The 56801-nt window shown below is 57.5% G+C and carries 53 protein-coding genes and 7 tRNA genes (1 of these 60 cut by a window edge); 22 read left to right on the top strand and 38 right to left on the bottom strand.

Annotated features, from left to right (window positions below):
- Positions 1-191: 191 nt before the first annotated feature.
- Positions 192-674, top strand: a complete 483-nt coding sequence (locus ACR809_RS17980; protein WP_002894699.1) for a zinc ribbon-containing protein — start codon at positions 192-194, stop codon at positions 672-674.
- Between the two features lie 45 nt (positions 675-719).
- Here the strand turns inward: ACR809_RS17980 and ACR809_RS17975 are convergent, their stop codons facing one another.
- The 11 genes from ACR809_RS17975 to miaB form a co-directional block, all read right to left on the bottom strand.
- The gene (locus tag ACR809_RS17975; RefSeq protein WP_032423924.1) at positions 720-2513 is read right to left on the bottom strand and encodes a filamentous hemagglutinin N-terminal domain-containing protein; all 1794 of its coding nucleotides are present in this window, start codon (positions 2511-2513) and stop codon (positions 720-722) included.
- A gap of 65 nt (positions 2514-2578) precedes the next feature.
- Complete coding sequence (locus ACR809_RS17970) at positions 2579-4249, bottom strand: ShlB/FhaC/HecB family hemolysin secretion/activation protein (RefSeq protein WP_004176875.1); 1671 nt, start codon at positions 4247-4249, stop codon at positions 2579-2581.
- Between the two features lie 381 nt (positions 4250-4630).
- A complete protein-coding gene (locus ACR809_RS17965) occupies positions 4631-5356 on the bottom strand; it encodes an amino acid ABC transporter ATP-binding protein (RefSeq protein ID WP_002894706.1) in 726 nt (241 codons plus the stop codon).
- Entirely contained in the window at positions 5356-6030 is a 675-nt protein-coding gene (gene gltK / locus ACR809_RS17960; protein ID WP_122051471.1) for a glutamate/aspartate ABC transporter permease GltK, read from the bottom strand. The genes ACR809_RS17965 and gltK overlap by 1 nt, the downstream gene beginning before the upstream one ends.
- Complete coding sequence (locus ACR809_RS17955; RefSeq protein ID WP_002894709.1) at positions 6030-6770, bottom strand: amino acid ABC transporter permease; 741 nt, start codon at positions 6768-6770, stop codon at positions 6030-6032. Before ACR809_RS17955 ends, gltK begins: the two co-directional genes overlap by 1 nt.
- Before the next feature lie 164 nt (positions 6771-6934).
- Positions 6935-7846 (bottom strand): amino acid ABC transporter substrate-binding protein, encoded by a 912-nt coding sequence (locus ACR809_RS17950; protein ID WP_002894712.1) that lies wholly within the window; start codon positions 7844-7846, stop codon positions 6935-6937.
- 354 nt (positions 7847-8200) lie between these two features.
- Entirely contained in the window at positions 8201-9739 is a 1539-nt protein-coding gene (gene lnt, locus ACR809_RS17945) for an apolipoprotein N-acyltransferase (RefSeq protein ID WP_004179036.1), read from the bottom strand.
- A 125-nt stretch (positions 9740-9864) separates the two neighbouring features.
- A complete protein-coding gene (corC, locus tag ACR809_RS17940; RefSeq protein ID WP_004197606.1) occupies positions 9865-10743 on the bottom strand; it encodes a CNNM family magnesium/cobalt transport protein CorC in 879 nt (292 codons plus the stop codon).
- A gap of 147 nt (positions 10744-10890) precedes the next feature.
- Positions 10891-11364 (bottom strand): rRNA maturation RNase YbeY, encoded by a 474-nt coding sequence (gene ybeY, locus ACR809_RS17935; protein WP_002894722.1) that lies wholly within the window; start codon positions 11362-11364, stop codon positions 10891-10893.
- Positions 11361-12407, bottom strand: coding sequence for a PhoH family protein (locus ACR809_RS17930; RefSeq protein WP_085876499.1), 1047 nt, complete (start codon positions 12405-12407; stop codon positions 11361-11363). The genes ybeY and ACR809_RS17930 overlap by 4 nt, the downstream gene beginning before the upstream one ends.
- A gap of 153 nt (positions 12408-12560) precedes the next feature.
- The gene (gene miaB / locus ACR809_RS17925) at positions 12561-13985 is read right to left on the bottom strand and encodes a tRNA (N6-isopentenyl adenosine(37)-C2)-methylthiotransferase MiaB (RefSeq protein ID WP_002894730.1); all 1425 of its coding nucleotides are present in this window, start codon (positions 13983-13985) and stop codon (positions 12561-12563) included.
- A gap of 179 nt (positions 13986-14164) precedes the next feature.
- Here miaB and ubiF point away from each other — a divergent pair, with 179 nt between their 5' ends.
- Complete coding sequence (gene ubiF / locus ACR809_RS17920) at positions 14165-15340, top strand: 3-demethoxyubiquinol 3-hydroxylase (protein WP_122051469.1); 1176 nt, start codon at positions 14165-14167, stop codon at positions 15338-15340.
- A gap of 119 nt (positions 15341-15459) precedes the next feature.
- Here the strand turns inward: ubiF and ACR809_RS17915 are convergent.
- From ACR809_RS17915 to nagB, 12 genes are all read right to left on the bottom strand, one after another.
- A tRNA-Gln gene (locus ACR809_RS17915) sits at positions 15460-15534 on the bottom strand.
- Positions 15535-15609: 75 nt separating this feature from the next.
- Positions 15610-15684 (bottom strand) — tRNA-Gln (locus ACR809_RS17910).
- 47 nt (positions 15685-15731) lie between these two features.
- Positions 15732-15808: transfer RNA gene (locus ACR809_RS17905), tRNA-Met, on the bottom strand.
- Between the two features lie 23 nt (positions 15809-15831).
- Positions 15832-15906: transfer RNA gene (locus ACR809_RS17900), tRNA-Gln, on the bottom strand.
- Positions 15907-15942: 36 nt separating this feature from the next.
- Positions 15943-16017: transfer RNA gene (locus ACR809_RS17895), tRNA-Gln, on the bottom strand.
- A 23-nt stretch (positions 16018-16040) separates the two neighbouring features.
- Positions 16041-16125: transfer RNA gene (locus ACR809_RS17890), tRNA-Leu, on the bottom strand.
- A gap of 8 nt (positions 16126-16133) precedes the next feature.
- A tRNA-Met gene (locus ACR809_RS17885) sits at positions 16134-16210 on the bottom strand.
- 237 nt (positions 16211-16447) lie between these two features.
- Positions 16448-18112 carry an asparagine synthase B gene (asnB, locus tag ACR809_RS17880; RefSeq protein ID WP_122051467.1) on the bottom strand — a complete coding sequence of 555 codons (1665 nt, stop codon included), beginning with the start codon at positions 18110-18112 and terminating at the stop codon, positions 16448-16450.
- Positions 18113-18390: 278 nt separating this feature from the next.
- Positions 18391-19143: an HAD-IIA family hydrolase gene (locus tag ACR809_RS17875; protein WP_002894738.1), complete on the bottom strand. Its 753-nt coding sequence runs from the start codon at positions 19141-19143 to the stop codon at positions 18391-18393.
- A gap of 116 nt (positions 19144-19259) precedes the next feature.
- Complete coding sequence (nagC, locus tag ACR809_RS17870) at positions 19260-20480, bottom strand: DNA-binding transcriptional regulator NagC (protein WP_002894742.1); 1221 nt, start codon at positions 20478-20480, stop codon at positions 19260-19262.
- A gap of 8 nt (positions 20481-20488) precedes the next feature.
- Positions 20489-21637 carry an N-acetylglucosamine-6-phosphate deacetylase gene (gene nagA, locus ACR809_RS17865; RefSeq protein ID WP_002894747.1) on the bottom strand — a complete coding sequence of 383 codons (1149 nt, stop codon included), beginning with the start codon at positions 21635-21637 and terminating at the stop codon, positions 20489-20491.
- A gap of 113 nt (positions 21638-21750) precedes the next feature.
- On the bottom strand, positions 21751-22551 hold the full coding sequence (nagB, locus tag ACR809_RS17860; RefSeq protein WP_002894749.1) for a glucosamine-6-phosphate deaminase: 801 nt from the start codon (positions 22549-22551) through the stop codon (positions 21751-21753).
- Positions 22552-22865: 314 nt separating this feature from the next.
- Here nagB and nagE point away from each other — a divergent pair, with 314 nt between their 5' ends.
- Both nagE and glnS read left to right on the top strand, forming a co-directional pair.
- Positions 22866-24821 carry a PTS N-acetyl glucosamine transporter subunit IIABC gene (nagE, locus tag ACR809_RS17855; protein ID WP_004147599.1) on the top strand — a complete coding sequence of 652 codons (1956 nt, stop codon included), beginning with the start codon at positions 22866-22868 and terminating at the stop codon, positions 24819-24821.
- A gap of 178 nt (positions 24822-24999) precedes the next feature.
- Positions 25000-26667 carry a glutamine--tRNA ligase gene (gene glnS / locus ACR809_RS17850; RefSeq protein ID WP_023283434.1) on the top strand — a complete coding sequence of 556 codons (1668 nt, stop codon included), beginning with the start codon at positions 25000-25002 and terminating at the stop codon, positions 26665-26667.
- A gap of 53 nt (positions 26668-26720) precedes the next feature.
- Here glnS and ACR809_RS17845 read toward each other — a convergent pair whose 3' ends face one another.
- The gene (locus ACR809_RS17845; RefSeq protein WP_410404544.1) at positions 26721-26873 is read right to left on the bottom strand and encodes a hypothetical protein; all 153 of its coding nucleotides are present in this window, start codon (positions 26871-26873) and stop codon (positions 26721-26723) included.
- Between the two features lie 229 nt (positions 26874-27102).
- Between ACR809_RS17845 and chiP the strand changes: the two genes are divergently transcribed.
- On the top strand, positions 27103-28506 hold the full coding sequence (gene chiP, locus ACR809_RS17840) for a chitoporin ChiP (protein ID WP_004152230.1): 1404 nt from the start codon (positions 27103-27105) through the stop codon (positions 28504-28506).
- Positions 28507-28553: 47 nt separating this feature from the next.
- A complete protein-coding gene (chiQ, locus tag ACR809_RS17835; protein WP_002894759.1) occupies positions 28554-28886 on the top strand; it encodes a ChiQ/YbfN family lipoprotein in 333 nt (110 codons plus the stop codon).
- Positions 28887-28937: 51 nt separating this feature from the next.
- On the opposite strand, the gene ACR809_RS17830 is transcribed toward chiQ, so the two are convergent.
- From ACR809_RS17830 to ybfF, 5 genes are all read right to left on the bottom strand, one after another.
- Complete coding sequence (locus tag ACR809_RS17830; protein ID WP_205841484.1) at positions 28938-29381, bottom strand: citrate transporter CitA domain protein; 444 nt, start codon at positions 29379-29381, stop codon at positions 28938-28940.
- Positions 29382-29502: 121 nt separating this feature from the next.
- Entirely contained in the window at positions 29503-29955 is a 453-nt protein-coding gene (gene fur / locus ACR809_RS17825) for a ferric iron uptake transcriptional regulator (protein WP_002894761.1), read from the bottom strand.
- 291 nt (positions 29956-30246) lie between these two features.
- Complete coding sequence (gene fldA / locus ACR809_RS17820) at positions 30247-30777, bottom strand: flavodoxin FldA (RefSeq protein WP_002894765.1); 531 nt, start codon at positions 30775-30777, stop codon at positions 30247-30249.
- A 151-nt stretch (positions 30778-30928) separates the two neighbouring features.
- Positions 30929-31222, bottom strand: a complete 294-nt coding sequence (gene ybfE, locus ACR809_RS17815; protein WP_002894767.1) for a LexA regulated protein — start codon at positions 31220-31222, stop codon at positions 30929-30931.
- Between the two features lie 133 nt (positions 31223-31355).
- Entirely contained in the window at positions 31356-32129 is a 774-nt protein-coding gene (gene ybfF / locus ACR809_RS17810; protein WP_004152229.1) for an esterase, read from the bottom strand.
- 183 nt (positions 32130-32312) lie between these two features.
- On the opposite strand from ybfF, the gene seqA reads away from it, so the two are divergent.
- From seqA to ACR809_RS17795, 3 genes are read left to right on the top strand one after another with little or no spacing between them, the layout of a single operon-like run.
- Positions 32313-32861 carry a replication initiation negative regulator SeqA gene (gene seqA, locus ACR809_RS17805; RefSeq protein ID WP_002894771.1) on the top strand — a complete coding sequence of 183 codons (549 nt, stop codon included), beginning with the start codon at positions 32313-32315 and terminating at the stop codon, positions 32859-32861.
- A 32-nt stretch (positions 32862-32893) separates the two neighbouring features.
- On the top strand, positions 32894-34534 hold the full coding sequence (gene pgm, locus ACR809_RS17800; RefSeq protein WP_002894773.1) for a phosphoglucomutase (alpha-D-glucose-1,6-bisphosphate-dependent): 1641 nt from the start codon (positions 32894-32896) through the stop codon (positions 34532-34534).
- A 54-nt stretch (positions 34535-34588) separates the two neighbouring features.
- Positions 34589-35026, top strand: a complete 438-nt coding sequence (locus ACR809_RS17795; protein ID WP_004223677.1) for a hypothetical protein — start codon at positions 34589-34591, stop codon at positions 35024-35026.
- Here ACR809_RS17795 and kdpE read toward each other — a convergent pair.
- From kdpE to kdpF, 6 genes are read right to left on the bottom strand one after another with little or no spacing between them, the layout of a single operon-like run.
- A complete protein-coding gene (gene kdpE / locus ACR809_RS17790) occupies positions 35008-35685 on the bottom strand; it encodes a two-component system response regulator KdpE (RefSeq protein ID WP_122051465.1) in 678 nt (225 codons plus the stop codon). The genes ACR809_RS17795 and kdpE overlap by 19 nt on opposite strands.
- Positions 35682-38369, bottom strand: a complete 2688-nt coding sequence (gene kdpD / locus ACR809_RS17785) for a two-component system sensor histidine kinase KdpD (protein WP_122051464.1) — start codon at positions 38367-38369, stop codon at positions 35682-35684. Before kdpD ends, kdpE begins: the two co-directional genes overlap by 4 nt.
- Entirely contained in the window at positions 38370-38945 is a 576-nt protein-coding gene (kdpC, locus tag ACR809_RS17780; protein WP_004142248.1) for a potassium-transporting ATPase subunit KdpC, read from the bottom strand.
- 10 nt (positions 38946-38955) lie between these two features.
- Complete coding sequence (kdpB, locus tag ACR809_RS17775; RefSeq protein ID WP_122051463.1) at positions 38956-41004, bottom strand: potassium-transporting ATPase subunit KdpB; 2049 nt, start codon at positions 41002-41004, stop codon at positions 38956-38958.
- 20 nt (positions 41005-41024) lie between these two features.
- Positions 41025-42704, bottom strand: a complete 1680-nt coding sequence (gene kdpA / locus ACR809_RS17770) for a potassium-transporting ATPase subunit KdpA (RefSeq protein ID WP_122051462.1) — start codon at positions 42702-42704, stop codon at positions 41025-41027.
- A complete protein-coding gene (gene kdpF, locus ACR809_RS17765) occupies positions 42704-42793 on the bottom strand; it encodes a K(+)-transporting ATPase subunit F (RefSeq protein WP_020323459.1) in 90 nt (29 codons plus the stop codon). The genes kdpA and kdpF overlap by 1 nt, the downstream gene beginning before the upstream one ends.
- 306 nt (positions 42794-43099) lie before the next feature.
- On the opposite strand from kdpF, the gene ACR809_RS17760 reads away from it, so the two are divergent.
- Positions 43100-43309, top strand: a complete 210-nt coding sequence (locus ACR809_RS17760) for a DUF2517 family protein (RefSeq protein ID WP_004142243.1) — start codon at positions 43100-43102, stop codon at positions 43307-43309.
- Between the two features lie 183 nt (positions 43310-43492).
- Positions 43493-44935 (top strand): deoxyribodipyrimidine photo-lyase, encoded by a 1443-nt coding sequence (phrB, locus tag ACR809_RS17755; RefSeq protein ID WP_122051461.1) that lies wholly within the window; start codon positions 43493-43495, stop codon positions 44933-44935.
- Here the strand turns inward: phrB and dtpD are convergent.
- Positions 44907-46385 carry a dipeptide permease DtpD gene (dtpD, locus tag ACR809_RS17750; protein WP_122051460.1) on the bottom strand — a complete coding sequence of 493 codons (1479 nt, stop codon included), beginning with the start codon at positions 46383-46385 and terminating at the stop codon, positions 44907-44909. The genes phrB and dtpD overlap by 29 nt on opposite strands.
- 267 nt (positions 46386-46652) lie before the next feature.
- Between dtpD and ACR809_RS17745 the strand changes: the two genes are divergently transcribed.
- The 8 genes from ACR809_RS17745 to nei all read left to right on the top strand — a co-directional run bounded on the left by ACR809_RS17745 (position 46653) and on the right by nei (position 52986).
- Positions 46653-47396, top strand: coding sequence for a type 2 GTP cyclohydrolase I (locus ACR809_RS17745; protein ID WP_004176858.1), 744 nt, complete (start codon positions 46653-46655; stop codon positions 47394-47396).
- A gap of 14 nt (positions 47397-47410) precedes the next feature.
- Positions 47411-48067, top strand: coding sequence for a 5-oxoprolinase subunit PxpB (gene pxpB, locus ACR809_RS17740; RefSeq protein ID WP_004176857.1), 657 nt, complete (start codon positions 47411-47413; stop codon positions 48065-48067).
- Complete coding sequence (pxpC, locus tag ACR809_RS17735) at positions 48061-48993, top strand: 5-oxoprolinase subunit PxpC (RefSeq protein ID WP_004147614.1); 933 nt, start codon at positions 48061-48063, stop codon at positions 48991-48993. The genes pxpB and pxpC overlap by 7 nt, the downstream gene beginning before the upstream one ends.
- The gene (pxpA, locus tag ACR809_RS17730; RefSeq protein WP_004176856.1) at positions 48983-49726 is read left to right on the top strand and encodes a 5-oxoprolinase subunit PxpA; all 744 of its coding nucleotides are present in this window, start codon (positions 48983-48985) and stop codon (positions 49724-49726) included. The genes pxpC and pxpA overlap by 11 nt, the downstream gene beginning before the upstream one ends.
- 81 nt (positions 49727-49807) lie before the next feature.
- Positions 49808-50533 (top strand): DUF969 domain-containing protein, encoded by a 726-nt coding sequence (locus ACR809_RS17725; protein ID WP_002894928.1) that lies wholly within the window; start codon positions 49808-49810, stop codon positions 50531-50533.
- Entirely contained in the window at positions 50530-51525 is a 996-nt protein-coding gene (locus ACR809_RS17720) for a DUF979 domain-containing protein (RefSeq protein ID WP_004179065.1), read from the top strand. The genes ACR809_RS17725 and ACR809_RS17720 overlap by 4 nt, the downstream gene beginning before the upstream one ends.
- A 9-nt stretch (positions 51526-51534) precedes the next feature.
- Positions 51535-52179, top strand: coding sequence for a pyroglutamyl-peptidase I (gene pcp / locus ACR809_RS17715; protein WP_060613054.1), 645 nt, complete (start codon positions 51535-51537; stop codon positions 52177-52179).
- Between the two features lie 15 nt (positions 52180-52194).
- Positions 52195-52986 carry an endonuclease VIII gene (nei, locus tag ACR809_RS17710; protein WP_004223693.1) on the top strand — a complete coding sequence of 264 codons (792 nt, stop codon included), beginning with the start codon at positions 52195-52197 and terminating at the stop codon, positions 52984-52986.
- A gap of 90 nt (positions 52987-53076) precedes the next feature.
- On the opposite strand, the gene gltA is transcribed toward nei, so the two are convergent.
- On the bottom strand, positions 53077-54360 hold the full coding sequence (gene gltA / locus ACR809_RS17705; RefSeq protein WP_002894943.1) for a citrate synthase: 1284 nt from the start codon (positions 54358-54360) through the stop codon (positions 53077-53079).
- Positions 54361-54574: 214 nt separating this feature from the next.
- Positions 54575-54676 (bottom strand): hypothetical protein, encoded by a 102-nt coding sequence (locus ACR809_RS17700; RefSeq protein ID WP_418133188.1) that lies wholly within the window; start codon positions 54674-54676, stop codon positions 54575-54577.
- 324 nt (positions 54677-55000) lie between these two features.
- Between ACR809_RS17700 and sdhC the strand changes: the two genes are divergently transcribed.
- The 3 genes in view from sdhC to sdhA are tightly spaced (each overlapping or abutting the next) and all read left to right on the top strand, a layout consistent with a single transcriptional unit that may run on beyond the window.
- Positions 55001-55405 (top strand): succinate dehydrogenase cytochrome b556 subunit, encoded by a 405-nt coding sequence (gene sdhC / locus ACR809_RS17695; RefSeq protein WP_004142216.1) that lies wholly within the window; start codon positions 55001-55003, stop codon positions 55403-55405.
- The gene (sdhD, locus tag ACR809_RS17690) at positions 55399-55746 is read left to right on the top strand and encodes a succinate dehydrogenase membrane anchor subunit (RefSeq protein ID WP_002894949.1); all 348 of its coding nucleotides are present in this window, start codon (positions 55399-55401) and stop codon (positions 55744-55746) included. Before sdhC ends, sdhD begins: the two co-directional genes overlap by 7 nt.
- A protein-coding gene (gene sdhA / locus ACR809_RS17685; RefSeq protein WP_004179067.1) for a succinate dehydrogenase flavoprotein subunit crosses the window boundary here: on the top strand, positions 55746-56801 show its 5' portion. 711 nt of this gene lie beyond the right edge of the window; only the first 1056 of its 1767 coding nucleotides appear in the window; it begins with the start codon at positions 55746-55748; its stop codon lies off the right edge, out of view. Before sdhD ends, sdhA begins: the two co-directional genes overlap by 1 nt.

Raw genomic sequence — 56801 nt, 5'->3', positions numbered from 1 at the left:
AGTGTAGCCAATGGATGTGTTATTTCAGATCGGCATAGCATAGCCCAAACGCCCACGTCAAAACAGCTTTTCGCACATCAACATCGGCAAAAGCTGCGCAGATTATTTCGCGACTCTGTGGCTTGTCAGACACAGCGGGAGAGGAATAAGGTCTATTATCAGAAGACGTTAACCCCACCGGAGGCGAAATGATGAACAAGGTTGCTCAATATTACCGTGAACTGGTCTCCTCGCTCAGCGAACGGCTCCGCCATGGAGAGCGCGATATCGACGCGCTGGTGACGCAGGCGCGGGAAAAAATCGTCCGCGCCGGCGATCTGACGCAGAGCGAGATCGAGTCGGTGATTGCGGCGGTCAAACGCGACCTCGAGGAGTTTGCCCGCAGCTACGAAGAGAGTCACGAAGACGAGAGCGACAGCGTGTTTATGCGGGTGATCAAAGAGAGCCTGTGGCAGGAGCTGGCTGATATCACCGACAAAACCCAGCTCGAGTGGCGGGAAGTCTTTCAGGATCTGAATCATCACGGCGTGTACCACAGCGGCGAAGTGGTCGGTCTGGGCAACCTGGTCTGCGAGAAGTGCCACTATCACCTGGCGGTATACACCCCGGACGTGCTGCCGCGCTGTCCAAAATGTGGCCACGATCAGTTCCAGCGTCGGCCCTTCGAGCCCTAAGCGTGCGAAAAACGATGCGCGAGGCTTCGCGCATCGTGGTTTGTCTTATTTCACCGTGTTGACTTCGGTGCTCTTGAAATACTGTTTTCCACCCATGTCGCTAACATATTTCTGCGATGAGTTCAGTACCAGCTTGTCAGCAGTTAACGTCCCGACGCCGCATTTCGCCAGGCCCAGGATGCCGCAACTTTTACCACCATTGACCACTTTGGTGGCGGTTAACGTCATGTTGCCGCCCGCGCTGAGGGTTGAATAATTGTAGATCGCGCCTTTATTTTTGGTATTTAAGGTCAGGTCGCCGGTGCTGCTGATCTGCCCTTCGTTGGTGATATCTGAGTAGGTCGTGATTGAAATATTTTTGGCAGTAATATTGCCATAATTATTCACTACGCCGTGATCGGTGGTGATATCGGCGGCATTCATATAACCATTTTGGTTCAGCCAGTAGCTGTGGGCGGTAATGGCGTTGGTTGCCTCAATACGACCACTGCTGCTTTGCGCCAGCGTGCCATTGGTCTGCAGATTGATATTTTCGCCGGTGATATTGCCGAGGTTATAGATCTCGCCCGTATTGGCGCTGCCGTCCTGTTTAAGCGACTGAATGGTGGTTTGGCCAGTAGAGTTAATATTGCCAGTGTTTTTAAAGCTGTCGCCGACAAACGTCAGGCTGGTGTGTTTGGCGCTGATTTTGCCTTCATTGAGGAAATCACCGATTGCCGTGGCGGCAATCTGGTTATTTGACAGCAGGGAGGCTTTTTCTTCGTTGCGGATTTTCCCGCCGCTGGTCAGGCTTAATCCACTGGTGCCGGTCATCGTGCCTGAGTCGCCGTTGGTGATGTTGCCGTTAGCGGTGGCAATCAGCTGGCCGCCGGAGAGAGAACCGGTGTTAACGATATAATCGCCACTGGAGAGCATTAAATAATAGGCGCCGGCGATGCTACCGTCATTGGTGATGCCCGTGACGGTGGAAACCTGGCTCAGCAAACCTTTGCCCGTTATTGACCCTTTGTTCAGTAAATTACCGTTGCTGGTGAGCATCAGCGTGCCGTTGGAGATAATAGAACCCTTATTACGTACGCCAAAGCCGATGTTATTGCCGACCATGCTGATGCTGTTGGCCTCAATGCCGCCAAGGCTGCTGACGTCGATGCTGTACTGCGGGTTAACCGTCATCTGGATCAGGGTGGCCTTTTTACCGGCGGAGGTCACCGAGCCAGAGCTGTTATCCATGGTGAAGTTGCCCGCGCTGACCAGGGCGTTGTTGGCCTGCACTTTACCGTTAATCTTAATCGCGTCGGCGAGCAGAACCGCGTAGCCGTTGGCGGCGTTCATGCCATTTTCGCCGATGGTGAGGGTGCCTCCCGTTACGGTATAGCTGCCGATGGCGCCATCGTCGGTCATATTAACCTTGCCGGTGGTCAGGATAGCCTTGTTGGTATTAACAAAGCTACAGCCGGAACAGGTGATGCCGTTCGGGTTGGCGATTACCACATCCGCTTTCTGACCGTTGACTTCGATAAAGCCCTTCAGGCTACTGGCGTTTTTGGAGGTCACCTCGTTCAAAATCACCGAAGCGCTGCCGGCGGTCAGATTATTGTTGCGGGCGATATTGCCAAATGTGCTGTGGCTGACATCATCGCCGCTGTTATTGAGGATGGTGCCATTGGCGCCGACGTTGAAGTCGCGGTACAGGTTATGGGAGACACCGGCGGCGTTCGGCTTTTCAATATCGATAACCGTGGCGCCGGAAGAGTGCGTATAGCTTGTGGGGTCGGCATAAACTACCGACGAGGTTAATACTGCCGCCAGTGCGACATAAGAAGCCTTAAACTTAAACATTTTCTTTATTCCTTTAAATAATGATTAATAAATAATGTAAATATGACGAGTCAATAATGTGCGAATTAATACCTCCACTGTAATGAAAAGCCCATATTCAGGGCGTCGCTATGAAACTTATCCGGTTTACTCAGCGGGGTACTAATAAACAGATCGTACTGCGTTGACCATAGCTGACCGCGCAGCCCGCTGACGGCGCCGGAGAGCACTTTGCCTTTTTGATATAGATCGGCGCCGATAAGACGGCCTATATCCGCGCCCAAATAGAATTGCCGCTCGTGGGTGGCCAGATCCCAGATAAAATCGTTGCGCCAGTACCATCCCTGATTGCCGGACAGGCTGTTTTCACCGTCAAAACCGCGCACGCTCCAGCGACTACCAATATTGAATTTATTATCGGAAGCGAGTTTGTCCGGGCTGAACTGGGCGCTGAGGCGGGGAGCCCAGGTAAATTTGTCGCCGGTGGCGTCAAATTTCATCATTGCCTGCAGATTACCATGCACAATCCGCGACAGCGGGCTATACAGCCCGGCCTGCTCTTCCGGCGTTGCTGTCGAGCTGAGCCACGGCAGGCTGCGCTGGATGCCGATGCTGGCATCAACAATCTTTTTGTTAAAGTAGTGCTGGTGGTTGAGGGTGAATTCCCATGAGGGGTTCTGCTTGCGCATCACCAGTAGCTCACTGCCGCCGAAGTAATAATGCGAGGTACTCTTGGCGATCCGCAGGTCGGCGGTAGTTTTTTGCTGCCGGGTGTGGGAGAGCAGACGACTCAGCGTGGCGCTGTAATAGCGATTTTTACTCTTATAATCCATCGTCGACCAGTTGCCGTTAAACTGCTGACGATACTGGCTGTATGCCCCGTAGGCGCTTAGTGTCCAGTAGCCAAAGGGAATGGAGTAATACAGGCTGCCGTTGTGGTTGCCGTCGTTATGCTGATTGAATTCAATATCGCCCCCGCCGGAAAGGTACAGGATATCGTTGAGGGTGGTCAGGTCATAGAGATAGAGGGCCCCGCCGGCCTGGTAGCGTCCGCTGGCTTTGCTGCCGGCGTCGTCAAGCCAGGCGCCAAGCTGCCATTTTTTCGCCAGGCTGCGGGCGATCTGGATATCGCTTTCGCCCTCGTGCTGGCCCGGCAGCAGTTTCATGTGCGCGGTGGCGCCGGGCAGACGCTGCAGGTTGGCCATCCCTTGCTCAAGGTCGCTTAAGCGCAGGATAGTACCGGAAGAGGTGGGTAGGGAATTCCACAGGCGGGTGGTGTCCGAGCCGTCGGCATAGTCGATAGCGCCCACTTTGCCATAGTGCAGCGTGAACCTGAGTATGCCGTGCTCCAGCGACTGGGAGGGCACATCAATCAGCGAGGTGATGTAGCCTTGCGCGATCAGCTCATTTTGCAAGGTATAGGCCAGCAGGCGAATGCCTTCGCTGCCCAGGCAGCGTCCCTGCGCCTGCCGCGCGGTTTTCGCCAGTAATTTCCGGGTGAGCGCCTGGTTATCGGAGTCGATATCGACCCGGTTGATCAATTTGCAATGCGTTTCCTCAGGAAAAGGGATACCCTGCGGCGCCACGCGCTGTTGTGAAGACTGAAAATCCTGTTGCTGCGGCGCCAGCGCTTCCTGGCGGGCTTTATCCTGCTCCGTCTGGTGAGTAGAAGAGGCCAATGGCGCGGCCCCGGCGGCTGAGGTGCCCGCCAGCGTGATAAACAGCAGCCCGGTGAGCGTGCGAGATCGAATTAACATGAAGCAATATCCATTTGTTTCATTGGTTTGGTGGCGCATCCATTATTCTGCGAGCGGCAGAGAATATTGATGACCTTTATTTCGGCATTTAGGCGCAGGCGAGGTCAGGCAAGAATATTATATTCAATTAATAAAATAATCGTGCGGCGAACCTGTTACGAGGCGTTATATGCTAGCGGCGGCGGCAATGCCGGTCCACGAATTCATTATTGAATTCTTTATGAATTGATCGATTTAATAAATAAGCTCAGCTTTTATCGCCGAGGTTTATTGGGTACGTAAATGATAGTAGCGATAATCTGCCGCATAAATAACATTGGCGAATAATATGGCGGAAAAGATTAACTGCGCATACCGGGCGGTATGCGCAGAGAAGAACCATCAATGAAGTATTTTGGCGAGGAAATCTTTGGCACGCTCGGATTGCGGATTGGCAAAGAAGGCCTCTTTATCGGCATCCTCGACAATCTTCCCTTCATCCATAAAGATCACCCGGTTCGCCACCTTGCGGGCAAAGCCCATCTCATGGGTCACGACCATCATGGTCATCCCCTCGTTGGCCAGTTCGACCATAACGTCCAGCACCTCGTTAATCATCTCCGGGTCAAGCGCTGAGGTGGGCTCATCAAACAGCATGGCGATTGGGTCCATACACAGGGCACGGGCAATGGCCACGCGCTGCTGCTGGCCGCCGGAGAGTTGCGCCGGGTATTTTTCCGCATGCGCCGCCAGGCCAACGCGCTCCAGCAACTTGAGGCCTTTCTTGCGCGCTGAGGCTTTATCGCGGTTAAGCACTTTGACCTGCGCCAGCGTCAGGTTGTCGATAATCGACAGATGCGGGAACAGTTCAAAATGCTGAAACACCATGCCGACGTGCGAGCGCAGTTTAGCCAGGTTGGTCTTTTTATCGTTAACCACGGTGCCATCGACAATAATCTGCCCCTGCTGTACCGGCTCAAGGCCGTTCACAGTCTTAATCAGCGTGGATTTACCGGAGCCTGACGGCCCGCAGACCACCACGACTTCGCCTTTTTTCACTTCCGTGGAGCAATCGGTCAGCACCTGAAAGTGACCATACCATTTTGAAACGTTTTTCAGGGTAATCATTACACAGTCCTTTTCTTCAACCAGCTGACCAACAGCGAGGCGCTGAGGCTAATCACAAAATAGACGCCGCCCGCGAACAGGATCATTTCGACCTGGGTTCCGTCACGCTCGCCAATGGTGGAGGCGGTACGGAAGAAGTCGGCGAGACTCAATACATACACCAGCGAGGTATCCTGGAACAGGACGATCCCCTGGGTTAGCAGCAGCGGCACCATGGCGCGGAAGGCCTGCGGCAGGATCACCAGCCGCATTGACTGCCAGTGGGTCATCCCCAACGCCAGCGCGGCGCTGGACTGGCCGCGGGAGATGCTCTGAATGCCGGCGCGGATAATCTCTGAATAGTAGGCGGCTTCGAACATCGAAAACGCCACCATCGCCGAGATCAGGCGAATATCCGTTTCCGGCGACAGTCCCAGCACGTTCTGCAGGAAGCCCGGGACAATCAGGTAGAACCACAGCAGGACCATCACCAGTGGGATTGAGCGGAATACGTTGACGTAGGATTTAGCAAACCAGGCCAGCGGCATAAAGCTGGACAGGCGCATAACCGCCAGCAGGGTGCCCCAGACGATGCCGACCACGATGGCGATCACCGTAATCTTCAGGGTGATCACCAGCCCTGCCAGCAGATAGGGCATGGAGGGAACGATCGAACTCCAGTCAAAATCGTACATTATTTGCCTCCCATATTGCCAGGCAGGCGAACCTTACGCTCGACCACATACATAATCAGCATAATCACCGCGTTGATGAAAACATAGGCCAGGGTGATGGCGGTAAAAGACTCCCAGGCATGAGCGGAGTAGTCCAGCAGTTTGCCCGCCTGCGCGGCCATATCGGCCAGACCGATGGTGGAGGCGATGGCCGAGTTTTTCACCAGGTTCATCATCTCCGAGGTCATCGGCGGCACGATAACGCGGTAGGCGTTCGGCAGCAGCACGTAGCGGTAGGTTTGCGGCAGGGTCAGGCCCATCGCCAGGCCGGCGTTCTTCTGCCCGCGCGGCAGCGACTGGATGGCGGCGCGTACCTGCTCGCAGACGCGAGCGGCGGTAAACAGCCCCAGGCACAGCATGGAGGAGACAAAGAATTGAATGTTTGGGTCCAGCTCCGATTTAAACCACATGCCGATATTTTCCGGCAGGAACTCCGGCACCACCAGGTACCAGGTAAAGAACTGCACGATCAGCGGCACGTTGCGAAACAGTTCGACATAGCAGGTGCCAATGCCCGAGAGGAAGCGATTGGGTACCGTGCGTAAAATGCCGAACAGTGAGCCGACGAGAAAAGCGATGATCCAGGCCGAGATGGAGAGGGCGACGGTGATTTGAAAACCGCTCCACAGCCAGCCCAGGTAGGTAGTGTTGCCGAAGGGGGCCTGTTGCAGGAATATCCCCCAGTTCCAGTCTATTGACATACATGACTCCTGGAAAAAAAAGGGTAGCCATTGCTACCCTCGAAGACGGTTGTCCAGCTTGTTTCGGTATTCGCGGCGGCTGGGGAACGACCAGCCGCCGTATAGTCTGTCCGTGCTGTGACAATCATCGGGAGGGCAGGATATCCCGCCCCTGGTTGTTATAATTAGTTCAGTGCTTTGTCGTTAGGTGATTTGAACAGCGCTTTCATGTCGTCCGACAGCTCGAAGTTGAGGTTAAGATTTTTTGGCGGAATCGGGTTTTTGAACCATTTGTCAAACCACTTCTCCGCTTCGCCAGAGGTCTGAGCCTGGGCGACGGTTTCATCAACCAGCGCCTTGAACGTCGGATCGTCCTTCCGCAGCATGCAGCCATAGGCTTCCTTCGACTGCGGGGTGCCGACGATTTCCCAGTTATCCGGTTTCTTCGCCTTGGCGCGTTCGCCAGCCAGCAGGGCATCATCCATCATAAAGGCCACGGCGCGTCCGCTCTCCAGGGTGCGGAAAGAGTCGCCATGATCTTTGGCGCTGATAATGCGCATATTCATTTTTTTCTCATCGTTCAGCTTATGCAGCAGGATCTCTGAGGTGGTTCCAGAGGTGACGACGACCGCTTTATCCTTCAGGTCCGGGAAATCTTTGATCGGACCGCCTTTCTTCACCAGCAGACGGGTGCCGACCACGAAGATGGTATCTGAGAAGGCCGCCTGTTTCTGGCGCTCAAGGTTGTTGGTGGTTGAGCCGCACTCGAAATCAAAGGTGCCATTCTGCAGCAACGGGATACGGTTCTGCGAGGTGACCGGGATCAGTTTGACCTGCAGATCGGGTTTGTTCAGTTTTTTCTTGATGGCATCGACGATGGCGTTGGAATAATCCTGAGAGTAGCCCACAACCTTCTGCTGGTTATCGTAGTAAGAGAACGGGACCGAAGATTCACGATGGCCGACAACGATAACCCCGTTTTTGGCGATCTTATCCAGGGTGTTCTGGCCAGCCGCCGGGGCAGCATCTTCCGCCTGCGCCAGACCAGCGGTCATTCCCATTACCAGCATTGCCGTGGCCAGTTTACGTAATTGCATATCCAACTCCTTATCCGCAGCGTCAGCGACGCTATTGATACCCATTGTGATTGTGTGTGTTGTTATTAGGGGCACGCGTCCACGTGCCGCATTTGTATGTGTTTGTTAGCATTTAGTTTGGCTTAATGTAAAGATTTTGCTGCTTTATTGTTTATTTTTGCGAAGCGCTCCGCACCAATCGGAGGCAAATATCTTCCATTGCACCAAAATAGCGCGACCACCGATCGTTTCTGGTGCAACCCGGTTGCACTGGGTCGGACGAGGCCGCTACCAGGTTAAATCAAGCAATGACTGTGCCAGAGTGGCAGATGATGGGAAGAAAAAGCCGGCGACGGGCGTCGCCGGCGAAGAAACTTATCGGCGACGCTGGCGCAGGCTCATCAGCAGCGCGGCGAAACCAAACAGAGCCGTCAGCGCCCATAGCGGCCAGTTGCCGGTGCGGGCGTAAGGGGTTAAGCCGCTGGCGGGGGTCACGGTGGTGGTCAACACCTCGCGGGTAAACTGCGGGATCATCTTCTGGATCTCGCCGCGCGGGCCGATCACCGCAGTAATGCCGTTGTTGGTGCTGCGCAGCAGCGGGCGGGCCAGCTCCAGGGCGCGCATTCGCGCCATCTGGAAGTGTTGCCACGGGCCGATGGACTTGCCGAACCAGGCGTCGTTGGAGATGGTCAGCAGGAAGTCGGTGTCCGGCCGGAAGTTATCCCGCACCTGTTCCCCGAGGATGATCTCGTAGCAGATGGCCGCGGTCAGCTTCAGGTTATGCGCCATCAGCTGCGGCTGCACGTAGGGGCCGCGGCTGAAGGAGGACATCGGCAGGTCAAAGAACGGCGCCAGCGGGCGCAGAATCGACTCCAGCGGTACAAACTCGCCGAACGGCACCAGATGGTTCTTGTTGTAGCGGTTGGTCGAGTCGTAGCGGTACGGGTTATCTTTGCCGAGAGTAATGATGGTGTTGTAGGTATCGTAACGGTTCTGCTTGTTGAGACGCGCATCGACAATGCCGGTGATCAGCGAGCTGTCTTTTGCGCGCAGCAGATCGTCCATCATGCTGAGGAACTGCTGCTGGTTGATCTCCAGATCCGGGATCGCCGATTCAGGCCAGATAATCAGCTGCGAGTGGCCGATATGCGGCTGGGTCAGCGCCAGGTAGGTTTTCAGGGTATTGACCAGCTGCTTTTCGTCCCATTTCATGGCCTGTGGGATATCGCCTTGCACCAGCGAGACCTGGGTCGCGCGCGCCGGCAGCAGCTGATACCACTGGATATAGCGCAGCGGGAACGGCAGGGCGAACAGCAGCGCGGCAATCGCCAGCGGCTTCCAGTTGCGCTGGACGAGGGCCAGGGCCAGCAGGCCGCTGACTACCATCAGCAGGAAGTTAATAGCCTCGACGCCCATCACCGGCGCGAGGCCTTTCAGCGGGCCGTCAATCTGGCTGTAGCCGAACTGTAGCCACGGAAAGCCGGTCAGCACCCAGCCGCGCAGGAACTCGGTGATTTGCCAGACGACAGGGGCAGCGATAGCCATCCGTATCCAGTTAGTTTTAGGCCACAGACGGGCGAGCAGGCCGGCAAACAGGCCGGTGTAGAGCGAGAGATAGGCCGCCAGCAGAACGACGAGGAAGACGTTAACCGGGCCGGGCATTCCGCCAAACTGAGCGATGCTGACATAGACCCAGTTGATACCCGTGCCGAACAGCCCGAGTCCCCAGAAATAGCCGATCCCGGCGCTTTGCAGCGGGCGTCGGTTGAGGGTTAACGCCTGCAGACCGATCAGCGAAACGATAGCCGCTGGCCAGAAGTCATAAGGTGAAAAAGCCAGCGTTCCGCTGGCTCCAAACAACAGCGCCAGCAACAGACGTACGCGCTGGCGTTCAAGAAGAGAGGCAAATACCATTTAGGTTAATCGTCCCGTTAATTAACGCCTGCTGCTACAGGCTATTCTTTTTGCCAGCCGGACGCGGGGCACCTACAACCGTGTATGACTCGCGGTCTCCCGGCTGGCCATTTCAGCGCTACCGCTTACTCTTCCAGCTTCGGCTGGGGAGCGTCATCGGGCAGCTTTACATGCACCTGAATGATACGACGACTATCTGCCATTGCTACCTTGAATTGGTAACCATCAATGTCGATAGATTCGCCGCGGGCCGGCAGATGGCCGAAGGCCTGCATCACCAGCCCGCCAATGGTATCCACTTCTTCATCGCTAAAGTGCGTGTCGAAGGCGTCGTTGAAGTCTTCGATGGAGGCCAGGGCGCGCACCGTCCAGGTGTGGCGGCTCAGCTGGCGGAAATCGATATCTTCTTCTTCGTCGTACTCGTCTTCAATTTCCCCGACGATGAGCTCAAGGATATCCTCGATGGTCACCAGGCCAGAGACGCCGCCGAATTCGTCAATAACGATCGCCATATGATAGCGCTGTGAGCGAAACTCTTTCAGCATGCGGTCGACCCGCTTGCTTTCCGGGACGACAACCGCCGGCCGTAACACTTTTTCCATGCTGAAGGCTTCGGCGTCGCTGCGCATAAACGGCAGCAGATCCTTGGCCATCAGAATCCCTTCGATGTGATCTTTATCTTCACTGATGACCGGGAAACGCGAGTGGGCGGATTCGATGATGACATCCAGGCACTCGTCCAGCGTCTGGTTGCGCTTCAGGGTTATCATTTGTGAACGGGGGATCATAATGTCGCGGACCCGCTGGTCGGCGATATCCATTACCCCTTCGAGCATGTCACGCGTATCTTCATCGATAAGATCGTTCTGCCCGGAATCACGGATCAGCGCCAGCAGTTCATCGCGGTTTTTCGGTTCCCCGTGAAAAAGCTGGCTGAGTAACAGGGAGAAAAATCCCTTTTTGCTGTTTACTGTGTCACTACTGTGTGAATTGTCGTCGCTCATGGCGTCGTTTGGGTTCTCATGTTGATTTAACTGTCGCTCGTCGCGCGTAAACTCAGCGCCGGACGGCATGGGTTGCCTGACTTTCTGGCAGGTAAAACGCAGAAACAGCGGCCGGATGAGGCGCAAGCACCGCCATCCGGCTGGGCGCTATTCCGCAATCTTCTCGGAAATGTACGGGTCCTCATAGCCCAGAGCAAGCATTATCTCTGTTTCAAGGCCTTCCATCTCTTCCGCTTCGTCGTCTTCGATATGATCGTAGCCCAGCAGATGCAGGCTACCGTGCACCACCATATGCGCCCAGTGCGCCTCCAGCGGCTTACCTTGCTCGCTGGCTTCCTGCTCTACCACCTGACGGCAGATGATCAGATCGCCGAGCAGCGGCATTTCAATTCCCGGCGGCGCTTCAAACGGGAAGGAGAGGACGTTGGTCGGCTTATCCTTGCCGCGATAGGTCAGGTTCAGCTCATGGCTTTCTGCAACGTCGACCAGACGAATCGTTAACTCTGACTCCTCCTGAAACGGCGGAATGACGGCGTCGACCCAGCGTTGGAAAAGGGCTTCGTCCGGCAGGCCGCTGGTCTCTTCGCAGGCCAGCTGTAAATCGAGGATCACCTGACTCATTTTTGCTCCTGTTCCTGGGCTTCGCGTTTGCGCTCGGCGGCCAGCTCTGCTTTACGTTTCTGGTCTGCGGCTTCCCATGCCTCATAGGCGTTCACGATGCGGGCGACCACCGGATGGCGCACCACGTCTTCGCTATGGAAGAAGTTAAAGCTGATCTCATCGACTTCCGCCAGCACTTCGATGGCATGGCGCAGACCGGATTTGGTGCTGCGTGGCAGGTCAATCTGCGTGATGTCGCCGGTGATCACCGCCTTGGAGTTAAAGCCGATGCGGGTCAGGAACATCTTCATCTGTTCGATGGTGGTGTTCTGGCTTTCATCAAGAATGATAAAGGCGTCATTCAGCGTCCGTCCGCGCATATAGGCCAGCGGGGCCACTTCGATGACGTTACGCTCAATCAGCTTCTCCACTTTCTCAAAGCCGAGCATCTCAAACAGCGCGTCATACAGCGGGCGCAGATACGGGTCGACCTTCTGGCTCAGATCGCCGGGCAGGAAGCCGAGCTTTTCGCCTGCCTCGACGGCCGGACGGGTCAGCAGAATACGGCGGATCTCCTGGCGCTCCAGCGCATCGACCGCCGCCGCCACCGCCAGATAGGTTTTACCCGTACCCGCCGGACCCACGCCGAAAGTGATGTCGTGATCGAGGATATTGGCGATGTACTGCGCCTGGTTCGGCGTACGCGGTTTGATTACCCCGCGCTTGGTCTTGATATTGACGGCTTTACCGTACTCAGGCACGCTTTCGGCGCTCTGCTCCAGTACGCGCGCTTCCTTGATCGACAGGTGGATCTGCTCTGGTTCAATATCCTGAATCTGACCGCGCATTGGCGCTGTGTCGACATACAGGCTGCGCAGAATATCGGCGGCAGCGTGCACGCACAGGGCGCGACCGGTCAGCTTAAAGTGATTGTCACGGCGGTTGATCTCAATGCCTAACCGACGCTCCAGCTGTTTAATGTTGTCGTCAAACGGGCCGCACAGGGCTAACAGGCGTGCGTTATCCGCTGGCTCCAGGGTAATCTCACGAGTGTCTATGTTCAAACTATTCCTCTTTACGCAGGTGGCCGGACGCGGCGCGTGGCCGGCTAATCAGGAAATTATTTACGTCACAGGAAAATGGCGCAAGCATTGCTGTAGATATAGGGACGGAGAGAGGAATTACAAGGCCTGCCGGAACCGACAGGCCTGAAGGGATCATGGCTGGTAAATTCCCACGCCAAGATCGTTCTCTTTACGGGTGCGGGCAATCACTGATTCGGGTGATTCAGCGATACGCAGACCCATCTCCGCTTCGGTGCGCACGATTTTACCGCGCAGCGAGTTGGTGTATACATCGACGATTTCGACATCGACAAACTTACCGACGAGGTCCGGGGTACCTTCGAAGTTGACCACCCGGTTATTCTCCGTACGTCCGGAAAGCTCCATGATGTTCTTACGCGAGGTGCCTTCCACCAGGATGCGCTGTACCGTGCCGAGCATGCGACGGCTCCAGGCCATCGCCTGCTGGTTAATGCGTTCCTGCAGGATATACAGACGCTGTTTTTTGTCCGCCTCCGGCACGTCGTCGACCATATCGGCCGCCGGGGTGCCCGGGCGAGCGGAGAAGATAAAGCTGTAGCTCATATCGAAATTGACGTCGGCGATGAGCTTCATGGTCTTTTCGAAATCTTCCGTGGTTTCGCCGGGGAAGCCGACGATAAAGTCGGAGCTTATCTGAATATCCGGGCGCGCTTCACGCAGCTTGCGAATAATCGCTTTATACTCCAGCGCGGTATGGGTGCGTCCCATCAGGTTCAGCACACGGTCGGAGCCACTCTGCACCGGCAGGTGCAGGAAGCTCACCAGCTCCGGCGTATCGCGATAAACGTCGATGATATCGTCGGTAAATTCGATCGGGTGGCTGGTGGTGAAGCGAATGCGATCGATGCCGTCGATGGCGGCGACCAGGCGCAGCAGGTCGGCAAAGCTGCCGGTGGTGCCGTCGTAATTCTCACCGCGCCAGGCGTTAACGTTCTGCCCCAGCAGATTGACCTCACGCACGCCCTGCGCCGCCAGCTGGGCGATTTCAAACAGGATATCGTCGCACGGACGGCTAACTTCTTCTCCGCGGGTATACGGCACCACGCAGTAGGTGCAGTATTTATTGCAACCTTCCATAATCGAGACAAAGGCGGTCGGCCCTTCGGCGCGCGGCTCTGGCAGGCGATCGAATTTTTCAATTTCCGGGAAGCTGATATCAACTACCGGACTGCGGTTGCCGCGCACGGAGTTAATCATCTCCGGCAGGCGGTGCAGGGTTTGCGGCCCGAAAATAATATCGACATAGTGCGCGCGCTGGCGAATATGGTCGCCTTCCTGGGAAGCCACGCAGCCGCCGACGCCAATAATCAGGTCCGGGTTCTTCTCTTTCAGCAGCTTCCAGCGGCCAAGCTGATGGAAAACTTTTTCCTGGGCCTTCTCACGAATTGAGCAGGTATTGAGCAACAGCACATCTGCTTCTTCCGCCACTTCGGTCAGTTGATACCCATGTGTCGCATCCAGCAGATCGGCCATCTTTGATGAATCATACTCGTTCATCTGACAGCCCCAGGTTTTAATATGGAGTTTTTTTGTCATTGACTTGCTCATGCTCAGTAATAAATATCCAAAACGCGGGGATATATACAGGGTGAATTTCGCATTCCAGGGCGCGTATTGTAATGCTTTGGTCGCCCCCTGACCAGTGCGAGCGTTATCGCCGCAAGAGGGCGAAAAATCCGGTAAACTTAACGGATTCTGCTTTAAGGATAATAGCCATGACAATTCACGTAACAGATGTCGCCATCGTGGGCGGCGGCATGGTCGGCGGCGCCCTGGCGTTAGGGCTGGCGCAACAGGGATTTACCGTGACGGTGCTTGAGAAAGCGGCGCCACCGGCGTTCGATCCGGCATCCGCCCCGGATGTGCGGATCTCGGCGATCAGCGCGGCTTCGGTCGGCCTGCTGAAGAGTCTCGGCGTCTGGGATGCCATACGGGCGATGCGCGTCCATGCTTATCGCCGTCTGGAGACCTGGGAGTGGGAGAGCGCGCACGTCGCCTTCGACGCCGCGGAGCTCAAGCTGCCGGAGCTGGGCTATATGGTCGAGAACAAGGTTCTGCAATGGGGCCTGTGGCAAGCGCTGGCGGCGCATGAGGCGGTTACCCTGCGCGTCGGTAGCGAACTGAAAACGATGCAGCACGGCGAGACGCAGACGGCGTTGCATTTGCGCGAGGGGGAGACGATCCACGCCCGGCTGGTTATCGGCGCCGACGGCGCTAACTCCCAGGTGCGGGATATGGCCGGCATCGGCGTGCACGCCTGGCAATATCAGCAGTCCTGTATGCTGATCAGCGTCGAATGCGCCGACGATCCCGGCGACAGCACCTGGCAGCAGTTTACTCCCAGCGGCCCACGCGCCTTCCTGCCGCTGTTCGACCACTGGGCCTCGCTGGTCTGGTACGACGCCCCGGCGCGGATCCGTCAGCTGCAGAGCATGACCATGGCGCAGCTCCAGCAGGAGATCGCCAGTCACTTTCCGGCGCGGCTGGGACGGGTGACGCCGCAGGCGGCCGGCGCCTTCCCGCTCACCCGGCGTCATGCGCTGCAGTATGTTCAGCCCGGCCTGGCGCTGGTGGGCGATGCGGCGCACACCATTCATCCACTGGCGGGGCAGGGGGTTAATCTTGGCTATCGTGATGTCGATGCCCTGCTGGAGATCCTGGCGGAAGCGCGCGGCCGCGGCGAAGACTGGGCCAGCCTGCCGGTGCTGAAGCGCTACCAGGCGCGGCGGCGAGCGGATAATTTAATCATGCAGTCGGGGATGGACCTCTTTTATGCCGGTTTCAGCAATGACCTGGCGCCGGTGCGGATGCTGCGTAATATTGGCCTGATGGCGGCTGAACGCGCCGGGGTGCTGAAGCGTCAGGCGCTGAAGTATGCCTTAGGCTTGTAAAACCGGCTTCCCGGGCAGGAGCGTAGCGGAGAGCGCCTGCCCGGCAGTCAGTACGGAGTAAGCATGTCAGGACGCCAATAGCAAAAAAGCCCACCGAAGTGAGCTTTTTTGCATCGAAATGGCTGGGGTACGAGGATTCGAACCTCGGAATGCCGGAATCAGAATCCGGTGCCTTACCGCTTGGCGATACCCCAATTGTCTGTTGCGCTTGACCGTAACTACGCCGGTTGAGGGCAACAGTGCGTTCACTGCTGAACGACTTTTAAATTTGGCTGGGGTACGAGGATTCGAACCTCGGAATGCCGGAATCAGAATCCGGTGCCTTACCGCTTGGCGATACCCCAACAAATTGTTTGCGGATTTATCGATGCGTATCGATACGTCCAGAATTTGGTGGCTACGACGGGATTCGAACCTGTGACCCCATCATTATGAGTGATGTGCTCTAACCAGCTGAGCTACGTAGCCTAATTGTCTTACTGCTTCTTCGATGGCTGGGGTACCTGGATTCGAACCAGGGAATGCCGGTATCAAAAACCGGTGCCTTACCGCTTGGCGATACCCCAATACCGTCGCGGTGAACCGCAAATATCGAAGAAATATGGCTGGGGTACCTGGATTCGAACCAGGGAATGCCGGTATCAAAAACCGGTGCCTTACCGCTTGGCGATACCCCATCCGTACAACGCTAACTGGTGAATGGTGCGGGAGGCGAGACTTGAACTCGCACACCTTGCGGCGCCAGAACCTAAATCTGGTGCGTCTACCAATTTCGCCACTCCCGCAAAAAAGATGGTGGCTACGACGGGATTCGAACCTGTGACCCCATCATTATGAGTGATGTGCTCTAACCAGCTGAGCTACGTAGCCATCTTTTTTTCGCGTAACCTTATCGGCGTTGCGGGGCGCATTATGCGTATTGGGCCTGCGAGCGTCAACCTCTTTTTCAAGGAAAATCGTTGTAATGTGACTGTTTGGTTAGGTTGCGAACAGCTCGCTGGAATATTCGGCAATTATTGGTTATTTATCGTTTTTCAGCGGTATAAATCCGGCAAAAAGAAAACGGACCCCGGAGGGGCCGTTTTGCGTTGCACCGCCCGTCTGGGCTTATTTGTAGGCCGACTGGTGGACACCGACCGCGCGGCCTGATGGATCGTTCATGGTTTTGAACGCTTCATCCCACTCAATGGCTTTCGCTGAAGAGCAGGCCACCGACGGACCGCCAGGGACGCACTCCGCCGCGCTCGGCAGCGGGAACAGCTCTTCGAAGATCTCGCGGTACAAATAGCCTTCTTTGGAGGTCGGCGTGTTGTACGGGAAGCGGAAGCTTGCGGTTTCCAGTTGCTGGTCGCTGATCTGTTTGGCGGCCACTTCTTTCAGGGTATCGATCCAGCTGTAGCCGACGCCGTCAGAGAACTGCTCCTTCTGGCGCCAGGCGACGCTGGCCGGCAGGTAGGATTCAAAGCATTCGCGCAGAATGTGTTTTTCCATTTTGCCGTTGCCGCACATCTTATCCTGCGGGTTAATGCGCATCGCGACGTCGAGGAACTTCTTGTCGAGGAACGGCACGCGGGCCTCCACGCCCCAGGCGGACATCGCTTTGTTGGCGCGGGCGCAGTCAAACATATGCAGCGCCTGCAGCTTACGCACCGTCTCTTCGTGCAGTTCTTTGGCGTTCGGCGCCTTATGGAAGTAGAGGTAGCCGCCGAACACTTCGTCCGAACCTTCGCCGGAAAGCACCATTTTGATGCCCATGGCTTTAATTTTCCGCGACATCAGGTACATCGGCGTCGAGGCGCGAATAGTGGTCACATCGTAGGTTTCGATGTGATAGATAACGTCGCGGATGGCATCCAGCCCTTCCTGGACGGTAAAGTGAATTTCGTGGTGCACGGTGCCGAGGTGGTTGGCCACCTCCTGCGCCGCTTTCAGGTCAGGAGAGCCTTCCAGACCGACCGCGAAAGAGTGCAGCTGCGGCCACCAGGCTTCGCTACGCTCCTGATCTTCGACGCGACGGGCGGCGAATTTCTTGGTGATAGCCGAGATGACCGATGAATCAAGACCGCCGGAGAGCAGCACGCCGTAAGGCACGTCGGACATCAGGTGGCTTTTCACCGACTCTTCCAGCGCCTGGCGCAGCTCGTTCTTATCGGTAACGTTGTCTTTCACCGCGTCGTAATCAAACCAGTCGCGCTGATAGTACTGGCGAATTTCGCCGTCTTTGCTCCACAGGTAGCTGCCCGCCGGGAACTCTTTAATGGTGCGGCATACCGGCACTAGCGCTTTCATTTCGGAGGCGACATAGAAGTTGCCGTGTTCGTCATGGCCCATATACAGCGGGATAATGCCGATATGGTCGCGGCCAATTAAGTACGCGTCTTTTTCGCTGTCGTACAGGGCGAAGGCGAACATTCCCTGCAGATCGTCGAGGAACTCCGGGCCTTTTTCCTGATACAGCGCGAGGATCACTTCGCAGTCGGAACCGGTCTGGAACTGGTAGCGATCGCCATACTCCGCGCGCAGCGCCTGGTGGTTGTAGATCTCGCCGTTAACGGCCAGCGCATGGGTTTTTTCGGCGTTGTACAGCGGCTGGGCCCCGGCGTTGACGTCGACAATCGACAGGCGCTCGTGCGCCAGAATCGCTTTGTCGCTGGCATATACGCCAGACCAGTCCGGACCGCGGTGGCGCATCAGGCGGGAAAACTCCAGCGCCTTTTTACGCAGCTCGCCTGCGTCAGTTTTAATATCCAGTACGCCAAAAATAGAACACATAGCCTTCTCCATTACCCTGTCGTGTTTGATGTTGTGCTGGCTTCGTCTCGTAGCGAAGCCTGAGTGCGTGCTTAAGAAAATGCCGTAAAGGGGGAGCAGGCGCAAGGGTTTTGCGGCCGGAAAAAGAAAAAACGCAACCGTGATTGTTGAACAGTGAAAAAAGAGTATCTTTTGAACGGCTTTATTGAGGAATTCGTATTTATAGGCCGTTTTTATTAGATGGGGTAATTCTGATGGGCGCTAGAAATGAAAAACCACGTCCTGCGACGTGGTTGGCATCAGAAAATATCGATTTCCGCGACGGAAGGGTAAATCCACGACGGGCGGAACGGCATGCTGTCGATGTCGTCGAGGGTGGAGACGCCGGAGAGCACCAAAATAGTCTCCAGCCCTGCCTGGAAACCGGCCAGTATATCGGTGCGCAGGTTATCGCCGACAATCACCGTCTGCTCGGAGTGAGCCTGCATTTTATTCAGCGCTGAACGGATGATCCACGGGCTGGGTTTGCCGACGTAAAACGGCTTACGGCCGGAGATCTTCTCGATCCCGGCGCACAGCGCGCCGCAGGCAGGGTAGAAGCCGCGACCGTGCGTATCCGGGTTAGTGGCAATGAAGCGGGCGCCGTTGGCGACGAAGAAGGCGGCCTTATGCATCATTTCCCAGTTAAAGGAACGAGTTTCCCCGACGATGACAAAATCCGGGTTCACATCGGTAATGGTAAAGCCGGCTTTGTACAGCTCGTGGATCAGCGCCCCTTCTCCCACCACGTAGGCTTTTTTGCCTTCCTGGCGACGCAGAAAATCGGCGGTGGCCATCGCTGAGGTGTAAAAGGCGCTATCCGGAACATCAATTCCAGCGGTGGCGAAACGGTTCGCCAGATCCTGGCCGGTTTGCGACGGGTAGTTGGTCAGCATTACCAGCGGCATGCCTTTATCGAGGATGCGCTTGATAAACTCGGCTGCGCCGGGAACGGCGACGTTATCGTGCATCAGTACGCCGTCAATATCACAAATTATGTTTTGAATGGTCATGGTGGGTCCAGAATCATTAACAAAGACGAAACTATACGCGTCATCGATGAGGTTTCACACCTCTGACGGGCGAGGCCCGTCCGTATCAAGGTGACGCGCTATCAGAAAAGGGGCGATTAGCTCTCAAGCAAACGCTGCAGCAGCGTGCCATTGAGCATGGCGCGTTTGACCAGCGCGAAGGCGCCGATTGCAGAGCGGTGATCGAGGGTGGAGCGCACCACCGGCAGGTTCTTACGAAACGCCTTAAGCGCCTGGGCGTTAATGCAGCCTTCGATGGCCGGAAGAAGGACCTTTTCAGCTTCCACTATTTCGCCGGCGACGACGATTTTTTGTGGGTTGAACAGGTTAATGGCGATGGCGATCGTTTTCCCGAGGTGGCGCCCCACGTACTCAATCACCTCGCAGGCCAGGGCATCGCCCTTGTTGGCCGCTTTGCAGATAGTTTTGATCGTGCAGTCATCCGGCGTCAGACGGCTCTGGTAGCCCTGCTCCAGCAGGTGGCGAACCCGCTGTTCAATGGCGGCATTGGCCGCGACGGTCTCCAGACAGCCGAAGTTGCCGCAGTGGCAGCGTTCGCCCAGCGGGTCGACCTGAATATGGCCAATTTCGCCGACGTTGCCGTTGCGGCCGATAAAAATGCGCCCGTTGGAGATAATCCCCGCCCCGGTACCGCGGTGCACGCGCACCAGAATGGAGTCTTCGCAATCCTGGCTTGCGCCAAAATAGTGCTCGGCCAGCGCCAGGCTGCGGATATCGTGGCCAACAAAGCAGGTAACGTTGAAGCGTTTCTCCAGCGCCCCGACCAGGCCCCAGTTTTCCACCGCAATGTGCGGCATATAGCGGATCACGCCGCTTTCCGGGTCGACGAGGCCCGGCAGGATCACTGAGATAGCGATCAGCTCGCGAATTTTGCGCTGACAGTTTTCGATAAAGGTGGCGATGATATTCAGCAGGGCGTGTTCCAGCGTTTCCTGGGTGCGCTCGGGCAGCGGGAAGTGCTCCTCTTCCAGGGTCTTGCTGCTTAAATCATACAGGGTCAGAGTGGCGTCATAGCGGCCAAGCCGCACGCCGATGGCGTTGAAGTTGCGAGTTTCTGCGATGATAGAGATAGCGCGGCGGCCACCGGTGGAGGCCTGCTGATCGACTTCTTTGATCAGGCCGCGCTCAATAAGCTGACGCGTGATTTTGGTCACGCTGGCAGGGGCAAGCTGGCTTTGTTCGGCTATCTGAATGCGCGAGATGGGCCCATGCTGGTCAATCAGGCGGTACACGGCCGCGCTGTTCAGTTGTTTTACGAGGTCAACGTTACCAATTTGAGCTTGTCCGCCTGCTGTCATACTTTTACTTACTCAGTGACGACCTCGTTACCATTAACGATGGTCTTGGTGATTTTATAATCGCGTGTAAAGGCGGTCAGGTTAGCGACCATGCCCGGCGCAATGCTGCCGAGCTGCTTGTCCACGCCGATAGCGCGCGCAGGATAGAGCGTCGCCATGCGCAATACTTCGTCCAGTGCCACGCCGCAATGCTCAACCAGATTACGCACCCCTTCAATCATGGTCAGGGAAGATCCGCTGAGGGTGCCGTTTTCATCTACGCACAGCCCATTGCGGTAGTATATTGTTTTCCCGGCAAAAATGAACTGGTCAATATTCGCCCCCGCCGGCGCGGTGGCGTCGGTGACCAGGCACAGCTTGTCGCCTTTCAGGCGCTTGGCGTTGCGCACGTTGGCGTAATCGACGTGCATCCCGTCGACGATGATACCGCAGTAGACATCCGGCTCGTCAAAAATCGCCCCGGCAAGACCCGGTTCGCGGCCGGTAATGTACGGCATCGCATTATACAGGTGGGTGGCGAAGGTAATGCCCGCGCGGAAGCCGACTTTCGCCTCTTTCAGCGTAGCGTTGGAGTGGCCCGCGGAGACAACGATCCCGGCGGCGACCAGTTTGCGGATCACTTCTGGCTCAACGCGCTCAGGGGCGAGGGTCACTTTGGTGATCACATCGGCGTTGTCGCACAGGAAATCGACCAGCGCCGCGTCCGGTTTACGCACGTAGTCCGGATTGTGGGTGCCTTTCTTAACGATATTCAGCCACGGCCCTTCGAGATGCAGGCCCAGCGCCTGGTTCGGATGTTTTTGCAGATATTCGCGCATCACGCGCACGCCTTGCTTCATCAGATCGTCGCTGGAGGTAATCAGCGTCGGCAGGAAGCTGGTGCAGCCTGAGCGTTCGTTGGCCTTCTGCATGATCTCCAGCGTTTCGACAGTGACCGCCTCTGGGCTGTCGTTAAACTGCACGCCGCCGCAGCCGTTGAGCTGGACGTCGATAAAACCGGGGGCGATTATTGCGCCGTTGACTGAGCGCTGCTCGATGTCAGACGGCAAATCTGCCAGCGGACAAAGACGTTCGATAAAGCCATTAGCGATAACAACCGCATGGTCATCGAGAATTTCATGACCGGTATAAACCCGGCCCTGGGTTAATGCATACATTACGACCCCCGGTATATACGCCTCATCAGGTCAGCGTTCGTTCGTTTGCCGCCGGCATGATGGTGCGTACAAAGAAAAAGATGATCCCGCGCCAGGGCGCGGGAAGGACTACATTACAGACCTTTAATATTTTCAGCTTCTAATTCGTTGAAATATTTCAGCGTCTTCACTTTCAGCTCCATGGTGGACGGTTCGTCGCAGACGATCACCGCCTTCGGATGCAGCTGCAGACAGGTAATGGTCCACATGTGGTTGACGTTACCTTCTACCGCCGCCTGCAGCGCCAGCGCTTTCTGATGACCCAGCACCAGAATCATCACTTCTTCTGCGTCCAGCAGGGTGCCCACGCCGACGGTCAGCGCATATTTCGGCACCAGATCCACATCGCCGTCGAAGAAGCGGGAGTTCGCTACGCGGGTTTCATGGGTCAGGGTCTTAATACGGGTGCGGGACGCCAGAGAAGAGGCCGGTTCGTTAAACGCGATATGACCATCGTTGCCCACGCCGCCCATGAACAGGTGGATTTTACCGTAGGAACGAATTTTTTCTTCATAGCGACGGCATTCCGCATCGATGTCCGGCGCGTTACCATTCAGCAGGTTGATATTTTCTGCCGGAATATCAACGTGGTCAAAGAAATTACGGTGCATAAAGCTATGATAGCTTTCCGGATGCTCTTTCGGCAGGCCAACGTATTCATCCATGTTAAAGGTGACGACGTGCTTGAAGCTAACCTGGCCTGCTTTATGCATTTCAACCAGCGCCTTGTAGGCGGTCAGCGGGGTACCACCGGTTGGCAGACCCAGCACGAACGGACGGTCCGCGGTTGGTTTAAATGCATTAATGCGGTTAACGATATGGCGGGCAGCCCATTTACCGACCTGCTCAGCGGTTACCAGGGGAATCAGTCTCATTCTTCACCTCTATAGTCAAAGTAGATTCTGGCGGATTGGCGCCAGCACTCTAAGGAGAGTATTGCAGCAACTGCGCCGACCGGGGTCAATCCGTGTTGATTTTTTGAATGATAAAATAAGTTTTCGTTGTTAGCCAGTGCAAGGGAGGAGGGAATACGATATTTGGTGATAATTATCACAAAAAATACCCGTTTAATTTGCGATACGAATTAATTTTTCACACACTTTGCCGGTAAGTGATAAAACCGACCTTGTTACACAATAAAAAAGTGGCTTTGAAATGAGCCTCATCGGGGTCTCATAGGGGGAATAAGATGAATATTTTAGGTTTCTTTCAGCGACTGGGTAGGGCGTTGCAGCTCCCTATCGCAGTGCTGCCGGTCGCGGCATTGCTGCTGCGTTTCGGGCAACCAGACCTGTTGAATGTACCCTTCATCGCGCAAGCGGGTGGGGCGATCTTCGATAATCTGGCGCTGATCTTCGCAATTGGTGTGGCATCAAGCTGGTCTAAGGATAACGCCGGTTCAGCGGCGCTGGCCGGTGCGGTAGGGTATTTCGTGATGACCAAAGCGATGGTCACCATCAATCCGGAAATCAATATGGGCGTGCTGGCCGGTATCATTACCGGTCTGGTGGCAGGGGCGGTATACAACCGCTGGGCCGGCATCAAGCTGCCGGACTTCCTGAGCTTCTTCGGCGGCAAACGCTTCGTGCCGATCGCCACCGGCTTCTTCTGTCTGATCCTCGCGGCGATCTTCGGCTACGTCTGGCCGCCGGTGCAGCACGCTATCCACTCTGGCGGCGAATGGATCGTCTCCGCAGGGGCGCTGGGTTCCGGTATCTTTGGTTTCATCAACCGTCTGCTGATCCCAACCGGTCTGCATCAGGTGCTGAACACCATCGCCTGGTTCCAGATTGGTGAGTTCACTAACGCCGCTGGCGCTGTGTTCCACGGCGACATCAACCGCTTCTACGCCGGCGACGGCACCGCGGGGATGTTCATGTCCGGCTTCTTCCCAATCATGATGTTTGGTCTGCCGGGTGCGGCGCTGGCGATGTATCTGGCGGCGCCGAAAGCGCGTCGTCCGATGGTAGGCGGTATGCTGCTGTCCGTGGCCATCACCGCGTTCCTGACCGGGGTAACCGAGCCGCTGGAATTCCTGTTCATGTTCCTGGCTCCGCTGCTGTACCTCCTGCATGCGGTGCTGACCGGTATCAGCCTGTTCATCGCAACGGCGCTCGGGATCCATGCGGGCTTCTCCTTCTCCGCAGGTGCAATTGACTACGTGCTGATGTACAGCCTGCCGGCCGCCAGCAAAAACGTCTGGATGCTGCTGGTGATGGGCGTGGTGTTCTTCTTCGTCTACTTCCTGCTGTTCAGCGCGGTGATCCGCATGTTCAACCTGAAAACGCCGGGTCGTGAAGACAAAGCCGCTGACGTGGTAACGGAAGAAGCCAACAGCAACACTGAAGAGGGGCTGACCCAGCTGGCGACCAGCTATATCGCCGCGGTGGGCGGAACGGACAACCTGAAAGCCATTGACGCCTGTATCACCCGTCTGCGTCTGACCGTGGGCGATTCGGCGAAGGTGAACGACGCCGCCTGTAAACGTCTCGGCGCGTCCGGGGTGGTGAAACTGAATAAGCAAACCATTCAGGTTATCGTCGGTGCGAAAGCAGAGTCTATCGGCGATGAGATGAAAAAAGTGGTTACCCGCGGCCCGGTAGCGGCAGCGGCAGCCGCACCGGCTGGCAACGTCGCCACCGCAGCGCCCGCGGCTAAACCGCAGGCGGTAGCGAACGCGAAGACCGTTGAGTCGCTGGTTTCGCCGATTACCGGTGACGTGGTGGCCCTCGAGCAGGTGCCGGACGAAGCCTTCGCCAGCAAAGCCGTCGGCGACGGGATCGCGGTGAAACCGACCAGCAACATCGTGGTGGCCCCGGCCGCCGGTACCGTGGTGAAAATTTTCAACACTAACCACGCGTTCTGCCTCGAAACCAACAACGGTGCGGAAATCGTCGTTCACATGGGTATCGACACCGTGGCGCTGGAAGGCAAGGGCTTCAAACGTCTGGTTGAAGAGGGCACGGACGTGAAGGCGGGTGAGCCGATTCTGGAAATGGATCTGGACTTCCTCAACGCCAACGCGCGCTCAATGATCAGTCCGGTCGTCTGCAGCAACAGCGATGACTACAGCGCGCTGGTGATACTGGCGAGCGGTAAGGTCGTTGCTGGCCAGACGCCGCTGTATGAGATTAAAGGCAAGTAAGGCTCCTGAGTCGAGTTTTTGCCTCAGCGGCGAAGGGAAACCTTCGCCGCTTTTTTTTCCAGCAATCGGCCCCATAATCCTCTTCTGATACCTATTTTACGTAACTAATAGTTGTCACTACGCCCTGCTTGTAAGATCATGTGCCGTTATACGTTGTTTACGCTTTGAGGAACCCGTGATGAGTGAGGCAGAAGCCCGCCCGACTAACTTTATCCGTCAGATTATTGATGAAGATCTGGCTACCGGTAAACATACCACCGTTCACACTCGCTTCCCGCCGGAGCCGAACGGTTATCTGCACATTGGCCATGCAAAATCCATCTGCCTGAACTTCGGCATCGCCCAGGATTATCAGGGCCAATGCAACCTGCGTTTCGATGACACCAACCCGGTGAAAGAAGATATCGAATACGTTGAGTCGATTAAAAACGACGTGCAGTGGTTAGGTTTCCACTGGTCCGGGGACGTATGCTACTCGTCTGATTATTTCGATCAGCTGCATCAGTATGCGGTTGAGCTGATCAACAAAGGTCTGGCCTATGTTGATGAACTCTCTCCTGATGAAATTCGCGAATACCGCGGCACCCTGAAAGCGCCGGGTAAAAACAGCCCGTATCGCGACCGCAGCGTGGAAGAGAACCTGGCGCTGTTTGAAAAAATGCGCAGCGGCGGCTTCGAAGAAGGCAAAGCCTGCCTGCGCGCGAAGATCGATATGGCGTCGCCGTTTATCGTGATGCGCGATCCGGTGCTGTACCGCATTAAGTTCGCTGAGCATCATCAGACTGGCAACAAGTGGTGCATCTACCCGATGTACGACTTCACCCACTGCATCAGCGATGCGCTGGAAGGCATTACCCACTCGCTGTGTACCCTGGAGTTCCAGGACAACCGCCGCCTGTACGATTGGGTGCTGGACAACATCAGCATCCCGGTGCATCCGCGTCAGTACGAATTCTCGCGCCTGAATCTCGAATACACCGTGATGTCCAAGCGTAAGCTGAACCAGCTGGTGACTGAGAAGCACGTGGAAGGCTGGGACGACCCGCGTATGCCGACCATCTCCGGTCTGCGTCGTCGCGGCTACACCGCCGAATCCATCCGTGAGTTCTGCAAGCGCATCGGCGTGACCAAGCAGGACAATACCATCGAGATGGCGTCGCTGGAGTCCTGCATTCGTGAAGATCTGAACGAAAACGCCCCGCGCGCGATGGCGGTGATCGATCCGGTGAAACTGGTTATCGAGAACTATCCGCAGGGCGAAAGCGAAATGGTGGTGATGCCGAACCATCCGAACAAGCCGGAAATGGGCAGTCGTGAAGTGCCGTTCAGCGCCGAAATCTGGATCGATCGCGCGGACTTCCGCGAAGAAGCCAACAAACAGTACAAGCGTCTGGTGCTGGGTAAAGAAGTGCGTCTGCGCAACGCCTACGTCATCAAAGCGGAACGCGTGGAGAAAGATGCCGAAGGCAATATTACCACCATCTTCTGCACCTACGATGCCGACACCCTGAGCAAAGACCCGGCCGACGGCCGCAAGGTCAAAGGCGTGATCCATTGGGTAAGCGCGGCGCATGCGCTGCCGGTAGAGATCCGTCTCTACGATCGTCTGTTCAGCGTGCCAAACCCGGGCGCGGCGGAAGATTTCCTCGCAGTGATCAACCCGGAATCGCTGGTGATCAAACAGGGGTACGCGGAGCCGAGCCTGGCGCAGGCCGAAGCCGGTAAAGCTTACCAGTTTGAGCGTGAAGGCTATTTCTGCCTCGACAGCCGCTATGCAACCGCAACCAATCTGGTGTTCAACCGCACCGTCGGGCTGCGTGATACCTGGGCGAAAGCGGGCGAATAACATTTCTTTTCTGTCAAAGCGTCGCTCCCAGCGGCGCTTTTTTTGTTTCAGAATCAGCTAATTAAACTTTTCATTTTCGCGATGCGAATTAATTCTGTTTCTGCGCGGTAATAAATAGCGCTTCTGATGTTTCCTGTCACATACAAAAAACCAATGTAATCGCTTTCAATGATTGCGTTTTTCCCTGATTTTGCAATGACTTCCATAACAAAATCATCAGAGATAAGACTGTAACAAAACGACATAAAATATGTGCGCTTTGTCATAATCTTAAGCTTTGCCTCACGAAAAACATTGATAATTCGCGTCACGAAAAATAGTCTATCTATAGTGGTTTCGCGGTCTTTTTTACCGCCCCACATTTTGCAGTTTTATTTATTTTTTAGCGATTGACCGCTGGTCTTCGCCTTTTAAAACGTCAAAGAGGATATGCACATGCGTACGTTTAGTGGCAAACGTAGTACGCTGGCGCTGGCTATTGCCGCCGTCACCGCGATGTCGGGCTGGGTTGTGGCTCCACAGGCCAGCGCAGCAGGCTTTATCGATGATTCAACCTTAACCGGCGGTATCTATTACTGGCAGCGTGAGCGTGACCGTAAAGATGTGACCGACGGCGACAAATACAAAACCAACCTTTCCCACTCCACCTGGAACGCCAACCTGGACTTCCAGTCCGGCTATGCCGCCGATATGTTTGGCCTTGATATTGCCGCGTTTACCGCGATTGAAATGGCGGAGAACGGCGATAGCGGCCACCCGAACGAAATTGCCTTCTCGTCACGTAACAAAGCCTATGACGAAGACTATTCCGGCGATAAAAGCGGCATCAGCCTGTATAAAGCGGCAGCGAAATTCAAATATGGTCCGGCGTGGGCACGTGCGGGCTATATCCAGCCAACCGGCCAGACTCTGCTGGCCCCGCACTGGAGTTTTATGCCTGGTACCTATCAGGGGGCGGAGGCCGGGGCTAACTTCGACTATGGCACGGCGGGCGCGTTAAGTTTCTCCTATATGTGGACGAACGAGTATAAAGCGCCATGGCATATCGAGATGGACGATTTCTATCAGAACGATAAGAAGACCAAAGTCGATTATCTCCACTCCGTCGGCGCTAAATATGATTTCAAAAATGACCTGGTGCTGGAGGCGGCATTTGGTCAGGCTCAGGGCTATATCGATCAGTACTTTGCTAAAGCCAGCTACAAGTTTGACGTCGCCGGCGCGCCGCTGAGCACCAGCTATCAGTTCTACGGCACCCGCGATAAGGTCAGCAACGGCGGGGTCAACGACATCTATGATGGCACCGCATGGCTGCAGGCGTTAACCTTTGGTTATAAGGTGGCGGATGTCCTGGATCTGCGTCTCGAGGGAACCTGGGTGAAGGCTGATGGCCAGCAGGGCTACTTCCTGCAGCGTATGACCCCGACCTACGCCTCTTCCAATGGTCGTCTCGATATCTGGTGGGATAACCGCTCCGACTTTAACGCCAACGGCGAAAAAGCGGTCTTCTTTGGCGCGATGTATGACATGAAAAACTGGGATATGCCGGGCTGGGCGTTCGGCGCGTCTTATGTCTACGCCTGGGATGCGAAGCCGGGAAGAATGTCCTCTCCGGATGCGTACTATGACCCTGACTATCGCCTGAAAGAGTCGGCCTATAGCCTGGATGCAATGTATACCGTACAGGAAGGGCGGGCGAAGGGCACCCTGTTCAAACTGCACTTTACCCAATACGACAACCATTCCGATATTCCGAGCTGGAGCGGCGGCTACGGCAACATCTTCCAGGATGAGCGCGACGTGAAGTTCATGGTTATCGCCCCGTTCACTATTTTCTGATGCCTGCGCGGCGGGCGTGAGCCTGCCGCACCTCTGGGAGAACGACAATGAAAAAAATGCTGCTTATTGCCATGATGGCAGCGGGCCTGGTGGCCTGCACCACGTCGCCGGCGCCGAAAGAAGACACCAAACTGAAAGATGCCTATAGCGCCTGTATTAATACGGCGGAAGGGAACCCGGACAAGATTGAAGCCTGCCAGAGCGTACTGAATGTGCTGAAAAAGGATAAACAGCACCAGCAGTTCGCCAACCAGGAGAGCGTTCGCGTCCTGGATTACCAACAGTGTATTCAGGCCACCCGCACCGGCAACGATCAGGCGGTGAAAGCGCGCTGCGATCAGATCTGGAAGGAGATCCGCAGCAATAATACGACCCATTAAATCAGACGGCAGCGGTAAACGGGCGGGGCATACCTCCGCCCGTTTGTTTTTTTAGCGCTGACTCTCCGCCGGCTGATAGCCGCGGCTCAGCCGCACGAACAACAGGACGGTGGCGACGAACCCGCATAGCGCGGCGCACATTAGCCACCAGCCCGGCGCGCTTTTATCGCCGCTGAGCTCGACCAGGGCGGTGGAAATAGCTGGCGTCAGGTCGCCGAAAATGGCAGTAGCGAGACTAAAGGCCAGCGAAAAGCCCACGGTGCGGACGTATACCGGCATCACTTCGGTAAGCGCCGCGACCATCGCGCCGTTATACATGTCAAAGAAGAACGAGAACCATAGCAGGACCAGCGTCATACGGGTGAAATCGGGCGCGACGGTGAGCCAGTGCATCACCGGCCAGGTGGTGAGCAGCGCCAGCACGGTAATGCCCATCAGCACCGGACGACGACCGATCCGGTCACAGATCGCCCCGCTGGCGAAGTTCCATATCAACTCTCCGGACAAAGCGGGGATGAGGAAAGTCACCCCAGGGGCGTGAGCGGGAAGGGCGGCAGAGGCGCCCATAAAAAAGCCAACCGGCAGGTTGGCTTTTCAGTCTCAGCGAAACGGGGAATTATTTTTCCACCGCGTCGTGGGCGTGTTCGTCCTCGCGGCAATCCCCTTCCGCACAGTGACCGTACAGATATAAACTGTGGTTGGTCAGGCGGATGCCGTGGCGGGAGGCAATTTCACGCTGGCGTAATTCGATCGAGTCGTCGCTGAATTCGATCACTTTGCCGCAGTCGAGGCAGATCAGGTGATCGTGGTGATGCTGCTGGGTCAGTTCGAAAACGGATTTTCCGCCTTCGAAATTATGACGAGTCACGATGCCGGCGTCATCAAACTGGTTGAGGACGCGGTAAACGGTCGCCAGACCGATCTCTTCGCCCATGTCGATCAGGCGTTTATATAAGTCTTCCGCACTGACATGATGGTTATCCGGTTCCTGCAGCACTTCAAGGATTTTTAGTCGAGGAAGTGTGACTTTCAGGCCAGCCTTCTTTAATGCGGTATTGTTGTCAGTCATGCGGAATCTGTCCTGTTGCTAAACGATCTACTTCCTTCAACGGAAGTCATACAGAAATTAACCCGACGTAATGCGTCTCATTATAGAACTGCCACTGGTAAATGAAAACTGCAAGCATCAGGCCTGGTTTGCTGTCAAAAACGAGGCACCAGCTACAAACTGCGTCACGTGCCTCGTAGAATCAGAGGACATTGTACAGATATGTGATTAAAAGTTAAAAACTTGTAGCTATTAGTTTGATTGCTTTTGTCTATTAATGCGGCGCAACTCAATGATTGCGCCGCTTAATCATCAGGCGTTTTTGATTTCTTCGAGGTGCAGCTCTTCGGCAACCTGCTTCACCCATTTCTCAACGCGCTCGTTGGTCAGCTCCGGCTGGCGGTCTTCATCGATGGCGAGGCCGACGAAGTGGTCGTCATCCGCCAGGCCTTTGGAAGCTTCAAAATGATACCCCGCCGTTGGCCAGTGACCGACGATGGTCGCGCCGCGCGGCTCAATGATGTCGCGGATGGTGCCCAGCGCGTCGCAGAAGTATTCTGCGTAATCTTCCTGGTCGCCGCAGCCGAACAGCGCCACCAGTTTGCCATTGAAGTCGATCTCTTCCAGCGTCGGGAAGAAGTCATCCCAGTCACACTGCGCTTCACCGTAGTACCAGGTCGGGATACCGAGCAGCAGGATGTCGTGGGCTTCCAGGTCTTCTTTGCTGCTTTTGGCAATGTCGTGAACATCAGCAACATCTTTACCAAGCTGCTTTTGAATCATTTTTGCAATATTTTCGGTGTTGCCGGTGTCGCTGCCAAAAAAGATGCCGATGATTGCCATGAGTAAAATAACCTCTTGAAACTTAAATGATGTGGTAGGGACGCAATGCCCATAGATAACGGCAATCATAGCAGAACAGGCAAGGGCGCGGAAACAGCAATCACGCCCGACTGCACACTCTGCTACATGAATGCGGGTTTTTCGCGGAAAGTTAGACTTTTCCCTGGCTGCGCAGGGCGGTTAACTGGGTCATCAGCATCTCTTCAATGAGATCGCTGCGGCTCATATTACGCGCTTCCGCCAGCTCGTTGAGCGCATCGACCGCATCGGCGTTGAGTTTTAACTCCACGCGCTTCAGCCCGCGAACCTTATCGCGTTTCAGCTGGTTACGTTTGTTGATGCGCAGTTGTTCATCGCGCGACAGCGGATTGGTTTTCGGTCTTCCCGGGCGACGCTCGTTTGCGAACAAATCTAATGTCGTACGGTCCGTTTGTTCTTTTGCCATGATTCTGAGTGACTTCGGGGAAACAAGCTGCCGGGCTCTAGCCGGCGCAGATAGCGCGCCATCATACATCAGGCGAACGGCTGCGCCAACGACCGCGGGCATTCTGCGGCGCGGTCGGGCATATTTTAGCCAATCAGGCGGCGATGCTCGTCAGATAGCGGCGGATGGCGCGTAACACCGCCTCGGGTTTCTCGGCATGGACCCAGTGTCCGGCGCCGGCGATGACGTGGGCCCGGGCCTGCGGGAACTGGGCCAGCAGCGCGTCGCGGTAGGCGTCGGTCACATAGGGCGAGTTGCCGCCGGGAATAAACTGCGTCGGGTGCGGCCAGGCCGGGATGGTTTCCCAGCCGACGATATGCGGATACTGGTCCCACAGCACCGGCACGTTGAAGCGCCAGTCGCCGTCGACGAATGATTTCAGCAGGAACTGAATCACGCCTTCTTCCTGCAGGTGCTCGCGCATCACCTGCGCCGCCTGCTGGCGGGTGCTGGCGGCGGATTCGCTGACGGCGCGGATAGCGGCGAAGATCTCATCATGGCGGCGAACGTGATAATCCACCGGCGCGATATCGATCGCCACCAGACCGCTGATGCGTTCAGGCGCCAGGGCGGTAAGCGCCATTACCGCTTTCCCGCCCATCGAATGGCCGATAAAGGTGGCGCGCTCGATCTGGTGCGCGTCGAGCGTATCAAGCAGATCCTGCGCCATGGCGGGGTAGGTCATCTCTGGCGACCGCGGCGACAAACCGTGGTTGCGCATATCGACCTGCACAATATCGTGGTCGGCGATCAGGTCGCGGGCGAGGATGCCCAGGTTGTCCAGGCTGCCAAACAGACCGTGGACCAGCACGATCGGGGAGTGGTTGTGCGGATTCTGTGCAGATTGCGCTCGGCTATTTAATTTCATGGCAAAGTTCTTTTTTTCGCTCCGTCGGGTTAGGGTATTATGTTGGACATTCTGCCATCCGGCTGCAAGACCCAGAAGTTTTCTGAGTTTTACCGCCATCCTGGTTTGACGCTATCCGCGGTTGGGATTTGTACTTATAATCCCAACGATTTGTATTCAGAAAAGATATCGCACTGGATTAAGATGAAAACAATTGAAGTTGATGATGAACTCTATCGCTATATTGCCAGCCACACTCTGCATATCGGCGAGAGCGCATCCGACATTTTACGGCGTATGCTAAAATTTTCCGCCGTTTCCCAACCGGCTACACCGGTCAGCAAAGCCGCGCCGACGCTGGCGCCAGCGCCTGTCGCTGAGGTGAAACCCGCTAACCCGGTGAAAGATAAAGTCCGCGCCATGCGCGAGATGCTGTTATCTGATGAATACGCCGAGCAGAAGCGCGCGGTGAACCGTTTTATGCTGGTGTTGACGACCCTCTACTCCCTGGACAGTAAAGCATTTGCCGAGGCCACCGAGTCTCTGCACGGCCGCACGCGCGTTTACTTCGCGGAAGATGCGCGTACGCTGCTGAAAAGCGGTAATCAGACCAAACCGAAACAGGTTCCTGGTACACCGTGGTGGGTGATCACCAATACCAATACCGGCCGTAAATGCAGCATGATTGAGCACATCATGCAGTCGATGCAGTTCCCTGCGGAGCTGATTGAAAAGGTTTGCGGCACGATCTAGCTTTTTAACATTTGCACCAGAAGGATCAGGCAATGGCAATCGATAAACGTGCGGGGCAGCCTGCGCAACAGAGTGATTTGATTAACGTCGCCCAACTGACTGCTCAGTACTACGTGCTGAAGCCTGAAGTCGGTAATGCGGAGCATGCGGTAAAATTCGGCACCTCTGGCCATCGCGGTAGCGCGGCGCGCCACAACTTCAACGAACCGCATATCCTGGCCATCGCCCAGGCCATTGCGGAAGATCGTGCGAAAAACGGGATCACCGGTCCGTGCTATGTCGGCAAAGATACCCACGCCCTCTCCGAGCCGGCGTTTATTTCGGTGCTGGAAGTGTTAACCGCCAACGGCGTCGACGTGATCGTGCAGGAAAACAACGGCTTCACCCCGACGCCGGCGGTCTCCAACGCGATTCTGGTGCATAACAAAAAAGGCGGTCCGCTGGCGGACGGCATTGTGATCACCCCGTCACACAACCCGCCGGAAGATGGTGGTATCAAGTACAATCCGCCAAACGGCGGCCCGGCTGATACCAACGTCACCAAAGTGGTGGAAAACCGCGCCAACGAACTGCTGGCCGCGGGCCTGCAGGGCGTGAAACGCATTTCTCTGGACGCGGCGCTGGCTTCTGGCCACGTTAAAGAACAGGATCTGGTGCAGCCGTTCATCGAAGGGCTGGCGGATATCGTCGATATGGCCGCAATCCAGAAAGCCGGCCTGACGCTGGGCGTCGATCCGCTGGGCGGGTCCGGTATCGAATACTGGAAACGCATTGGCGAGCACTACAAGCTCAATCTGACCATTGTTAACGATCAGGTGGATCAGACCTTCCGCTTTATGCACCTCGATAAAGACGGCGCCATCCGCATGGATTGCTCCTCAGAGTGTGCGATGGCCGGCCTGCTGGCGCTGCGCGATAAGTTCGATCTGGCGTTTGCTAACGACCCGGATTACGACCGCCACGGGATTGTGACCCCGGCGGGGTTGATGAACCCGAACCACTACCTGGCGGTAGCGATCAACTACCTGTTCCAGCATCGTCCGCAGTGGGGCAAAGAGGTGGCGGTGGGTAAAACGCTGGTCTCCTCCGCGATGATTGACCGCGTGGTGAACGATCTGGGCCGCAAGCTGGTGGAAGTGCCGGTGGGCTTTAAGTGGTTTGTCGACGGCCTGTTCGATGGCAGCTTCGGCTTCGGCGGCGAAGAGAGCGCCGGGGCCTCCTTCCTGCGCTTCGACGGCACGCCGTGGTCCACCGATAAAGACGGCATCATCATGTGCCTGCTGGCGGCGGAAATCACCGCGGTGACCGGGAAAAACCCGCAGGAGCATTACAACGAACTGGCGGAACGCTTCGGTGCGCCGAGCTACAACCGTCTGCAGGCTTCCGCGACCTCCGCGCAGAAAGCGGCGCTGTCCAAGCTCTCTCCGGAAATGGTCAGCGCTGACACCCTGGCGGGGGATCCGATCACTGCCCGTCTGACCGCGGCGCCGGGCAACGGGGCGGCGATTGGCGGCCTCAAGGTGATGACCGACAACGGCTGGTTCGCGGCGCGTCCGTCAGGCACCGAAGACGCCTACAAGATCTACTGCGAAAGCTTCCTCGGCGAAGAGCATCGCAAGCTGATTGAAAAAGAAGCGGTAGAGATTGTCAGCGAAGTGCTGAAGAACGCTTAACGACGCACTACCATCAGGCCCCTTGCGGGCCTGATTTTTTTCGCAAGGATAGCGATGAAAATACAACGGAAGTCCCTGTTTTTGTTCTGGGCGTGGATGGATCTCTTTTTCGTCCTGCAATTCTTATGGTGGAATATTGCCCACCGCCGCCTCCCTTTTTACGACGATCTACTCGCTTATCTCCAGCTGCTGCACACCTGGGGCTCCGCGGCGGTCTGGCTGTACCCGCTGAATGTTCTGCTGATTATCAGCATCCCGCTATCGATGATCTTTTTTTTCCGCCAGAGCCGCTATGCGCTGTGGCTGGCCTGGGGGCAGGCGCCGCTCAGGCTGCTGTTTATGCAGCCTTCGCTATCGCTGGGCCTGTGGCTGATTCAGGCTGCCGGCATCAGGCATGTAGCGATCCTGGCAGGCTTTCTGCTGCTCTCTGAAGGGCTGAAAATCGCCAGCCTCTGGTACTGCAGAGGCGGGATTCAGGGCATAAAGCGATAGCCAATCCCGGTTTCGGTCAGCAAATGCTGCGGCCGTGCCGGATCGGCCTCCAGCTTTTGTCGCAGATGACCCATATAGATCCGCAGATAGTGGCTGTGCTCCACGGCGTTAGGCCCCCACACCTGATTCAGCAGCTGACGCTGGGTAAGCACTTTGCCGGGATTATTCAACAGCGCCGCCAGCAGGCGAAACTCGATAGGCGTCAGGTGGATCTCTTCGCTGCCGCGCAGGATGCGGCGGGCGGGGATATTGACCTCCAGGTCAGCGAAGCGCACCACCGGCTCATCGGCCTGCACCGCGCCGTGGCGACGCAGCGCGACGCGCAGGCGGGCCTGCAGCTCGCCGATGCCAAAGGGTTTACTTAAGTAGTCATCGGCACCGGCATCCAGGGCGGCAATTTTGTCATGCTCTTCGCTACGCGCTGACAGGACGATAATCGGCATCTGGCTCCACTGACGCAGGTCGCGAATAAAATCAATGCCGTCACCATCCGGCAGGCCGAGATCGAGGATCGCGAGGTCGGGCTTACGGGTGGCGGCTTCAATCAGCCCACGCTGCAGGGTTTCCGCTTCAAATACGCGCATGCCGTCGGCTTCCAGCGCGGTGCGAATAAAGCGTCGGATAGCGTGTTCGTCTTCGATAATCAGAACGTTAATCACAATTCCTCAGGTAGCTCTTCCAGTTCAGGGGGCGTTTCTCCAGGCAGTGTAACACGGAATGAGGCGCCGCCCTCGGGCCGGTTGCTGGCGGAGATGGTCCCGCCGTGGACGTCGACGATGGCCTGACAGATGGCAAGGCCCAGCCCGACGCCAGGGATCGCCGACTCTTTGTTGCCGCGGGCGAATTTATCAAAGATAGTCTGTTCCTGGCCTGCCGGGATCCCTGGACCGTTATCCCATACCTCCAGCGACAGCTGCCGGGCGTCCGCCTCGGCGCGGATGCCGATGCTCGCCCGGGCGCCGGCATACTTATGGGCATTTTCCAGCAGGTTGATCAGCACCCGCTCGAACAGCGGCCCGTCGACATGCACCAGCTGGAGGGGATCGGGTAAATCCAGCTGAATATGCTGGCCGCCGAGGCTTGGCTCGAGCATGCGCAGCGCGCTGCCGACCACTTCCTCCAGCGTCAGCCACTCCTTATGCAGATTAAAGCCGCCGGACTGGATCCGCGCCATATCCAACAGATTGTTCACCAGCCGGGTGGTGTTGAGCACATGCTGGCGGATTTCGTTGGCCTGCGGGGCATGTTTTGAACCTTCGCTGGCCAGATCGAGGGTCAGAATTTCCGCCTGGCCAAACAGCACGGTCAGCGGAGTACGCAGATCGTGCGACAGGGCGGCGAGCAGCGAGTTACGCAGGCTTTCCCGCTCGCTGGTCAGACGGGCCTGCTCTTCGCTGGCGGTCAGGGTGAGGCGCTCCAGAGCGCTGGCCACCAGCAGGGTAAAGGTCTCCAGCAGCCGCTGCTGCTCCGGGATCATCAATTGGCGCAGATTCTCCGGTTCCACCACCAGTAGTCCCCAGGTGCGGGCGGCGCTCTTCAGGGGCAAGATCTGATACGGCACGCCGGGCAGGGTATCGGTGCCGGCGCCGGCAAGTTGGCCCTTATCAAAGCTCCAGCGGGCGATGGCATCATCCCACGGGGTCAGCCCTGGCTGGTGGGTTAAGGGCAGCAGTTTTCCCTGGGCGTCCGGGAGCAGCAGCTGGCTGCGGGCCTGAAAGGTGGAGGCGATAAATCGCTCGCTGGTGGTGGCGATATCCTGCTGGCTGCGACCCACCGCCAGCGCTTTAGACATCTCATACAGATGGCGGGTACGGCGTTCACGGTAGCGCGCCACCCGCGCCTGGTAGCGCACGCCGGCGGTGAGGTTGCCGATAAGCAGGCCCACGGTGAGCATCACGCCGAAGGTGAGCAGATACTGGACATCCGACACCGCCAGCGTCCCGCGCGGGGCGACAAAAAAGAGATCGAAGCTGATGACGTTGATCACCGTCGCCAGCACCGACGGCCAGCGGCCATAGACCAGGGCGATGATCACCACCCCCAGCAGATAGAGCATCACCAGGTTGGCGGCTTCGAAAGCCATCAACCACTGCATGGCCACCAGGGTAATGATGGCGCATAGCGCCACCGCCACCGCGCAGCCCTGCAGCTGCAGGCGCCATTTCTCCAGCGCCGGACGGCTGTCGCTGGCGCGTGCGGCAAGGGGGAAGGGTTTCTCATCGAGGGCGATCACCACCAGATCGAGGTCCGGCGCATGGCGAGCCAGACGATCGGCGAAGCCGCTGCGATCCCACCAGCGGCGCTTGCTTTGGCGGCCAATGACGATTTTGCCGAGGTTATGTTCGCGGGCGTAATGGAGGACCGCTTTCTCTTCCGACGGGTCGGAGAGGGTGGCGGTTTCGGCCCCCAGCTCCTGGGCCAGACGCAGCGCGGCGAGAATAGCCCGCCGCCGGCCTTCCGGCAGCCGGTGCAGGGAAGGGGTCTCGACATACACCGCATGCCAGACGCTGCCCAGGCGGGCGGCGAGCCGGGCGGCGGCGCGCACCAGCTTTTCGCTGCCGGTGTTGTGCCCGATACAGAGCAGGATCGCATCGCGGGTGTGCCAGACTTTCTCCTGGCCCTGGCGGTCGCGCCAGGCGCGCATCTGCTCATCGACGCGGTCGGCGGTGCGGCGCAGGGCCAGCTCGCGCAGCGCAATCAGATTGCCCTTGCGGAAAAAGTTTTCGATAGCGCGCTCGGCCTGGCCGCCGATGTAGACTTTGCCCTCATTGAGCCGCTGGCGCAGATCGTCAGGGGGGAGGTCTACCAGCACCACGTCGTCCGCGGCGTCAAAGAAGGGATCGGGAACCGTCTCCCGCACCTGCACGCCGGTGATCCCGCTGACGACGTCATTCAGGCTTTCCAGATGCTGGACGTTAACGGTAGTGAAAACATCTATCCCGGCCTCCAGCAGTTCATCCACATCCTGCCAGCGCTTTGGATGGCGGGAGCCTGGCGCATTGCTGTGCGCCAGCTCATCCACCAGAATCAGCGCCGGACGGCGGGCGAGGGCGGCGTCGAGATCGAACTCATAGACGTACCGCCCGCGATGGGCAAGCCGCCGCGGCGGCAGAGTGCTTAGGCCCTGCAGCATCGCGGCGGTCTCTTTACGGCCGTGGGTCTCCGCCACGCCAATCAGAATATCCAGCCCCTGGGCGCGCAGCCGCTGCGCTTCCGCCAGCATCGCCCAGGTTTTCCCCACCCCGGCGCAGGCGCCAAAGAACACTTTCAGTTTGCCGCGATGCGGGGCGGCGGTGTGCTGCAGCAGGCGGTCAGGGTCCGGGCGCAGCGGCTCGTCACTCATTTACTTATCCTTCAGGGCATCCAGCGCCATATTGAGTTGCAGTATATTGACCACCGGCTGGCCAAGGAAGCTCAGCAGCGGGGTTTGTGTGGCCTGATTCACCAACTGGGTTACCTGCTCAACGCTCAGCTGGCGCGCTTGAGCCACCCGGGGCACCTGCCACAGCGCGGCGGCCGGAGTCAGGTTGTTATCGAGACCGCTCGCCGAGGTGGTGACCAGTTCGACCGGCACCCGCGGGTCGGCGTCCGGGTTGGCGGCGCGCAGGGCCTGCACGCGCTCGCTCACCGCTTTATCCAGCGCCGGGTTGCTGGCGGCGAGGTTGCTGCCGCCAGAGGCCATGGGATTATCCGCCGTCTCCGCGGTGGCCGACGGGCGGCCCTGGAAATAGCCTGCGGCGGTGAAGTTCTGGCCAATCAGCGCCGAGCCGCGCACTTCACCGTTCAGGCGGATCAGCGAGCCGTTGGCCTGTGAGTTAAACCACCATTGTCCCAGGCTGGTGGTAAGCAGAGGATAGACGCCGCCGGTGAGCAGCGTTAACAGAATAAATAGCACAAGTGCTGGACGAATCAATGACATAGTTTGTTCCTCACACCAGACCGCTCAGGGTCAGCAGCAGGTCGATGGCTTTAATACCGATAAAGGGCACCAGCAGACCGCCGAGGCCGTAGATCCACAGGTTGCGGCGCAGCATCGCCGAGGCGGAGAGCGGGCGATAGCTGACGCCTTTCAGGGCCAGCGGGATCAGGAAGACGATGATCAGCGCGTTGAAGATAACGGCGCTGAGGATCGCCGATGAGGGCGAATGCAGGCCCATCACGTTCAGCATGGCCAGCTGAGGATAGACCGCGGCAAACGCCGCCGGAATAATGGCGAAATATTTCGCCACGTCGTTGGCAATACTGAAGGTGGTCAGCGAGCCGCGCGTCATTAACATCTGTTTGCCGATATGGACCACCTCAATCAGCTTGGTGGGGTTGGAATCCAGGTCGACCATGTTGCCCGCTTCCTTCGCCGCCTGGGTGCCGGAGTTCATGGCCACCGCCACGTCGGCCTGAGCCAGCGCGGGCGCGTCGTTGGTGCCGTCGCCGGTCATCGCCACCAGCCGACCTTCCGACTGGTACTGGCGGATCAGCGCCAGCTTGGCTTCCGGCGTCGCTTCGGCGAGGAAATCATCGACGCCGGCCTCGGCGGCGATCGCCGCGGCGGTCAGGCGGTTATCGCCGGTGATCATCACCGTTTTAATGCCCATTTTGCGCAGCTGGGCGAAACGTTCTTTGATGCCGCCTTTGACGATATCTTTGAGCGCAATAATCCCCAGCACCTTTTCGCCTTCGGCGACCACCAGCGGCGTGGCCCCCTGGCGGGCGACCTCTTCCACCTGTTTATCGACATCGGCAGGAAAGTGGCCGCCGTTGGCCTCCACGTGGCGGCGAATGGCGTCCACCGACCCTTTGCGGATCATGCGCTGATCGATATTGATGCCGCTCATCCTCGTTTGCGCGGTAAAGGGGACAAAGGTGGCGTGCAGCGACTGCAGATCGCGTTCGCGCAGGTTAAAGCGCTGTTTCGCCAGCACCACGATGCTGCGCCCCTCAGGGGTTTCATCCGCCAGCGAGGAGAGCTGGGCGGCGTCGGCGAGGGTTCGCTCTTCCACGCCGCGCGTCGGCAGGAAGGCGGAGGCCTGGCGGTTGCCGAGAGTAATAGTCCCGGTTTTATCCAGCAGCAGAACATCGACGTCGCCAGCGGCTTCCACCGCGCGGCCGCTGGTGGCGATCACGTTGGCGCCGAGCATACGGCTCATCCCGGCGACGCCGATGGCCGACAGCAGCCCTCCGATGGTGGTCGGGATCAGGCACACCAGCAGGGCGACCAGTACGGTAACGCTGACCGCATTGCCGCTCCACGCCGAGAAGGGCCAGATGGTGGCGGTGGCCAGCAGGAACACTAGCGTCAGGGCGATCAGCAGGATCGTCAGGGCGATCTCGTTCGGCGTTTTACGGCGCTGGGCGCCTTCCACCATGGCGATCATCCGGTCGAGGAAGGTTTCTCCCGGGTTCACGCTGCAGCGGATCACCAGCCAGTCGGAGAGAATGCGTGTCCCGCCGGTCACCGAGGCAAAATCGCCACCGGATTCACGGATCACCGGGGCAGACTCGCCGGTAATGGCGCTTTCGTCCACCGAGGCGCCGCCTTCGATGACTTCGCCATCGCAGGGGATAATATCCCCGGCTTCCACCAGCACCACGTCGCCTTTGCGCAGGTCTTCCGCTGGCACGTGGTCGACCGTCGCGTCATGCTGCGGGGCGCGCAGTTTGCGGGCGAAGGCCGTTTTTTTCACCCCTTTCAGGCTGTTGGCCTGGGCTTTGCTGCGGCCTTCCGCCATCGCTTCGGCAAAGTTAGCGAACAGCACGGTAAACCACAGCCAGATGCTGACGGCGGCGGTAAAGGTGGCGCTACCGGTCAGGGCGCCGCCAGCCATGGCGATCGCCAGCAGGGTGGTTAACAGACTGCCCACCCAGACGATAAACATCACCGGATTGCGCCATTGCACCATAGGGTTGAGTTTTTTCACGGCATCCAGCAGCGCCTGGCGCACCAGCGTCGGCTCCAGCAGGGCTAATTGTTTGCGACTCATAACAGGGTGCTCCGCATCGCTCAAAGTAAGGAAAAGTGTTCAGCCAGCGGGCCAAGCGCCAGCGCAGGAATAAAGGTCAGGGCGCCCACCAGCAGCACGGTGCCGATCAGTAAACCGATAAACAGGGCGTCGTGGGTGGCCAGGGTGCCGGGGCTGGCCGGTTGAATTTTCTTCGCCACCAGCGAGCCGGCGATGGCCATCACCGGAATGATGACGGCGAAGCGGCCGACCAGCATGCAGAACGCCAGCAGCAGGTTCCAGAACGGCGTCGCCGCGCCCAGGCCCGCGAAGGCGCTGCCGTTGTTATTGGCCGCCGAGGTGACGGCGTACAGCACTTCGCTAAAGCCGTGCGGTCCAGGGTTGAACATCCCGGCGCGGCCGGCGTCGGTCATCATCGCCAGCGCCGTGCCAAGCAGCACCAGCGTCGGGGTGACCAGAATGGCGAGGGCGATCATTTTCATTTCCCGGACATCGATTTTCTTCCCGAGGTACTCCGGGGTGCGGCCGACCATCAGCCCGGCGATAAACACCGCCAGCATAACGAACAGCAGCATGCCGTACAGGCCCGAACCGACGCCGCCGAACACCACTTCGCCAATCTGCATCAGCCACATCGGCACCATGCCGCCCAGCGCGGTGAAGGAGTCATGCATGGCATTGACCGCGCCGCAGGAGGCGGCAGTGGTGATCACCGCGAACAGACTGCTGGCGAGAATACCGAAGCGACTCTCTTTACCTTCCATATTCAGGCTACTGTCAGCGCCCAGCGTCAGCAGGTGGGGGTTGCCGCGAGTTTCCGCCCACATCACCACGGCGACGCAGAGGATAAAGATCAGCGTCATTGCCCACAGGATGGCGCGCCCCTGGCGGCGATCGCTCACTACCTCGCCGAAGGCGAAGCACAGTGCTGCCGGGATCAGGAAGATCGCCAGCATCTGCACGAGATTGGTCAGCGCGGTCGGGTTTTCAAACGGGTGAGCGGAGTTGGCGTTAAAGAAACCGCCGCCGTTGGTGCCCAGCAGCTTAATCGCTTCCTGCGAGGCGACAGGCCCCATCGGCAACAGCTGGTGCGCCCCTTCGAGGGTGGTAAAGGGCTGGTAGGCCAGCAGATTCTGCGGCACACCCTGCTGAATAAAGAACAGGGCCACCAGCAGAGAGAGCGGCAGCAGCAGCCACAGGGTAATGCGCGTCAGGTCGACCCAGGCATTGCCAAGGGTGGACATTTTCTGCCGGGCGAAGGCGCGGGTCAGGGCGAATACCACGGCGATGCCGGTGGCGGCAGAGAGGAAATTCTGCACCGTCAGGCCGACCATCTGGCTGAGATAGCTCATGGTGCTTTCGCCGGCGTAAGCCTGCCAGTTGGTATTGCTGACAAAGCTGACCGCCGTGTTGAGCGCCAGATCCCATGACAATCCCGGCAGATGCTGCGGGTTAAACGGCAACACGCCCTGGAGCATCAGCAGGGCAAACAGGGCCAGGCCGCCGAGGGCGTTAAACAGCAGGATCGCCAGCAAATACTGCAGCCAACCCATCTCCTCGGCGCGGATCCCGGCCACGCGCCACAGGACGCGCTCGACGCCGGCCAGGCCGGGAAGCGGGATATCGTTCACCATTCTTGCCAGACACATCCCCAGCGGGCGCGCCAGCACCAGCAATACCAGCAGATAGCTGGCTAATAATAAAAATCCCTGGGCAGCCATCAGAATGCCTCCGCATGTATCAAGGCATAAACCAGATAAGCCAGTAACAGGAACACCAGCCCAACGCCAGTGAGTACGCCTGCAGTCACAATCCACCTCCGGGTGTGTTTTCGATTTACCTGGAGGATAGAAATTACGGCGCAAAGATTTCGCAAAAATCCGCGGGTGCGGTGTAAAAAAAGTATAAAAATGACAAAGGCACAAATTAACTGATGGTTAGTATTAATTTAACTTTTTCGTAACTAATTTACGTGGCGAATGTAAATTAAGTATAAATACGTGTTTTTTAGTGGTCGGATGAGTAGTAAAATTACAAGCAGAGCGGTATTATTTTGCTCAGACAAACATGATTAATTTTACCGGCGCTGCTTGCCGGCCTGACAAAGGGGAGAGAAATGATGGCGTTGTACAAAGCTTATCCTGCTCATATTATTTTGCTGCGTCGTGCTTTCGCCGTCGTGGCTGGCGTCGCGGCGCTGCCGGTGATGCTGTTCTGGAAAGATCGCGCCCGCTACTACAGCTGGCTGCACCGGGTGTGGTCGAAAACCAGCGAGCAGCCGGTGTGGATGGCGCAGGCGGAGAAAGCCGCTCACGATTTCTATTAATCCTCCTGCTGCGAAGAAAATAACAAGACCGCCGGGTTGCCCCGGCGGTTTTTTTTCGCCGCTTGTCTACACTCGTTTTTATGCGCCGCCTTGGAATTGGCAGGTGCGTATTTTGCCGGAGCGCGCTATTTTTGCCGGCTTAGATCATAAGATGATTATTGCTGATGGATAATAAGGAGTGATATGGCCACCCATCTGGTCTGGTTACGCACGGATTTACGCATTCACGATAACCTGGCGCTGGCTGCCGCCTGCCGCGATCCGCAGGCGCAGGTGCTGGCGCTGTATATCGCCACCCCGGGGCAGTGGCGTGAACATCACCTGGCGCCACGGCAGGCCGCTTTTATCGCCAGCCATTTACAGAGTCTGCATGCCGCGCTGGCGGAACGGGGCATACCGCTGTGGGTAGAAGAGGCGGACGATTTTACCGCCAGCGTCGAACGGCTGGCCGAGTTTTGCCAGCAGCATCAGGTCAGTCACCTGTTCTACAACTATCAGTACGAATTCAATGAACGCCAGCGCGATGCCGCCGTTGAGAACACCTTGCGCGACGTGATTTGCCAGGGCTTTGACGACAGCGTCCTGTTGCCGCCCGGCAGCGTACTGACCGGTGGCGGCGAAATGTATAAAGTCTTCACCCCGTTTAAAAATGCGTTTATTCGCCGTCTGCGGGACGGACTGCCGGCGTGCGTGGCGGCCCCGAAGCCGCGCCAGGCGCCTGCCTGCCAGGCGCCGCCGCTGCCTGAGCTTAACTACCCGCAAACGCCGTTCGACGGGCTGCTGTTTGCCGCGGATGAAAAAACGGCGCTGGCGCGTCTGCGCGCGTTTTGTCAGCAAGCGGCGGCGGATTACGAGGGGCAGCGCGACTTCCCGGCCGTGGAAGGGACCAGTCGACTGTCGCCCTGCCTGGCCATCGGCGTGCTGTCCCCCCGCCAGTGCCTGCATCGTCTTCTGACGGAACATCCCGCCGCGCTGGACGGCGGAGCCGGCGCCACCTGGCTTAACGAGCTGATCTGGCGCGAGTTTTACCGCCATCTGATGGTCTACTATCCGAAGCTCTGTAAAGGGCGGCCATTTACTGCCTGGACAGATAAGGTCGCCTGGCGCGCAGAGGAGGCCGCCCTACAGGCCTGGCAGCGCGGGGAGACCGGTTTTCCGATTGTTGATGCCGCCATGCGCCAGCTTAACGCCACCGGCTGGATGCATAACCGGTTACGCATGATTGTCGCCAGCTTCCTGACCAAAGATTTGCGCCTCGACTGGCGGGCGGGCGAGCGCTATTTCATGAGCCAGCTGATTGATGGCGACCTGGCGGCGAATAACGGCGGCTGGCAGTGGGCGGCTTCAACGGGCACCGACGCCGCGCCCTATTTCCGCATATTTAACCCCACCACCCAGGGCGAAAAGTTTGATAAACAGGGGGTGTTTATACGTCGCTGGCTGCCGGAGCTGGCAAAGGTGCCGGAGAAGGCCCTGCATCAGCCGTGGGCGTGGGCGGATAAACAAGGGATCACGCTGGACTATTCGCGCCCGATAGTTGATCACAAGCAGGCGCGGCAGGAGACGCTGGCGGCCTGGGAGGCCGCCAGAAAAGGAATTACTCCACCGCCAGACGGCGGGTCCTGACTTTCAGCGAATGATACAGCCAGATGACCAGCACCACGCCGACGCAGGCCAGCGCGCCCCAGGTGATCTGGCTGAAGACGGTAATGTAGGCGTCAATGGAGTAGTTCACCGCTCCGGCGGCGTCGAATGACGCCTGCGAGGTCTGGTCGGCGATAACGCCGGCCAGATAGTTGGCGATGGCCCCTGAGAGCAGCATATAGATACCGGTCAGCACCCCAGTGACACCCGGGATCTCAATGCGGGTGATCTGCGACATCGCGACCGGGTCGATAAACAGTTCGGCAAAGCCCATCACCGCCAGACCCAGCACCATCAGCGGCATGGACGACTGACCATAGGCCGCCGACCAGCGGGCGCTGAGGGTCAAAATGCAGAACCCGGCGCTCATCAGGCCCAGACCGAGGGCAAATTTCCCCCAGATGCGCACGGTGCGATTGCCGTTCACGCTCTCTTTCACCAGCCACGCCAGCACCATCCCGCAGAGCATCACCGCGAAGGCGTTGATTGACTGGAACATAGCGGTAGGGACTTCGTAGCTCATGATATGGCGGTTAACGAAGCGGTCAATATACAGGCTGATGGAGCTCCCGCCCTGTTGGGCGAAGGCCCAGAACAGCAGGCTGAAGGCGGTCAGGACGACGATCAGGCGCAGATCCTTGCGCTGTTTATCGGTTTCGGCGCGCAGGTAGATCCGCGCCAGTACCGCGAGGCCAATGGCCGTGGCCACGATCAGGGCATACACCGACCACTCCTGCCAGAACAGTACCGCAATCAGCAGCGGGGCGGTAACCAGCAACACCAGCAGCCAGCCCCAGTTCGGCAGCAGGAAGCGGCGCGCGCACAGCGCCTGGCGGTTGACGCCAGCGGTATGCTGGAAATGACGGTTGCCGCAGAGGAAAATCACCAGCCCCGCGACCATGCCGATGGCCGCCAGGGCAAAGCCCATCGCCCAGCTATACTCCTCCTGTACGTAGCCGCAGGCGATCGGCGCGATAATCGAGCCGATATTGCCGGCGGCATACATCAGCGAAAAGCCGCCATCGCGACGCGGATCGGCGGGTTCGTACAGCTCGCCCAGCAGACAGCTGACGTTGGATTTAAACAACCCGTAGCCGCAGACGATGATCGCCAGCGACAGGTACAGGAAAAGCGGAGCGGTTTCGCTGGCCCCGAGCACCAGATGGCCAATGGCCATCAGCAGCGCGCCGAGTATGACCGCCATCCGGTTGCCTAACAGCTTATCGGCCAGATAGCCGCCGAGGATCGGCGTCACATAGACCAGCGAACAGTAGGCGCTGAACAGGGCGTAGGCATGGTTATCGTCATATTTGAGCTGATTGGTGAGATAGAGGATCAGCAGGGCGCGCATGCCGTAAAAGCTAAAGTACTCCCAGATTTGCAGCGCCACGACGTAGTAGATCGCCCGCGGCTGCGATGATGTTGTCTGCATATGAAGTGTGTTTCCTGGCGTAAAGCGAAAGTCGATCGTTCTGCATGAATAGCGATTTATCAGTCATATTCATGGCTTGAGGGGCTTTCTGATTATTTAATATGCTTTATTAGTGCATAAATATACACTAATGCGCGGCGGGATGAATAGACAAATTGCGGGATTCGTTAAAAAGTCATGGTCAGTGACGGTAGCGGACTATCGACGACCCGAATGGATATGGTTATGTTATGCCTTTGTATAACCTGATTATCTGCTGGAGTGGCGATGAAAAATAGCGAACTGGAACAACTGATTAACGACAAGCTCAATAGTGCGGCCATCAGTGACTTCGCCCCTAACGGTCTGCAGGTGGAAGGACGCGAAACGGTGCACAAGATCGTCACCGGAGTGACGGCCTGCCAGGCGCTGCTGGATGAGGCCGTCCGTCTGCAGGCGGATGCGGTGATTGTTCATCACGGCTATTTCTGGAAAAACGAATCGCCAGTGATCCGCGGCATGAAGCGCCGTCGCCTGAAAACCCTGCTGGCCAACGATATCAATCTCTACGGTTGGCACCTGCCGCTGGATGCCCATCCGGAGCTGGGCAATAACGCGCAGCTGGCGCATCTGCTGGGAATTAACGTGCTCGGTGAAATCGAACCGCTGGTGCCTTGGGGCGAGCTGTCGATGCCGGTTTCCGGCCTCGAACTGGCCTCGTGGATCGAAGCGCGACTGGGGCGCAAGCCGCTGTGGTGCGGCGATACCGGGCCGGACACCGTCAGCCGCGTCGCCTGGTGTACCGGCGGCGGCCAGAGCTTTATCGACGCCGCGGCGCGCTTTGGCGTGGACGCCTTTATCACCGGCGAAGTGTCGGAACAAACTATTCACTCTGCCCGCGAGCAGGGCCTGCATTTTTATGCCGCCGGCCACCACGCCACCGAGCGGGGCGGCATTCGCGCCCTCAGCGAATGGCTGACGGAAACGACCGATCTGGATGTTACCTTTATTGATATTCCTAACCCTGCCTGACGGGAGAGAAGAAAGTGCAGCGAGCGCGTTGTTATCTGTTAGGTGAAACGGCGGTGGTCCTGGAGCTTGAGCCTCCGGTGACCCTGGAGAGCCAAAAACGTATCTGGGGCCTGACGCAGCGGTTGACCGATCGCGAAGAGGTGGTTGAAGTGATCCCGGGGATGAACAACATCACCGTTGTGCTGCGTCGTCCGCAGGAGATGGCGTGGGAGGCGATTGACAAGCTGCAGCGCTGGTGGGAAGAGAGCGATGCGCTGGAGCCGGAATCCCGTGAGATAAGTATCCCGGTTATCTACGGCGGCGAGGCGGGGCCAGATCTTGGCGACGTCGCGCGCCATAGCGGGTTGAGCGAAAAGCAGGTGGTCGAACTGCACTCTTCGGTGGAGTATATGGTGTGGTTTCTAGGTTTCCAGCCGGGGTTTCCGTATTTTGGCGGCCTGCCGGAGCAGCTGGCGATGCCGCGTCGCGCCGAGCCGCGCGTACTGGTACCGGCGGGATCCGTCGGTATCGGCGGATCGCAAACCGGTATTTATCCGCTGGCGACGCCGGGCGGCTGGCAGCTGCTGGGGCGCACGCCGCTGGCATTATTCGATCCAAAACGTGAAGAGCCGGTGCTGCTGCGTTCCGGCGATCGCGTGCGCTTTGTGCCGCAGAAGGAGGGGGTATGTTGAAATTTATCCGCGCCGGCATGTATACCTCGGTACAGGATGGCGGCCGGGAAGGCCAGCGCCAGTGGGGGATTAGCCGCTGCGGCGCGCTGGATAAACCGGCGATGACCATTGCCAATCTGCTGGTGGGCAATGCGCCGGAGGCGGCGGCGCTGGAAATTACGCTGGGTCAGATCGATGTGCAGTTCACCCGCCACTGCTGGTTCGCGTTGACCGGCGCCGCCTGTGAAGCGACGCTCGACGGCGCGCCGGTCTGGTTGGGCTGGCGAATGGAGGCGAAGGCCGGGCAGCGGCTGGTGCTGAAAAATCCTCAGCATGGGATCCGCAGCTATCTGGCGGTCGCGGGCGGTATTGATGTCCCTGAAGTTTTAGGTTCCCGCTCTACCGATCTGAAAGTCGGTATCGGCGGAATCGAAGGGCGCCGGTTGCAGGATGGCGATCAAGTGAAGATTGGGAAATCGTCCCGCCGCTTTAGCGCCTCGCGCGGCGTTAAACAGCTGCCGATAGGCAATATTATTCGCGCGCTGCCGGGGCCGGAGTATCACGAATTCGACAGCGTGTCGCAGGAGTCTTTCTGGCGCTCGCCGTGGAAGCTGAGTCCGCAGAGCAACCGTATGGGCTACCGCCTGCAGGGGCAGCCGCTCAGGCGCACAACCGACCGGGAAATGCTCTCTCATGGCCTGCTGCCCGGCGTGGTACAGGTACCGCATAACGGCCAGCCGATTGTGTTGATGAACGATGCGCAAACCACCGGCGGCTATCCGCGTATAGCCTGCATTATTGAAGCCGATATGTACCAACTGGCGCAAATTCCGCTAGGTCAGCCGATCCATTTCGTCCCCTGTTCGCTGGAGGAAGCGCTAAAAGCGCGCGCCGACCAGCAGCGCTACCTTGAACAACTGGCCTGGAGATTAAGCGATGAAAATTGATTTAAATGCCGACCTCGGCGAAGGCTGCGCCAGCGATAGCGCGCTGCTGCAGCTGGTCTCTTCCGCCAATATCGCCTGCGGCTTTCACGCCGGCGATGCGGTTCTCATGCAGCAATGCGTGCGCGAGGCGCTGAAAAACGGCGTCGCTATTGGCGCACACCCGAGCTTCCCGGACCGGGAAAATTTCGGTCGAACCGCGATGCAGTTACCGCCAGAGACGGTCTACGCCCAGGTGCTGTACCAAATTGGCGCGCTGGCGGCAATCGTACACGCCCAGGGGGGCGAGCTGCGGCACGTCAAACCGCATGGCATGTTGTACAACCAGGCGGCGAAAGAGCCGCCTTTGGCCGACGCTATCGCCCGTGCGGTGCGCGATGCCGACGCCGACCTGGTGCTGGTTGGGCTGGCGGGCAGCGAGCTTATCCGCGCCGGACAGCATTATCAGTTGACGACGCGCCAGGAAGTCTTCGCCGATCGCGGCTATCAGGCCGACGGCAGCCTGGTGCCGCGCAGCCAACCGGGCGCGCTGATTGAGAGCGAAGAGCAGGCGCTGGCGCAAACGCTGGAAATGGTGCAGCACAATCGGGTGCGCAGCCTGAGCGGCGAATGGGCGCATGTTAAGGCGGAAACGGTCTGCCTGCATGGCGATGGCGCTCACGCGCTCGATTTCGCCCGACGCTTGCGCGCCGCGTTTGCCGGGCGGAATATCGACGTCAGCGCGGACCTCGAGTAATAGTCCGCCTAAGTTATTAATAATAATTAAATCAAATAATTAACAACACTCACAATACTCACAACTGAACAGGACGTTATTATGCAAGAGGCGATATCCCTCTGGCCGCTAATCGGCATTGCCGTGATTGTGGTCGGTTTTGTATTACGCTTTAACCCGGTGCTGGTGGTGATTATCTCCGGGATCGTCACCGGCGTGGCGGCGCATATGCCAATAGCCACTATTCTGGAGAAACTGGGCGAGGGCTTCCTGAATACCCGTAATCTGCCGTTTATTCTGCTGCTGCCGCTGGCGGTGATCGGGCTGCTGGAGCGCCATGGTCTGAAAGAGCGGGCGCAGGCGTGGATCGCGAAGATCCATAGCGCGACCGCCGGACGTCTGCTGATCGTCTATCTGTTTGTGCGCGAAGCCACCGCCGCTCTGGGGTTGACCAGCCTCGGCGGACATCCGCAAATGGTGCGCCCGCTGCTGGCGCCGATGGCGGAGGGGGCGGCGGAAAAGCGCTTTGGCCCGCTGCCGGGCAATGTACGCTACCGCCTGCGCGCGATGTCGGCGGCAACCGATAACGTCGGGCTGTTCTTCGGCGAAGATATTTTTGTCGCCTTCGGCGCGATCATCTTCATGCACAACTTTATGCTGGAGTCGGGTGGGATCCAGACAGAACCGTTGCATATTGCCCTGTGGGGGATCCCGACGGCGATCTGCGCCTTTCTGATCCACGCCGCGCGCCTGTGGCGACTCGATCGCCATCTCCAGCGCGAGCTGGACCGGATAAACGCCGGACAGGCGAAAGGCGGTGCGGCATGAATTTCCAGCAAACCTATTTATACTGGCTGGCCGGCGCGGTACTGCTGGTCGTGGCTATCATGTCCTGGCGCGACAAAAGCAATCCGCGGCGTCTGACAACCGGTCTGTTCTGGGGCCTGTACGGGCTGGTGTTCTTGCTCGGCGACTGGACATATCAACTGGTGGGCGATAAGCGTACGGTGAATATCGCTGTCGGCGGGGTGGTGGTCGTCCTGGCGCTGATCGCCGGTTTTGGCGGCGTGCGCCTCGGCAGCTACCATCAGCGTACCCAGGAAGAGAAAACCACCAGCGCGAAACGCCTCGGCAACAAACTTTTCTTTCCGGCGCTGGCGATTCCGGTCGTCACCGTCATTGGCGTACTGCTGTTTAACAATCTGCCCTCATGGCAGGTGGCGCTCTTCGGGCCGGGCAACCACGCGACGCTGATTACTCTGTTCTCGATGACTGTCGGTACGCTGATTGGCCTGGCGATGGCGATTCGTATGACGCATGAAACGGTGGCGCAGCCAATGCAGGAAGCGCGCCGTTTGCTTGATTCCGTCGGCTGGGCCTTTATCCTGCCGCAAATCCTCGCGGTGCTGGGGCTGCTGTTTACCGCAGCGGGCGTCGGAACCAGCATTTCATGGCTGACCGAGCACTATCTGGCGGTCGATAACCGCTTTATCGCCGTGGCTGTGTATGCCATCGGCATGGCGGTGCTGACAATGGTGATGGGCAACGCCTTTGCCGCTTTCCCGATTGTGACCGCCGGAGTTGGCATTCCGATTTTAGTCCTGCAGCACGGCGGCAATCCGGCGGTAATGGCGGCGATTGGTATGTTTTCCGGCTACTGCGGCACACTGATGACGCCGATGGCGGCGAACTTCAATATTGTCCCGGCGGCGCTGCTGGAATTGCCGGATAAAAACGCGGTGATTAAAGCCCAGATACCGACCGGTATCCTGCTGCTTATCGTCAATGTATTCTTACTCTATTTCCTGATGTTCCTGTAAGGAGGGATGATGGCTGGCGTATTGATTACCGGTTTTGAGCCGTTCGGCGGCGAAACGGTTAACCCTTCATGGGAAGTGGTTAAGCAGCTGGATGGCATGATTATTCGCGGACAGCAGGTGGTGGCTAAACAGTTACCCTGCGTATTCGGCGAAGCGCTGACGGTGCTGAAGGCGGCGCTGGAAACCTATCAACCGCGGCTGACGATTGCCGTCGGACAGGCCGGCGGCCGTGTCGATATCACCGTCGAACGTGTAGCGATCAATGTCGATGATGCGCGGATCCCCGACAATAAAGGCCAGCAACCGATCGATGAGCCGATCGTCGCTAATGGCCCTGCGGCCTGCTTCAGTACGCTGCCGATCAAAGCGATCGTCAGCGCGCTGCGCCAGCAGGGGATCCCGGCCTCGGTGTCGCAAACCGCGGGCACCTTCGTCTGCAATCACGTGATGTATGGTTTGCTGCATCAGCTGCAGGGAAAACGCGGACAGAAGGGCGGTTTTATCCATATTCCGTATCTGCCTGAACAGGCGGCGGCCCACCCCGGCGAGGCGAGTATGTCGGTCGCGACGGTACGCGCGGCGCTGGAAACGGCGATTGCCGTCGCCCTTGAACAGGATGACGATGTCAAAATTGGCGGCGGCGCCACCCATTAACAGAAGGATGACAGTATGCCGGAAGGTCCGGAGATCCGCCGTGCGGCGGATAAACTGGAGGCGGCAATCAAAGGCGAACCCTTAACCAACGTTTGGTTCGCCTTTCCTCAGTTGCAACCCTATCAAACTCAGCTAACTGGTCAGCGGGTGACCCATATCGCCACCCGCGGCAAGGCCCTGCTAACCCACTTCTCCGGCGGATTGACCCTGTATAGCCATAACCAGCTGTACGGCGTCTGGCGCGTGGTGGATGCCGGCGTTGAGCCGCAATCGAACCGCGTACTGCGCGTCAGGCTGCAGACCGCCAGCAAGGCGATTTTGCTCTACAGCGCGTCGGACATTGATATCCTCACGGCGGAGCAGGTTGCCAACCATCCGTTCTTGCTGCGCGTCGGACCGGACGTGCTGGACATGACGTTAACCGCGGAGCAGGTGAAAGCGCGGCTGCTGTCGGCCAAATTCCGCAATCGTCAGTTTTCCGGCCTGCTGCTGGATCAGGCTTTTCTTGCCGGGCTCGGAAACTATCTGCGGGTGGAAATTCTCTGGCAGGTGGGATTAAGCGGGAAGCGTAAAGCCGCTGAACTGAGCGACAGTCAGCTGGATGCGCTGGCGCACGCGCTGCTCGATATCCCGCGGCTGTCCTATCGTACTCGCGGTCTGGTGGATGACAACAAGCATCATGGCGCGCTGTTTCGCTTTAAGGTCTTCCATCGCGATGGGGAAAGGTGCGAACGCTGTGGGGGAATCATTGAGAAGACGACGCTCTCCTCGCGGCCATTTTACTGGTGTCCAGGATGCCAGCATTAAGCCGGCTGGCGGGCGATTTCAGCATGAAGCGCGTTATCAGGCATAAAAAAACGCGCCAGCAGGCGCGTTTTTATGATCCGGACAGTGAGATTAACGCTTAATGTCGGACTGGAAATCGCGTTTGGCGTAGCCGGTATACAGCTGACGCGGACGGGCGATCTTCATGCCATCGCTGTGCATTTCGTTCCAGTGCGCAATCCAGCCCACGGTACGCGCCATGGCGAAGATAACGGTAAACATGGAGGACGGAATACCCATTGCTTTCAGGATGATACCGGAGTAGAAGTCGACGTTCGGATACAGTTTCTTCTCGATGAAGTACGGATCGTTCAGCGCGATATGCTCCAGCTCCATGGCCACCTGCAGCAGGTCGTCTTTGGTGCCCAGCTCTTTCAGCACTTCATGGCAGGTTTCACGCATTACGGTGGCGCGCGGATCGTAGTTTTTGTAAACACGATGGCCGAAGCCCATCAGGCGGAAAGAGTCATTCTTGTCTTTCGCACGACGAACAAATTCCGGAATGTGCTCAACGGAGCTGATCTCTTCCAGCATTTTCAGCGCCGCTTCGTTGGCGCCACCGTGTGCCGGTCCCCACAGGGAGGCTATGCCCGCAGCGATACAGGCGAACGGGTTAGCGCCGGAGGAGCCCGCGGTACGTACCGTGGAGGTCGACGCGTTCTGCTCGTGATCGGCGTGCAGGATCAGAATACGATCCATCGCGCGCTCCAGCACCGGATTGACTTCATACTCTTCGCACGGTGTCGCAAACATCATGCGCAGGAAGTTGCCGGCGTAGGAGAGGTCGTTGCGCGGATAAACAAACGGCTGGCCGATAGAATACTTGTAACACATGGCTGCCATGGTTGGCATTTTGGACAGCAGACGGTAGGCGGCAATCTCGCGGTGACGCGGGTTATTCACGTCGAGGGAATCATGATAGAACGCCGCCAGCGCGCCAGTGATCCCGCACATCACCGCCATCGGGTGGGAATCGCGACGGAACGCGTGGAACAGACGGGTGATCTGCTCATGAATCATGGTGTGGCGGGTGACGGTAGTTTTGAATTCGTCATATTCGGCCTGGGTCGGCTTTTCGCCGTACAGCAGGATATAACAGACTTCAAGATAATTAGATTCGGTCGCTAACTGGTCGATCGGGAAGCCGCGGTGCAGCAGGATCCCCTCGTCACCATCGATAAACGTAATTTTAGATTCACAAGAAGCCGTTGATGTGAAACCTGGGTCAAAGGTAAATACGCCTTTTGAACCAAGACTACGAATATCAATAACATCCTGACCGAGCGTGCCTTTTAGCACATCCAGTTCAATAGCAGTGTCACCACCCAGGGTGATTTTTGCTTTAGCATCAGACATTTATGGTCTCCTTAGCGCCTTTATTGCTTAAGACTGCCGGGTGGTGGATTTGCTTTCGGCCCGCGCCTGCATACGTTACCAGTTTGTTATGTTGCACACAGCTCTGCGTCAGCGAAAAGGGCAGGGTACAGAGCAACGGCGCTTGATGGCACGTCCTTCAGGGCTGCGGTGAAACAACAGCAAATCAGCGTTTTAGCAGTCCGAATATTAAAACCTATATACCACTAATAACTGTCCTGATTACATCGGTCAATACTGACACACTGTTACATAACTTATTCTCAGGTGAAAGAGTGACCCCATAACTTTTGAGCATTATTGCATTTAACTGGTAATGGTTGTAACAAGAATGTTTAATATTTGTCAAATCAGGTGATTAAAAATTAAAAAAATGTTGGTATCGTGACCTTGATCACTGTTCCGGAGAAAACCCAACAAACTATATGTAGGTTAATTGTAATGATTTTGTGAACGGCCTATACTGCGGCCAGGTCTCCGGAACACCCTGCAATCCCGAGCCACCCAGCGTTGTTTAGTGATGTTTTAATGCCTGAAAAGACGTTTTAACATGACTTCTGGTTATAGAAAGGACGCTGTCTGACCCGCAAGCAGACCGGAGGAAGGAAACAATAAGAACAGCATGTGGGCGTTATTCATGGTAAGAAATGTGAAAAAACAAAGACCTGTCAATCTGGATCTACAAACGATACGGTTCCCAATCACGGCGATAGCGTCCATTCTCCATCGCGTTTCCGGTGTCATCACCTTCGTGGCGGTCGGAATTCTGCTTTGGCTGCTGGGCACCAGCCTTTCCTCCCCAGAAGGTTTTCTGACGGCGGCCTCCATCATGGATAGCTTCTTTGTGAAGTTCATCATGTGGGGCATTCTCACCGCGCTGGCCTATCACGTCGTTGTCGGTATTCGCCATCTGATGATGGACTTTGGCTACCTGGACGAAACCCTCGAAGCAGGGAAACGTTCCGCCAAAATTTCTTTTGTTATTACTGTCGTGCTTTCACTTCTCGCAGGAGTCCTCGTATGGTAAGCAACGCCTCAGCACTGGGACGCAACGGCGTACATGACTTTATCCTGGTCCGTGCTACCGCCATCGTTCTGACCCTCTACATCATCTACATGGTTGGCTTCTTCGCCACCACCGGTGAAATCTCATGGGAAGTGTGGACCGGATTCTTTGCCTCCGGCTTCACTAAGGTCTTCACTCTGCTGGCTCTCGTTTCCATTCTCATCCATGCCTGGATCGGGATGTGGCAGGTGTTAACAGACTACGTTAAACCACTGGCTCTGCGCCTGGTTCTGCAACTGGCTATCGTTGTGGCGCTGGTGGCTTACGTTCTTTATGGATTTGTTGTGGTGTGGGGTGTGTAATGAAATTGCCAGTCAGAGAGTTTGATGCTGTTGTCATCGGTGCCGGCGGCGCAGGTATGCGCGCGGCGCTGCAAATTTCCCAGAGCGGACAGACCTGTGCACTGCTCTCCAAAGTTTTCCCTACCCGTTCCCATACCGTATCCGCGCAGGGTGGCATTACCGTCGCGCTCGGTAACTCCCATGAAGATAACTGGGAATGGCATATGTACGACACCGTAAAAGGGTCGGACTATATCGGCGACCAGGACGCCATCGAATACATGTGTAAGACCGGCCCGGAAGCGATTCTTGAGCTGGAGCACATGGGACTGCCGTTCTCTCGTCTTGACGATGGCCGTATTTATCAGCGCCCGTTTGGCGGCCAGTCGAAGAACTTCGGCGGCGAACAGGCGGCGCGTACCGCGGCGGCGGCTGACCGTACCGGTCACGCCCTGCTGCACACTCTGTATCAGCAGAACCTGAAAAACCACACCACTATCTTCTCCGAATGGTACGCCCTCGATCTGGTGAAAAACCAGGACGGCGCGGTAGTCGGTTGTACCGCCCTGTGCATCGAGACCGGCGAAGTGGTCTACTTTAAAGCCCGCGCCACCGTGCTGGCGACCGGCGGCGCAGGCCGTATCTATCAGTCCACCACCAACGCCCACATCAATACGGGTGACGGCGTCGGGATGGCCATCCGCGCCGGCGTGCCGGTGCAGGATATGGAAATGTGGCAGTTCCACCCGACCGGTATCGCCGGGGCTGGGGTTCTGGTTACCGAAGGTTGCCGCGGCGAAGGCGGTTACCTGCTGAACAAACACGGCGAACGCTTTATGGAGCGTTATGCCCCGAACGCTAAAGACCTTGCGGGCCGTGACGTGGTGGCGCGTTCCATCATGATCGAAATCCGCGAAGGCCGCGGCTGCGACGGTCCGTGGGGCCCGCACGCGAAACTGAAACTGGATCACCTCGGTAAAGAGGTTCTGGAATCTCGTCTGCCGGGTATCCTTGAACTTTCCCGTACCTTTGCCCACGTCGATCCGGTGAAAGAGCCGATCCCGGTTATCCCAACC

The sequence above is a fragment of the Klebsiella sp. CD33 genome, from assembly GCF_051992865.1.
Taxonomy (GTDB): Bacteria; Pseudomonadota; Gammaproteobacteria; order Enterobacterales; family Enterobacteriaceae; genus Klebsiella; species Klebsiella pneumoniae.
The sequence above is the reverse complement of the archived record's forward strand: the minus strand, read 5'-3'. Positions and strand labels throughout refer to the sequence as shown.

What these genes read in the sequence shown, in the direction of transcription:
- kdpD (WP_122051464.1), bottom strand. Translation starts at nt 38,369, where the DNA reads ATGAGTGACGAGCCGCTGCGCCCGGACCCTGACCGCCTGCTGCAGCAC.
- nagB (WP_002894749.1), bottom strand. Translation starts at nt 22,551, where the DNA reads ATGAGACTGATTCCCCTGGTAACCGCTGAGCAGGTCGGTAAATGGGCT.
- pxpC (WP_004147614.1), top strand. Translation starts at nt 48,061, where the DNA reads ATGTTGAAATTTATCCGCGCCGGCATGTATACCTCGGTACAGGATGGC.
- ybfE (WP_002894767.1), bottom strand. Translation starts at nt 31,222, where the DNA reads ATGGCAAAAGAACAAACGGACCGTACGACATTAGATTTGTTCGCAAAC.
- pcp (WP_060613054.1), top strand. Translation starts at nt 51,535, where the DNA reads ATGGCTGGCGTATTGATTACCGGTTTTGAGCCGTTCGGCGGCGAAACG.
- ACR809_RS17970 (WP_004176875.1), bottom strand. Translation starts at nt 4,249, where the DNA reads ATGTTAATTCGATCTCGCACGCTCACCGGGCTGCTGTTTATCACGCTG.
- fldA (WP_002894765.1), bottom strand. Translation starts at nt 30,777, where the DNA reads ATGGCAATCATCGGCATCTTTTTTGGCAGCGACACCGGCAACACCGAA.
- miaB (WP_002894730.1), bottom strand. Translation starts at nt 13,985, where the DNA reads ATGACAAAAAAACTCCATATTAAAACCTGGGGCTGTCAGATGAACGAG.
- chiQ (WP_002894759.1), top strand. Translation starts at nt 28,554, where the DNA reads ATGAAAAAAATGCTGCTTATTGCCATGATGGCAGCGGGCCTGGTGGCC.
- sdhC (WP_004142216.1), top strand. Translation starts at nt 55,001, where the DNA reads ATGTGGGCGTTATTCATGGTAAGAAATGTGAAAAAACAAAGACCTGTC.
- ACR809_RS17955 (WP_002894709.1), bottom strand. Translation starts at nt 6,770, where the DNA reads ATGTCAATAGACTGGAACTGGGGGATATTCCTGCAACAGGCCCCCTTC.
- sdhD (WP_002894949.1), top strand. Translation starts at nt 55,399, where the DNA reads ATGGTAAGCAACGCCTCAGCACTGGGACGCAACGGCGTACATGACTTT.
- ACR809_RS17950 (WP_002894712.1), bottom strand. Translation starts at nt 7,846, where the DNA reads ATGCAATTACGTAAACTGGCCACGGCAATGCTGGTAATGGGAATGACC.
- nagC (WP_002894742.1), bottom strand. Translation starts at nt 20,480, where the DNA reads ATGACAGCAGGCGGACAAGCTCAAATTGGTAACGTTGACCTCGTAAAA.
- ACR809_RS17980 (WP_002894699.1), top strand. Translation starts at nt 192, where the DNA reads ATGAACAAGGTTGCTCAATATTACCGTGAACTGGTCTCCTCGCTCAGC.
- corC (WP_004197606.1), bottom strand. Translation starts at nt 10,743, where the DNA reads ATGAGCGACGACAATTCACACAGTAGTGACACAGTAAACAGCAAAAAG.
- gltA (WP_002894943.1), bottom strand. Translation starts at nt 54,360, where the DNA reads ATGTCTGATGCTAAAGCAAAAATCACCCTGGGTGGTGACACTGCTATT.
- nagE (WP_004147599.1), top strand. Translation starts at nt 22,866, where the DNA reads ATGAATATTTTAGGTTTCTTTCAGCGACTGGGTAGGGCGTTGCAGCTC.
- pgm (WP_002894773.1), top strand. Translation starts at nt 32,894, where the DNA reads ATGGCAATCGATAAACGTGCGGGGCAGCCTGCGCAACAGAGTGATTTG.
- glnS (WP_023283434.1), top strand. Translation starts at nt 25,000, where the DNA reads ATGAGTGAGGCAGAAGCCCGCCCGACTAACTTTATCCGTCAGATTATT.
- ubiF (WP_122051469.1), top strand. Translation starts at nt 14,165, where the DNA reads ATGACAATTCACGTAACAGATGTCGCCATCGTGGGCGGCGGCATGGTC.
- ACR809_RS17760 (WP_004142243.1), top strand. Translation starts at nt 43,100, where the DNA reads ATGATGGCGTTGTACAAAGCTTATCCTGCTCATATTATTTTGCTGCGT.
- gltK (WP_122051471.1), bottom strand. Translation starts at nt 6,030, where the DNA reads ATGTACGATTTTGACTGGAGTTCGATCGTTCCCTCCATGCCCTATCTG.
- pxpA (WP_004176856.1), top strand. Translation starts at nt 48,983, where the DNA reads ATGAAAATTGATTTAAATGCCGACCTCGGCGAAGGCTGCGCCAGCGAT.
- ACR809_RS17965 (WP_002894706.1), bottom strand. Translation starts at nt 5,356, where the DNA reads ATGATTACCCTGAAAAACGTTTCAAAATGGTATGGTCACTTTCAGGTG.
- ACR809_RS17795 (WP_004223677.1), top strand. Translation starts at nt 34,589, where the DNA reads ATGAAAATACAACGGAAGTCCCTGTTTTTGTTCTGGGCGTGGATGGAT.
- fur (WP_002894761.1), bottom strand. Translation starts at nt 29,955, where the DNA reads ATGACTGACAACAATACCGCATTAAAGAAGGCTGGCCTGAAAGTCACA.
- nagA (WP_002894747.1), bottom strand. Translation starts at nt 21,637, where the DNA reads ATGTATGCATTAACCCAGGGCCGGGTTTATACCGGTCATGAAATTCTC.
- ACR809_RS17700 (WP_418133188.1), bottom strand. Translation starts at nt 54,676, where the DNA reads ATGCTCAAAAGTTATGGGGTCACTCTTTCACCTGAGAATAAGTTATGT.
- ACR809_RS17845 (WP_410404544.1), bottom strand. Translation starts at nt 26,873, where the DNA reads ATGGAAGTCATTGCAAAATCAGGGAAAAACGCAATCATTGAAAGCGAT.
- lnt (WP_004179036.1), bottom strand. Translation starts at nt 9,739, where the DNA reads ATGGTATTTGCCTCTCTTCTTGAACGCCAGCGCGTACGTCTGTTGCTG.
- dtpD (WP_122051460.1), bottom strand. Translation starts at nt 46,385, where the DNA reads ATGCAGACAACATCATCGCAGCCGCGGGCGATCTACTACGTCGTGGCG.
- kdpA (WP_122051462.1), bottom strand. Translation starts at nt 42,704, where the DNA reads ATGGCTGCCCAGGGATTTTTATTATTAGCCAGCTATCTGCTGGTATTG.
- kdpC (WP_004142248.1), bottom strand. Translation starts at nt 38,945, where the DNA reads ATGTCATTGATTCGTCCAGCACTTGTGCTATTTATTCTGTTAACGCTG.
- ACR809_RS17725 (WP_002894928.1), top strand. Translation starts at nt 49,808, where the DNA reads ATGCAAGAGGCGATATCCCTCTGGCCGCTAATCGGCATTGCCGTGATT.
- nei (WP_004223693.1), top strand. Translation starts at nt 52,195, where the DNA reads ATGCCGGAAGGTCCGGAGATCCGCCGTGCGGCGGATAAACTGGAGGCG.
- ybfF (WP_004152229.1), bottom strand. Translation starts at nt 32,129, where the DNA reads ATGAAATTAAATAGCCGAGCGCAATCTGCACAGAATCCGCACAACCAC.
- phrB (WP_122051461.1), top strand. Translation starts at nt 43,493, where the DNA reads ATGGCCACCCATCTGGTCTGGTTACGCACGGATTTACGCATTCACGAT.
- ybeY (WP_002894722.1), bottom strand. Translation starts at nt 11,364, where the DNA reads ATGAGTCAGGTGATCCTCGATTTACAGCTGGCCTGCGAAGAGACCAGC.
- seqA (WP_002894771.1), top strand. Translation starts at nt 32,313, where the DNA reads ATGAAAACAATTGAAGTTGATGATGAACTCTATCGCTATATTGCCAGC.
- ACR809_RS17875 (WP_002894738.1), bottom strand. Translation starts at nt 19,143, where the DNA reads ATGACCATTCAAAACATAATTTGTGATATTGACGGCGTACTGATGCAC.
- kdpB (WP_122051463.1), bottom strand. Translation starts at nt 41,004, where the DNA reads ATGAGTCGCAAACAATTAGCCCTGCTGGAGCCGACGCTGGTGCGCCAG.
- ACR809_RS17745 (WP_004176858.1), top strand. Translation starts at nt 46,653, where the DNA reads ATGAAAAATAGCGAACTGGAACAACTGATTAACGACAAGCTCAATAGT.
- asnB (WP_122051467.1), bottom strand. Translation starts at nt 18,112, where the DNA reads ATGTGTTCTATTTTTGGCGTACTGGATATTAAAACTGACGCAGGCGAG.
- ACR809_RS17975 (WP_032423924.1), bottom strand. Translation starts at nt 2,513, where the DNA reads ATGTTTAAGTTTAAGGCTTCTTATGTCGCACTGGCGGCAGTATTAACC.
- ACR809_RS17720 (WP_004179065.1), top strand. Translation starts at nt 50,530, where the DNA reads ATGAATTTCCAGCAAACCTATTTATACTGGCTGGCCGGCGCGGTACTG.
- chiP (WP_004152230.1), top strand. Translation starts at nt 27,103, where the DNA reads ATGCGTACGTTTAGTGGCAAACGTAGTACGCTGGCGCTGGCTATTGCC.